Below are 57,671 nucleotides of genomic sequence, written 5' to 3'. Positions count from 1 at the left end.
CGCGTCGTGCTGCCGCTGTCCAAGGCGGTCGTGGCCACCATGGTGCTGTTCTACGCCGTCTCGTTCTGGAACGCGTGGTTCCCGGCGTTCCTCTACCTCAGCGACCCGGAGCTGCAGCCGGTCACGCTCTACCTGCGCAACCTGCTGGCCGGCGCGACGGGCAGCGGTGTCGAGGCGGGCATGGAGACCGTGCAGATCGGCGCCAACATCCAGGCCGTCGCCATGCTGCTGACGGTGCTGCCGATCGTCTGCTTCTACCCGTTCATCCAGAAGTACTTCGTGTCCGGCGTGATGCTCGGCTCGGTCAAGGGCTGAGCGGGACACCCGCCGGGCGAGGCCGGGCCTGCCCGCTCCAGAAATCGGTTCACCCCCACCCGCCGTGGCTGGACGACTCCCGCATCCTGGGCCGTGGCCCGTACGGTAGGTGACGTGACCGCCTCCGAAGCCCCCGTCCCCGGCGACCCGCAGGCCGGGCCGGCCGGGCGCGCGACCTCGACCGTGTACCGGCTCCTGGTCGTGGGGATCCTGCTGGCGATCAGCGTGGCACCCACCGTGGTGCTGTCGTTCCTCATCGCACCGCACCCGTCGAACGTCCCGCTGGTGGTCGCCTCCGCGCTGTTCGTGGGACCGGGGCTGTCTGCGGCGCTGTTCGCGCTGGGGGAGAGGGCGCGGGACGACGGCCTGGCGCCCGCGGGGGCCTTCCTCAAGGGCTACCGCATGAACGTCGGCGACGTGCTGAAGCTGTGGGTGCCGGGGGTCGCCGTCCTCGCGGCGCTCACCTGGACCACGGTCAACATCGCCGTCGCCGGTGTGCCCGCGTGGTGGGCGGGCATCCTCCTCGGTCTCGCCGCCGTCGTCGTGCTGTGGCTCGTCCAGGCCACCGTCATCACGTCGTTCTTCGCGTTCCGCGGCCGGGACACCGCCCGGCTCGCGCTGTACTTCCTCGGGCGGCTGCCGCGGGTGACGCTCGCGGTCCTGTCCGTCCTCGTGCTCGCCGGGGCGGTCGTGTTCCTCACGACGCCCGCGGTGCTCGCCGTCTTCGGCGCGCTTCTCGTCGCGTTGCTGCTGCGCTGGGAGAAGCCGCTGCTCTCCGAGGTGCGCCTGCGGTTCGTCGAGTCCTGACGCCGCGCCGGTTGCTAGCGTCACCGCATGACGAATTCCGAGGGTTCGCGGTTCTGGCAGCTGATGGGCGAGCAGGTCGGCCACGAGATGGCGGCGCACCAGCAGTACGTCGCGATCGCGGTGTGGTTCGACGGCCACGACCTGCCGCGGATGGCCGCGCACTTCTACCGGCAGGCGCTCGAGGAGCGCAACCACGCGATGATGATCGTCCAGTACCACCTGGACCGCTCGCTGCCGGCGAGCATCCCGGGCACGCCGGACGTCACCAACGAGTTCGCCGACGTGATCGAGCCGCTGCAGCTCGCCCTCGACCAGGAGGAGCAGGTCACCCGTCAGATCGAGGCGATCTTCCGCGCGGCGCGGGACGAGGGTGACGTCCTGGGCGAGCAGTTCATGCTGTGGTTCCTCGAGGAGCAGGTCGAGGAGGTGGCGTCGGCCAACACGTTGCTGACGGTGGCGCGCCGGGCCGGGGACAACCTGTTCGACCTCGAGAACTACGTCGCCCGCGAAGCGATCGGTGACGCCGGTGACGCCGCTGACGCCCCGAAGGCGGCCGGCGGCGCGCTGTAGCCACCTCCCACCCTCGCTGTGGGTGCACGACACGCCGCCGGGCCGAAGAGCCCGGCGGCGTGTCGTGCACCCACAGCGAGTCAGTAGAACGTGCGGCCGCGCTGGTCGGGGATGCCGGACTTGCGGAAGAAGTACGTGTTGACCTGGTCGCGCCACTCGACGGCCGAGCGGAGCTGCACCGCGAGCCGTTCGCGCCCGCGCCGCGCGACGTCGTCGGAGACCAGAGGTGCGACCTGCTCCCACCGATCGACCATCGCGCGGACCCGCTCCACGCCCTCGAAGTGGGTGTCGTAGATGTGCTGGACCACCGTGGTCCCGCTGTGCAGCACGTGGGTGTACGGCACGTGGTGGAAGAAAAGCAGCAGCTCGTCGGGGCAGGTGTCGAGCGACTCGTAGACGTCCCGCCAGGGTGCCGGGTACTGGCCGGTGCACCCGGTGCCGGTGGCGCGCGTGCGGTCCACGCCGATGCCGTCGCGGTCGGCGAAGTGGTACGTGCCCCACGGGGTGTACTCGTACCCGTCCACGTCCGGGCCGTAGTGGTGGCCGGGCCGCACCATGAACCCGATGCCGAGGGGCGCGGTGTACAGCTCGTAGGTGCGCCACGACTCGTCGAGGACGGCGTGGATCCCCTCGCGCAGCTCGCCGGCGGCGTCCGGGAACGTCAGCGTGATCCACTCGTCGAGGACGGTCGTGGCGTCGAGCGTGGGATCCCACGTCAGTCGGCCGTACGCGTAGAGGTTCGCCTGGGCGAGCGGGTGGCCGGTCCAGAACCGGTCGTCGCCCACGTTCGAGACCGCGGCGAACCCTCCGGCGGGTGCGACGACGTCGGCCACCGTCGCGCCGTCGTCGCCCCACGGGCGCCAGCGCAGCACCTCGCTCCACGCCGGGCCGAGGTAGACGGCGTGCTGTTGCTGGCCGGTGTACTCCTGGGTGACCTGGAGCTCGAGCGCGACCCGGGTGCGCGGCATCGCCGCGAGCACGGGGGAGACGGGTTCGCGCACCTGGAAGTCGAGCGGACCGTGCTTGACCTGGACGATCACGTCGTCGGCGAACCGGCCGTCGAGCGGCGCGAAGTGGTCGTGGGCCGCACGGGCGCGGTCCGTCGAGCGGTCGCGCCAGTCCTGCGTGTGGTTGTAGACGAACACGCGCCAGTGGATCAGCCCACCGTGCGGGGCGACCGCCTCAGCCAGCATGTTCGCGCCGTCGGCGTGGTCGCGGCCGTACGCGAACGGGCCCGGCTGACCCTCGGAGTCGGCCTTGACGACGAACCCGCCGAAGTCGGGGATCGTCTCCCAGACGCGGGCCGCGGTCTCGCGCCACCAGGCGCGGACGTCGTCGTCGAGGGGGTCCGACGTCGGCAGCCCGCCGAGCGTCCTCGGCGCGGCGAAGCTCACGGAGAGGTGGGCGCGGACGCCGTAGGGGCGCAGCGCGGCGGCGATGCGGGCGACCTCGGGCAGGTCGTCGGTGAGCAGCCGCGCCTCGCGGGCGTGCACGTTGACGTTGTTGACCGCGACCCGGTCGATCCCGACGGCGGCGAGCAGCCGGCCGTACGCCGTGACGCGGGACAGGTCGGTGCGGACCTGGCCCGCGTCGTAGAAGATCGAGGCGCCCGCGTACCCGCGCTCGACCTGGCCCATCGCCGGGTGGACGTCCATGTTGTCCCAGTGGTCGAGCACCCGCAGGGTGCTCGCGGGGGCGTGGTGCTCGGCGGTGCCGGGGTCGCCGGGCCGGGAGGCGAACGCCGCGTCGCCGAGGCGCACCACGTGGAACCAGCCGTGCAGCAGCGCGGTGGCGTCCGCGGCGGTGACCGTGACCTTCCCGGCGCTGCGTCGCACCTCGAACGAGTTGTCAGACTCTGGTGCGGGTAGACCGCGGCCAGAGTCTGACAGCTCGGTGGGGGAGAGGGCCAGAAGCAGGTCAGGTCGGGCGGAGTGCCCGACGACGGCACCTCCGTGGACGGCGGTTCGCGCGGTCCAGCTCGGTGCGCAGCGTAGCGAGCACCTCGGCCGCGGCCGGCGTGCCGCCGTCGGCCGGTGCGCTGAGCGCGACGCGACGGCTGCCGACGGCCCGGAACGCGCCCTCGGGCAACCAAGCGGGGTGGAAATCGATTTCAGCGACCTCGGCGGGCCGGTGGGGCGTGGCGGGCATTCAGCTCTCCTTCGAGCGACGAGCGATGTGCTGCGGGTATGAGATTTACGGCTCGACAGGCCGCAGAGTCGTCGATCTCATACCCGCAGCGTCAGCGGGGCTGAGGTAGGCGGCTTGGGGGAGCCGGTAGGCGAGGTCGATCGCGGTCTCGGTCGCCTCGTCGAGCTCGAGGCGGTGCTCGGCCACCAGGCGTGCCAGGTAGCCGGCGTCGACCCGGCGGGCCAGGTCGTGCCGCGCGGGGACGGAGCAGAACGCGCGGGTGTCGTCCACGAACCCGCTCATGTTGCTGAAGCCCGCGGTCTCGGTCGCCGCCTCGCGGAAGCGGCGCATCGCGTCCGGGGCGTCGAGGAACCACCACGGGGCACCCAGGCGCAGGGCAGGGTAGACGCCGGCCAAGGGCGCGAGCTCGCGCGAGTACACGTCCTCGTCCACCGTGAACGCGATCATGCGGAAGCTCGGGTGGTGGCCGAACGCGTCGAGCACCGGCCGCAGCGACCGGGCGAACTCCGTCACCACCGGGATGTCGTAGCCCTTGTCCGGGCCGAACGCGGCGAACGGCGCCGACGCGTGGTTGCGCAGGACGCCGGGGTGCAGCTGCATCACCAGGCCGTCCTCGGCGGACATCGCCGCCATCTGGAACAGCATGTGCCCGCTGAAGGCCTGCGCCTCGGCGGCCGTCACCGTGCCGGCCAGGGCGGCGTCGAAGATCCGCCGGGCCTCACCGTCGTCGAGCGGGGTGGTGTCCGCGGCGAGGTGACCGTGGTCGGTGGCCCGCGCGCCAGCCTCGATGAACTGGCGGCGCCGGTCGCGCAGCACCGTCAGGTAGTCCTCGTAGGAGTCGATCTCGTGGTCGGCGGAGCGGGCGAGCAGGGTGATCTCGTCGCGCCACGTGGGCCGGTCGGGGTGGAGCAGCGGGTCCGGGCGGAACGTGGGCAGCACGCGGTCGCCGTAGCCGTCCTTGGCCAGGCGTGCGTGGTCCTCCAGCGGGGCCCATGCGGCGTCGGTCGTCGCGATGACCTCGATGTTGAACTCGTCGAGGAGCGTCCGAGGCCGGAAGCCTGGCTCGGCGATGCGTGCCGCGACCTGGTCGTAGATCGCGTCGGCGGTCTCGGCCGACGGGCGCTGCGTGACCCCGAAGATCTCCACGAAGGCGTGCTCGAGCCAGTACCGCGTCGGCGTCCCGCGGAAGTGCTGCCACCCGGCGCAGAACCGGCGCCAGATCTCGCGCGGATCCTGCTCGACGGCCTCCGCCTCCGTGGACCCCACGCCCAGGCGCGGCAAGGTCTCGCCCTGCGAGACCAGCATGCGCGTCAGGTAGTGGTCGGGGATCACGAAGAGCTGGGCGGGGTCCCCGAACGACGTGTCCTGCGAGAACCACTCGACCGGCACGTGACCGTGCATCGAGACGATCGGCAGGTCCTTCGTGGCCTGGTAGACCTCGCGAGCGAGGGCCCGGACGGTCGGGTCGGCGGGCAGGGCCCGGTCGGGGTGCAGGGTCCACGGCTCGCTCACGTGCGCCTCCTTGTCGAGAATGTGACAACGTTTGCATCCTACGGGTTCGATGGTGGGGCTGTCATCGCGAGGGTCTAGTGTGGTCCGTGGCAGGACTACCGCAGGTCAGGTGCAAACGTTCGCAGCACTGGGGTCGGAAGGTGCGGCGGTCGGCCTGCGAGCAGGTTCGAGGACGGGAGGACCGCATGGTCACGGTGCACGACGTCGCCCGGGAGGCCGGCGTGTCGATCTCCACGGTCTCGCGAGCCCTGGCCACCCCGGACAAGGTCGCGGGCGCGACCCGCGACCGCGTCCGGGCCGCGGCCCAGGAGCTCGGCTACCGGCCGAACCGTGCCGCCGCGGTCCTGCGTGCCGGCCGCTCGGGCGCCTACGGCCTCGTGGTCCCCGACCTGGCGAACCCGTACTTCGCGGCCGTGGCCAAGGGGGCGCAGGAGCGTGCGCGGGAGCACGGGACCGGCCTGTTCATCGTGGACACCGACGAGGACCCGGACCTGGAGGCGGAGGCCATCGGCGCCCTCGCCCCGCAGACGGACGGCGTGGTGCTGTGCTCGCCCCGCGCCGCGGAGCGGGCGCTCGACGCGCTCGCCGGACGTCCCGTCGTCCTCGTCAACCACGACGTCGACGGCGTCCCCGCGGTCGAGGCCGACCACCGCGGTGGCATGCGGCGCGCCCTGGAGCACCTGCGAGCCCTCGGGCACCGCCGCGTCGCGTACGTGGGCGGGCCGGAGAGCTCGTGGAGCGACCGCCGTCGTCGGGCCGGACTGGCCGACGCGTCCGCCCGGTACGACGACGTCGAGGTGGTCGGCCTCGGCGCGTTCCGGCCCCGGGTGGAGGGTGGGCAGGCGGCCGCCGACCTGGTCGTGGCCTCGGGTGCCACGGCTGTCGTCACCTTCAACGACCTGGTGGCCGTCGGGCTCGTCGACCGGTTGCGGGCCCGCGGCCTCGACGTCCCCCGCGACCTCTCCGTCGTCGGCTGCGACGACTCCTACGTCGCGTCTCTCGTGACGCCGCCGCTCACCACCCTGCACGTCGACCTGCGCCGGCTCGGCCGCGCCGCGGTCGACCGCCTCGTCGCCACCGCGTCCCCGCTCCGAGGTCACGACGAGGCCCGCCCCACCGTCCCGGACGTCCCGCCGCTCGACGTCGAGCTCGTGGTGCGGTCGTCCACCGCCCCGCCCGTCACCGACCCCTCCCGAGGAGCTCCGTGAACGACCGTCTGCACCGTCGCACCGTCCCCGCCGACCTTGACGCGCCCGTGAACCCGGAGACCGTGGGGATCGTCCACCTCGGGATCGGGGCGTTCCACCGTGCCCACCAGGCGGTCTTCACCGAGCTCGCGGCGCGGGCGCACGGCGACCGGCGCTGGGGCATCCTCGGTGTCACGCAGCGCTCGGCCACGGTGCGTGACCAGGTGCGACCGCAGGGTGGCGTGTACTCGGTCCTCACGGCGGGACGCGACGCCTCGTCGCTGGACGTCGTCGGGTCGGTGCTCGACGTGGCCTGGCCCGCCGAGGAGACGCCGAGGGTGCTGGCGACGATCGCCGCGCCGACCACCCACCTGGTCACGTTGACCGTCACGGAGAAGGGGTACTGCCGCGACGCCGGCGGAGAGCTGGACCTCGATCTGGTACGACCTGACCTCGACGCGCTGGCCACCGAGCAGGTCCTCAAGGGCGACGGAAGGGTCGAGCCCGGTCGCGGCACCGATGGCCAGGGCGGTCCGCAGGTGGCCGCGTCCACCGCGATCGGCCTGCTCGTGCGCGGGCTGGCATCCCGCTACCGGGCCGCCTGCGAGGCGGGAGAGGCATTGCCGCTGACCGTGCTCACCTGCGACAACATGGTGGACAACGGTCGTGTGCTGGAGGGGCTGGTCCGCGCCGCTCTGGACACCGCGGTGCCGGGAGACACAGGGCTGCGTGCCTGGCTGGACGCCCACGTCGCGTTCCCGTGCTCGATGGTCGACCGGATCGTGCCGGCCACGACGGCGCAACAGCGGGACGCCGTCGAACAGCGGCTCGGCGTGCGCGACGAGGGCCTCGTCGTCGGGGAGCCGTACCGGCAGTGGGTCATCGAGGACCGGTTCGCGGGACCTCGACCGGCCTGGGAGGACGCCGGAGCCACGATCACCGACGACGTCGCGGTCTGGGAGCGTGCCAAGCTGCGGCTGCTCAACGGGACGCACTCCCTGCTCGCCTACGCGGGCCGGCTCGCGGGGCACGCGACCATCGCCGAGGCCGTCGCGGACCCGGAGATCGCGCAGCGGGCACGCCGGCTGCTCTTCGAGGACGCGCTGCCGACGCTCGAGGCCCCCGAGGGTGCGGACCTGCCGGCCTACGGCGAGTCGTTGCTGGAGCGGTTCGCGAACCCGGCGACCGGGCACACCACCGTGCAGGTGTCGATGGACGGCACCCAGAAGATCCCGTACCGCTGGGGCGGGACCGTCGCCGAGCGGCTGTCCGCGGGGGTCGTGCCGCACGGTGCGGTATACGCCCTGGCGGCATGGTCCGAGGTGGTGCGGCGCGAGGCGGTCTCCGGCCGGCTCGTCGACGACCCCCGGGCGACCGAGCTGCGCGACGTGGTCGCCGCCGTCGGTCACGGCGACGCCGGATCCGCGCGGCCGCAGGACGTGGCGCGGGCGCTGACGGCGCTGCCGGGCCTGCTGCCCGGCGGGGCGCGGACGGATCCCGAGCTGCTCGACGCGGTGGCTGCCGAGGCCGCGCTGCTCGCCACGGAGCATGTCCCCACGGGGCCCACCTCCCCCGCGCCTGTCGCGGTGCCGTAGGAGCGCGTCGCCGAGGTCCCGCTGCCCGACCGGCTGAGGTGCGGGGAGCCGCGGACCGGCCCACGGTGGTCGTGACCCAGGAGGCCTGCCTGCCCGCGGCGGCTCGGCCGGTAGGTGCGATGCCCGGAGGGAAGCGATGACGATGCGCTCGGACCAGGACCGGCGGACGCTCACGGCTGGCGCCCGTCCCATCAGGCTGCCGGGCATCCTGCTGGGCGTGGGCCTGGGCGGGTTCGTCGACGGGATCCTGCTGCACCAGATCCTGCAGTGGCACCACATGCTGACCAGCGCCTCGACCGCGAACATCGACGTCGGCGAGTACCCGGCCACGACGGTGCACGGCCTGGAGATGGCGCCCGGGTCGTTCCCCGCCCACATGTACCAGCACCTGCTGGTCGGGATGTACGGGCCCCTGGCGCTCGTGCTGGGGGCACCGGTCACGCTGCTGCTGCGCTCGCTGCCGCCGCGTCGCGGGAGGGTCGTCGGCAGGATCCTGCGGTCGGCGCCCGTGGGTGTCGTCGCCCATCCGGTGTCCGCCCTGGTGCTCACGCTCGGCGGCCTCGCCGCGCTGTACCTGACTCCGCTGTATGTCGCGGCGACCGAGAATCCCGGACTCCACCACCTGGTCCATCTGCACTTCCTGCTGGCCGGGTATCTGTTCGCCTACGCCTTCGCCGGGCCCGACCCGGCCCCGCACCGTCCCTCGGTGCCGGCGCGCCTGTGGCTCCTGGGCGTGGCCGTCGCGGGCCACGCCGTGCTGGCCCAGCTGCTGTACGCGAACCTGTTCGTGCAGGTGCCCGTCCCTGCCCCGGAATTGCAGGGCGGCGCGAGCCTGATGTACTTCGGCGGCGACGTCGCCGAGCTGCTGGTCGCGATCGCGATGGTCGCCACCTGGCGCCCGCACCGTGCGAACGCGGGGCCGCCTCGCCGGCCCGTCGTGCTTCCTGCGTGAGCCTCTTCCCGACGGCGGACCGGGCGCCACGCGCTCGTCCGGGGAGACGCGGATCACCTATCCTCGACAGGGTTGTGAGCGCTCACATCGGCCGCCGAGCCGAGCTGGCTGGCGCCGGCCGCGTCGTCGCTCCTGTTGCCGGATCGTGATGAAGCGCTTTCCAGCGGGGCTTTACACGAGCGCTGAGACCTGTATTGTATCGTTTCAAGTCGACGGGACAGAGGGCGCCACAGGGGGCATCCTCGGCGTCGACGTCCTGAGCAAGGAGGCTCCGATGAGGATCACGCGCAAGGCCGCCGGCGCGGTCGCCGCGACCGCCGTTCTCACTCTCGTCCTGACCGCGTGCAGCGGTGGCGACTCGACCGAGGCCGGTGACGGCGAGGGCGGCGACGTCACGCTCACCGTCGCCTGGTGGGGCAACGACGACCGTGCCGCCAAGTACGAGGAGTCGATCGACCTCTTCGAGGAGGCGAACCCGAACGTCACGGTCCAGACCCAGTTCCAGGCCTGGGACGACTACTGGACCGCGCGCAACACCGAGGCCGCGGGCCAGTCGCTGCCTGACGTGTTCCAGATGGACCTGTCCTACCTGCGCCAGTACGGCAGCACCGGGCAGCTCGCCGACCTCTCCGGCAGCTCGATCGACACCGCCGGCTTCGAGGAGGCCCTCCTCAGCTCGGGTCAGATCGACGGCGCCCAGTACGGCGTCCCGACGTCGCAGAACACGCTCGCGCTCTTCTACAACGGTGACCTCCTGGACGAGCTCGGCATCGAGCCGCCGGCCGAGGGTTACACGTGGGAGGACTACAACGCCTTCGCGGCCGAGGTGTCCGCGGCGGGCGCCGGCATGGACCCCCAGGTCTACGGCACCGGCGACTACACGGGGACCTTCTGGTTCTTCCTGCAGTGGCTGATCCAGCAGGGCACGGAGCCGTTCACCACCGACGGCCAGCTGGCCTTCGACGAGGCGCAGATGACCGAGTTCCTCAACCTGGCCTCCGAGCTGCGCGAGTCCGACCAGCTCTTCCCGGCCGAGCGCACCACCCAGATCCTCCCGCTCGGTGGTTTCACGGTCAACGAGGCGGCCTCCGAGATGAGCTGGGACAACTTCCTGGCCGGCTACATCTCCGACTCGGGCACCGAGAACATCCAGATGCTCCCCATGCCCTCGGGTGACAACGGCCCGCAGCAGTTCTGGAAGCCGTCGATGCTGCTGTCCTCGGGCGCCAACTCCGAGCACCCGGAGGAGGCTGCCGCGCTGATCGACTTCCTCGTCAACGACCCGGAGGTCGGGAAGATCTTCGGCACCTCGAAGGGTGTCCCGGCCGTGGCCGCCCAGCGTGACGCGATGGAGGTCGAGGAGGGTTCGGTCGACGCGACCGTGCTCGCCTACGAGGAGGCCGTGGCCCCCGACGTGACCGAGCCGGCACCGCTGCCCGTCGAGGGCTTCGGCTCGATCGAGGCGGAGTACAAGCGCCTGGCCGAGGAGCTCGGCTACGGCAACATCACGGTCGACGAGTTCGTCGAGCAGTGGTTCCTGTTCGCCGCCGACGCCGTCGGCCAGTCCTGACACTCTCGACGTAGCGTGCGGTCCCGCTCCTCGTGACGCGGGACCGCACGCACCGGAGGTTCCACCATCATGGCTTCAATCGATCCGGGTGTGGTCGCCACCCCGGGGCAGCCTGTCCCGGCGCAGCACCTGCAGCGCACCGATGCCGAGACACCCTTGCGCGACAACAAGCGCAAGTACTCGCGGTCCGACACGCGGGCGGGGTATGCGTTCCTGTCGCCGTGGATCATCGGGTTCGTGGGGTTGACGGCGTTCCCGATGTTGGCGTCGTTGTACCTGGCGTTCACGGACTACAACTTGTTCACGGCTCCGCAGTGGGTGGGGCTGGACAACTTCGTTGACCTGTTCAACGACCCGCGGTTCATCCAGTCGGCGCAGGTCACGGCGGGGTATGTGCTGCTGGGCACGCCGATCAAGCTCGCGGCGGCGTTGGCGGTGGCGATGCTGTTGAACATGAAGCACCGCGGGCAGGGTGCGTACCGGTCGATCTTCTACGCCCCGAGCCTGATCGGCGCGAGCGTGTCGATCGCGATCGTGTGGAAGGTGATGTTCACCGACGACGGGATCGTGGACCGTATCCAGCGGGTCTTCGGGATCGATCTGGGTGGCTGGGTGGGTAACCCGGCGATGAGCCTGCCGATGCTGATCCTGCTGGGGGTGTGGGGCTTCGGCGCGCCGATGGTGATCTTCCTGGCCGGGCTCAAGCAGATCCCGGCCGAGCTGTACGAGGCGGCCGAGTGCGACGGCGCGGGTCCGGTGCGCAAGTTCTTCGCGATCACGGTGCCGATGCTGTCCCCGGTGGTGTTCTTCAACCTGCTGCTCGAGACGATCGCGGCGTTCCAGGTCTTCAGCTCCGCCTACATCATCTCCGGGGGTACGGGCGGGCCGGCCGGCTCGACGATGTTCTACACCCTGTACCTGTACCTGCGTGGCTTCCAGGACTTCAAGATGGGCTACGCCTCGGCGATGGCCTGGGTGCTGGTGATCGTGGTCGCCCTGATCACGGCGCTGATGTTCCGCACCTCCAAGGGCTGGGTCCACTACACGGGAGACGAACGATGAGCACTCTCACCGCACCTGCGCAGACCCCCTCGGTCGACCAGGCGGCCGTCGCGCGACGCGCCGCCGCCAAGAACCGCCGCCGCGTGAAGTCGGTCATCTTCCACACCGTCGCCGTCGTGGCCACGATCGTGGTGCTCTACCCCGCGGCGTGGATGCTGTTCGCCTCGATGAAGCCGAACTCCGACATCATCGGCAACGTCCAGCTGCTGCCCGAGGTGTGGACCGCGGAGCACTACCTGACCGCGCTGTCCGGCATCGGCGGGGTGAGCTTCTGGACGTTCTTCGGCAACTCGCTGCTGCTGGCCTCGCTGAGCGTGGTCGGGACCGTGCTGTCCTCGACCGTGGCGGCCTACGCCTTCGCCCGCATCAGCTTCCCGGGCCGCAACGTCATGTTCGCGATCATGATCGGCACGCTGCTGCTGCCGTTCCACGTCACGATCATCCCGCAGTACATCCTCTTCAACAATCTCGGGATGGTGAACACCTACATCCCGCTGCTGGCACCGAAGTTCCTGGCCGCGGAGGCGTTCTTCATCTTCCTCATGGTCCAGTTCATCCGCGGCATCCCGCGTTCGCTGGACGAGGCCGCGCGCATCGACGGCTGCGGGCACGGACGCACCTTCTGGCGGATCATCCTGCCCCTGATGCGTCCTGCGATCGTGACCAGCTCGATCTTCACGTTCATCTGGTCCTGGAACGACTTCCTCGGACCCCTGCTCTACCTCAAGGACCCCAACCTCTACACCATGCCGATCGCGCTGCGGCAGTACGTCGACCAGACCTCGGTGTCCGACTACGGCGCCCAGATGGCCATGGCCGTCCTGGCCCTGCTGCCCGTGATGCTCTTCTTCGTGGTCTTCCAGCGCTTCCTCATCAACGGCGTGGCCACCCAGGGACTCAAGGGCTGACGGGACCGCACATGTCACGCCGCCAGGACACGTCGGCTCCCCGGCCTCGCCGCCGGGGAGCCGGTCGGGCACCCCGCGGGGGCGCGCTGGCCAGCCTGCACCTGTTCGCCGAGGTCGCCCTCACGGGCGTGCTCGTCGCCGTCGGCTCCGTGCTCCTGGTGACCCTGGTGCCCTCGCTGGCCACCGGCACCGCCCACCTGCGCCGCCACCTGAGCGGCCGCGGGACCGACCTGCGCCGCTTCGCCACCGAGTGGTGGTCAGCGACCCGCGCCCTGTGGCGCCTCGGGCTCGCCACCGTGGCGCTGGCCGTGCTGCTGGTCGGCGACTGGCAGCTCGCGACCTCGGGCGTCGTCCCCGGGGCGAGCGTCGTCGCCGTCGTGGTGGCGCTCTTCGCCACCGGTGCCGTCGCCGTCGTCCTGCGCGCCGCGGGCGCCTGGTCGGACGACGACGGCGAACCCGTGCCGGCGGCGACCACGCGCCGGGCGCTGTCGGTCGCGGCCGAACGGGCCACCGACGACCTGACCGGCTCGGCCCTGCTGGCCGCGGCCACCCTCATGGCGGCCGTGCTGGTCTGGATGCTCGTCCCGCTCGTGCTGGTCGTGGGTGGCCTCCTGGCCCTCGCCGTCGTGGCCGTCGAGATCCGACGGCGGACCGACCGCGCCCTCTGAACGGCTCGACCCCTGAACCCCCGCCGCACGCCGACAGCGCCGGCGGGTGATCGCAAGTGCACTGATTGCAACGATGCAAGGAGGAAACACGCGATGCGACTCCACCGCACGACGGCCTGCGCCGTCGCCGCCGCGACCGTCGGGGCCCTGGCCCTGGGGGCGACGGCCACGGCCGCTCCGGGAGGCCACCACGGCCCGCCCGGGCACGGCCAGGACGACGGGATCGTCCTGGAGGACCTCGACCGCGGCCTGGTCGCGGCCAGCACCAGCGAGGGGGTGTTCCTCAGCTGGCGCCTCCTCGGTGACGAGGTCACCGGGTCCACCGAGAGCGGGATGGCCGGCACCGGGTTCGCCGTCTACCGCGACGGACGTCAGATCGGCACCGTCACCGACTCGACCAACTACGTCGACGCCGACGGCGAGGCCACCTCGCGCTACGTCGTCGTGCCGCTGCGCGAGGGCCACCCGGGCAAGAGCAAGGGCAACGGGAAGAGCCACGTGCGCTGGGGCGAGCGCAGCGAGACCGTCGTGCCCTGGTCGGGCGACCACCTCGACATCCCGCTGAACAAGCCGGCCGACGGCGTCACCCCCGTAGGCGAGGAGTACTCCTACGCCGCCAACGACGCGTCCGTCGCGGACCTGACCGGCGACGGCACCTACGAGGTGGTCGTCCAGTGGTCCCCGTCGAACGCCAAGGACGTGTCGCAGAAGGGGTACACCGGCAACGAGTACCTGGACGCCTACACCCTCGACGGCGAGCAGCTCTGGCGCATCGACATGGGCGTCAACATCCGCGCCGGAGCCCACTACACGCAGTTCCCGGTGTACGACTTCGACGGTGACGGCCGGGCCGAGGTCATGGTCAAGACGGCGCCGGGCACGCAGGCCACGACGTACCGCGACGGCGAGGAGGCCGGCGACGAGTACGTGACGATCCCGGGCGACGACCGGGAGGCCGGCGTCACGCACGACGACGACTACCGGTACAGCGCGGACGACTACTACGAGCACGTGGTCGAGATGTTCCGCGACTGGGCCGACTACCCCGAGGTGACCAGCGGCGAGTGGCCGGCCACCCTCGAGGAGGCGTTCGGCATCGAGCAGCAGTACGAGTACCCGCTGTCCGACGCGGACGTGCGCGAGCTCGCCGACTACTTCATGGACGTCTACGCCCCCGAGCGCTCGGGCCGCAACGACCTGCGCGCGTTCGAGGGCTTCGTGATCTCGGGGCCGGAGTACCTGACGGTGTTCGACGGCCGCAGCGGCCGCCCGATGGACACGGTCGACTACGAGCCGGCCCGCTTCGACGACGGTCTGCGCTGGGGCGACTACGCGATGAGCCGCATCGAGCCGGGCAACCGGGTCGACCGCTTCCTCGCCGGGGTGGCCTACCTCGACGGGGAGACGCCGTCGGCGGTGTTCGCGCGGGGCTACTACACGCGCTCGACGATCGCGACCTACGACTGGGACGGCGAGCGCCTGACCCAGCGGTGGTTGGTCGACTCCGGCTGGACGCCGATGAGCAACCCGTTCGACGACGGCCCGCACGGCGTGCCGGGGACCGACCCCGAGTTCGGCTCGATCACGACGCAGGGCTTCCACTCGATGTCCGCGGCCGACGTGGACGTGGACGGCAAGCAGGAGATCGTCTACGGCTCGGCGACGATCGACGACGACGGCTCGCTGCTGTACTCGTCGTTCGACACGATGCCCGAGGGCTCGGCGGACCCGGGAGCCGAGGCCGGTCTGGGCCACGGCGACGCGATGCACGTGACGGACATCGACCCGGCCCGCCCCGGTCTGGAGATCTGGACCTGCCACGAGGGTGGGGTCTGGGCGCCGTACGGCACGGCGATGCGCGATGCCGCCACCGGTGAGGTGCTCTTCGGCGCCTACTCCGGGCGGGACACCGGCCGCTGCATGATCGGCGACGTCGACACCGGCGTGCCGGGCATCGAGGTCTGGGGCTCGATGCCGGGCGGTTCCGACGGCTCGGGCACGCTGAGCGCCACGGGCGAGCGGCTCTCCGGCTCCACGCCGGGCACCAACGCCTCGGTGCGCTGGGCGGCCGACGGCAGCACGCAGCTCGTCGAGGGGGCGATCGAGGAGACCCCGCGGATCGTGGCCGGCGACGGCACGGTGCTGCGCACCCTCGACGGCACCCTGACCAACAACCACACCAAGGGCAACCCGTCGCTCGTCGCGGACGTCCTCGGTGACTGGCGCGAGGAGGTGCTCGTGCGCACGGAGGACTCCTCGGCGCTGCGCGTCCATCTCTCCACCGAGGTCACGGACATCAAGATGTACACGCTGATGCACGACCCGCAGTACCGGGTCGAGGTGGCGCGGCAGCAGACGTCCTACAACCAGCCGTCCTACCCGGGTTTCTACCTGGCCTCGGACACGGACTGGTCACAGGTGCCCATCCCCGGCGCTGCCCGTCCCGGCGCCGCGCAGTGAGCTGAGTCGCTGCGACGCACGAGTTGTCAGAACGAGCGCGGGGTACACCTCGCGCTCGTTCTGACAACTCCTTCACGACGACGACTGAGAGAGTGGAACGATGAAGGTCAGCATCCTGGGAGCCGGCGCGATCGCCCACGCCCACGCCGAGGCGGTGAACGCACTGGCGCAGCACGACGGCCTGGAGGGTGTCGAGCTGGCCGCGGTGGTCGACGTCGACGCCGCGCGGGCCGAGGAGTTCGCCGCCCGGCACGGCATCGCCCGGCACGGCACCGACCTGCACGAGCTGCTCGCTTCCGGTGACGTCGACGTCCTGCACATCTGCACCCCGCCGTCGCTCCACCTCGAGCAGGCCCGCGCGGCCCTGACGGCCGGGGTGCACGTCGTCGTCGAGAAGCCCGCCGTGCTCTCCCTGGCCGAGATCGACGCGATGGCGGAGGCGGAACGCGACGGCGCCGACGGTGCACGGTTCACCCAGATCGTCCAGCACCGGTTCGGCGCCGGGGCGCTCCGGCTGCGTCGCCTGCTGGCGGACGGGGTGCTCGGCCGCCCGCTCGTCGCCACGTGCGACACCCTCTGGTTCCGGCCGCCGGAGTACTTCGACGTGCCGTGGCGGGGCCGGTTCGACACCGAGGGCGGCGGCCCCACGTTGGGCCACGGCATCCACCAGTTCGACCTGCTGCTGTCGGTCCTGGGGGAGTGGAGCGAGGTGCGGGCCATGGCGGGGCGCCTGGCCCGCGACGTCGACACCGAGGACGTGTCGATGGCGATGGTCCGCTTCTCCTCGGGGGCGATGGCCAGCATCACCAACTCGCTGCTCTCCCCGCGCCAGACCTCCGCGCTGCGCGTCGACACCGAGCACGCGACCGTCGAGCTCGAGCACCTCTACGGCTACGACGACGACGCCTGGCGTGTCACGGCGGCCCCCGGCCACGAGGACGTCCTGCCGGCCTGGGCCGACGACGGCGCGGCGGCGCAGGAGCGTGTCGACGAGGGCCGCTCGGGCCACCTCGCCCAGCTCGTGCCGACGTACCGGGCGCTCGTGGCGGGGCAGGTCCCGCCGATCACCGTGGCCGACGCCCGGGACACGCTCGAGCTCGCCGCCGCGATCTACCGGTCCGCGTTCACGGGCGAGACCGTGACCCGGGGCCAGATTTCCGCCGGTGACCCCTTCTACGACAGCATGGGCGGCACGGGGGCGCCGTGGCCCCCGGTCAAGGACGTCCCGGCTCAGGAGGCCACACCATGAGCGTCACCCTGGACAGCGACGGCAGCGCGATGACCGGTTCGCGTGCCGACGTCGACCTCTTCACGTACGTGTACCGCCCCACCGACGTCCCGTACGAGAGCCCGCGCCCCTACCTGCACCCGTTGCGGACCCGGGGCGGTGCGGTCGTCTCCGCGTACCGCCCGTGGGACCACGTGTGGCACAAGGGCCTGGCCTGGTCGCTCCCGCACGTCGGTCCGTGGAACTTCTGGGGCGGCCCGAACTACGTCCGCGCGGAGGGCGGCTACGTCGACCTGGACAACGACGGGTCGATGGAGCACGACCAGTTCACCGCCGTCGGCCCCTGCGGTTTCGTCGAGGAGCTGTCGTGGCGCACGCCGCCCACCGGTGAGCGTGGCGAGGTCCCGGGTGACGTCGTCGTCCGGGAGGAGCGCGCGGTCCAGGTGGTCCTGCCGGACGACGAGCGTGACGCGTGGGTGCTGACCTTCGCCTCCGAGATGACGAACGTCTCCGCCGGACCGCTCGACATCGGCAGCCCCACCACCAACGGTCGCGAGAACGCCGGCTACGGCGGTCTCTTCTGGCGCGGCCCCCGGTCCTTCACCGGCGGTCGTGTGCTGCTGCCGGGCGACGGCGGCACCGGTGTGGTGGCGGACGCCGAGGACGCGCGCGGCCTGCGCGCCGAGTGGCTCGGGTTCGTCGGGCGGCACGACGGCGCGGCGCCCGGGCCGCAGGGTGGCTGGCGGTCCTCCACGGTGCTCATGGTCGACCCCGGCACCAACCCCGGGGGGACGCCGCAGTGGTTCGTCCGGTCGGAGCCGTTCGCCTGCGTGTGCCCCGCCCCGTTCTTCAGCGAGGAGGTGCCGTTCGGCCCCGGTGAGACCCTGCGCTTCAGCTACGCCGTCGTGGTCGCCGACGGTGGGTCCGACGGCGCCCGGGGCGCCGAGCTCGCGGAGCTCGGCCGGCAGGTCCTCGCCGGCGAGGGCGATGTGCTCGAGCCCGGGCACGTGGACCCCGCCGCGCAGCCGGCGTCGGTGGGGCGGCCGTGACGGGCCTGCCCGTCTTCCCCGGCGGTACGTCCGTCAGTCATCTGCGGGTCTACGACTGGCCGGCGTCCGACGCCCCGGCGGGCAGCGGGACGCCGCACCTGCACACCACGTCGACCGAGGCCTACGTGCCCCTGTCCGGCAGCGGTCGGGTGGAGACGCTGGGGCCGGACGGGTTCGCCGTGCACGACCTCGTGCCGGGGCGGATCGTCTGGTTCGGGCCCGGCGTCGTGCACCGGGCGGTGAACCTCGGCGCCCTGGAGGTGCTCGTGGTGATGTCCAACGCGGGGCTGCCCGAGGCCGGCGACGCGGTCATCACGTTCCCGGCGCCCATGCTCGCGGACGCCGGCAGGTACGCGCGGGCCGCGGCACTGCCCCGCCTCGAGGACGGCGCGACCGACGCGGAGGTGGCCGCGGCCGCCCGCGCGCGGCGAGACCTGGCCCTCGAGGGCTACGCGGCGCTGCGGGACGCCGTCGAGCAGGACGGCCCCGACGCCCTGCGACCGCTGCACGACGCCGCTGCCCGCCTCGTCGCCCCTCGCACGGCGAGGTGGCGCGAGACGTGGGAGGCGTCCGTCCGTCACGCGGCGGGCCAGACGGACGCGGCGCTCGAGGCGCTGGCCGACGCGTCGGCGGTCACGCTGGACGAGGGCCGCGTCGCGGCCGCCGACGCTGTCGACGGCCCTCGGCGCTACGGGATGTGCGGCCGGCTGCAGGCCTGGCCGCTCGCCTGACGGGTCGCAGCACGCCTCCCCGCCCGCCGTCTTACCGATGTCGGTAGTTCGAGCCGAGGTCGGCAGTGCGCACTGCCGACCTCGACACGAACTACCGACATCGGCAGAACGGACTCGGCATCAGTGCGAGGCTGCCGCCCGCACCACCCGGACCGCGCCGGGAGGGAGCGCCAGCGAGCCCTCGACGGCGGTCCCGGTGATCAGCTCCGTTCCCGTCAGACCGTCGAGCGTGGTGCCGTCGTCCGTGTGGTTGAGCGCGAAGAGCCACGTCGTGGCGCCGTCGGCGGTACGCCGCCGGACGAGCTCCACCCCGGCCGGGGCGGCGACGTCGGGCGCGACACCGGACTCCTCCACCAGCCGGCCGACCAGCGAGGCCAGGCCCGCGGGGTCGAGCCGGGTGCCTACGTACCAGGCGGCGCCCGCGCCGACCTCGCGCCGGGTGACGGCCGGGTGCCCGGCGAGCGCGCCGTCGTCGTAGGCCGCCACGACCTCCGTACCGTCTCGCACGAGCGTCTTCTCGGTCCACAGGTCGGCCGTGGCGTCACCGCCGACGGCCTTGCCGGTCACCCCGACGCGCTCGTCGACCTGCAGCGGGAAGAACTCCTCGGTGCGCACTCCCAGCAGGTCGCGGAACGCGCCGGGGTAGCCCCCGAGGCGCACATGGTCGTGCTCGTCGACGATCCCGGAGAAGAACGTGACCGCCACGGTGGCCCCGCGCTCGGCGGCGCGGGCGACGTTGGCGGCGCCGTCGTCGTCCACGAGGTAGAGCGTCGGGACGACGACGAGGTCGTAGCCGTCCAGGTCGGCGTAGGGCGGCACGGTGTCCACGGTGACGCCCTGGTGCCACAGGGCCGAGTACCAGGCGCGGACCTCTTCCATGTAGCGCAGGTCCTGGGTGGGGTGCGAGTCGAGCTCGGCGGCCCACCAGGCGGGGTAGTCCACCACGACGGCGGCACGGGACACGACCCGGGACCCGCGCACTTCGCCCAGGCGCTGCAGCGTGGTGCCGAGCTCGACCGTGCCGCGCCACACGTCCGTGCCGGTCCCGGCGTGGGGCAGCATCGCCGAGTGGTACTTCTCGGCGCCCGCCCGGGACTGGCGCCACTGGAAGAACATCACCGAGTCGGCACCGCGCGCCACGTGCTGCAGGGAGTTGCGGAGCATCTCCCCGGGCAGCTTGGCGCGGTTGCGCGGCTGCCAGTTCACCGCGGACGTCGAGTGCTCCATGAGGATCCACGGGTCCCCGCCGGCCACCCCGCGGGCGAGGTCGGCCGAGAGGGCGAGCTCGACGTGGCGTTCGCCGTCGGACGCGATCGTGTAGTGGTCGTTGGCGACGACGTCGAGGTCGTCGGCCCACGAGAAGTAGTCCATGCCCTTGGTCGCCGACGTCGTCATGAGGTTCGTCGTCGTGGGGACGTGCGGGGTGATCTCGCGCAGGGTGTCGCGCAGGTCGCGGTAGTAGTCGAGCAGCGCGTCGGAGCTGAAACGGTCGAAGTCCAGCTGCTGCGTGGGGTTGGCGAACATCGGGGCGACGAGCGGCGGCAGCACGTCCTCGAACGTGGCGTACCGCTGTGACCAGAACGCCGTGCCCCACGCCTCGTTGAGGCGCTCGATCGTGCCGTACCGCGCCACGAGCCAGACGCGGAACGCTGCGGTGGCGCTCTCGGAGTAGTCGCGCGGCACGTGGCAGCCGATCTCGTTGTCGACGTGCCAGAGCGCGAGGGCCGGGTGGTCGCCGTAACGCTCGGCCATGCGGGTCGTCATGCGCAGCGCGTACTCGCGGTACAGGGGGTGGGTGACGGCGTACGCCTGCCGGGCACCCTGGTAGAGCACGGTGCCGTCGGCCAGGCGCGGCAGGATCTCCGGGTGCCGGCGCGTCAGCCACGGTGGCGGCGACGCGGTCGCCGTGGCGAGCGCGACCTGGATCCCGGCCTCGTGGAGGCGGTCCATCGTGTCGTCCAGCCAGCCCCACTCCAGCTCGCCCTCGCGCGGCTCGATCGTGGCCCAGGCGAAGATCGCGACGCTGAGGACGTTGACGCCGGCCTCGCGCATCAGGCGCACGTCCTCGTCCCGCACCTCGGCGGGCCACTGCTCGGGGTTGTAGTCGCCGCCGAATCCTAGGCCGTCGATCTGCACGTTCCACGGGCTCACGGCGGCGGGGTCGAAGGCGGTGAAGGGGGTGCGTCGTCGCATGGGGGCAGTGTGCCATAAATCGATTCAATAATGGGTGTCGCGCCCGGCCCGCCGCTGCCGGCGGACGGTGCGTTGTGTCCGTTGCGGGTGAAACGAGGTTACAAAACGGTCACAAAAGCTTCGGCGGACGGAGTGCTCTGAACCGGGAAAACCGCCTCGGACGTGCGAAGACGACTTGCCACGAGGTGGTCTTGCTCGCATGTGGGGGTCGTCGAAGGGTCTTCACCTGCGGTGATACCTCCCCTGCTCTGCGGTTTGCCTGTCTTTCATCTCAGCGAGAGTGAGTCCCTCCATGCCTGTCGCTCGCCGACGCGCGCCGGTCGCAGCGATCGTCGCCGCCGCGTTCGCGTTGCTCGCCACCTTCGTCGCCGTCCCCCCGGCCGCGGCCACCCAGAACCACGACGACGACTCGAAGATCTGCAGCAAGGTCGACGGCTGGGTCAAGTACGAGGAGAAGGGTGGGAAGTTCGTCAAGGAGGCGGGCCCGGCCGACCTCGGTGTCGAGATCACCCAGACCAAGGACGGCGGCGAGCCGACGCAGGTGATCGTCACCGCTCCCGACGGGTACCTGATCAGCGACTACTGCGTGAAGGCCGGTCAGAAGACCGTCGCCGACCAGGTGGCTCCCACGGTCACGACGCTCACCATCGACGGGCCGTCCGGCAAGGGCATCAGCCACTTCGCGGTGCTCCTGACGCCCGACGAGTGGGACTCGGACTGGGACTGGGATACCCCGCGCCGACGTGCGAGGGCGTCCTGACGGTCACGTACCCGAAGGACCTGCCCGCGGGGCAGGCCAACCACGTCAACATCAAGGTGCAGAACCTCGAGACCGACGAGATCGTGACGATCAACATCCACCTCGAGCAGGGCACCTGGTCGGGGGAGCAGACCTTCGACCCGACGACCGATCCCGACTGGCCGGGCTGGGAGTCCTGGGCCTTCCTGCGGACCCAGGTCGCCGGTACGAACTACCACTGGGAGGGCTACGTCGAGGTCGGCTGCGAACCCACGTCGACCCCGACGCCGGTCGTCTCCCCGACCCCGAGCCCGTCGCCCTCGGACGAGCCTGGTCCGGACCCGAGCCCTCTGCCGAGCGAGGCGCCCGAGGGTTCCCTCGACGGCTCGATCGCCGTGGGGGAGTGCCTCGAGGACGCCCCCTGGATCCGCTACGACGTCCAGGTGACGCCCGCGGACGCGCCGCTCGAGGACCGCTCCGTGGAGCTCGTGCTCACCGACGGGACGAACACCGAGACGATCGAGCTCGGTGAGCTCGACGAGGACGGCGCTCTCTCCGGCCGTGTCCTGTGGCCCGGGGCGTCCGTCGCGGACGACGGCGTGACTCCGACCGGTTGGCCGGGCTGGACGCAGCTCGACGACGGGACCTGGGTCGAGATCGACGGCAACGCCGCGTGGACCCGTGGGGACATCGACGCCACGCTGGTCGTGAACCCGGAGCTGGCCGTCGACCTGGCCTACCCGGTCGCCACGCCGGAGTGCGCCACGGGGCCGTCGCCGGTCGAGCCGGTGGACGACTCGGGCGAGCGCCCCACCGTCCGTGAGCAGCAGACGCTCGTCGACCCGGAGGTCGCGGCCCAGTCGGTCGAGGCGGGCGAGGCGGGCGAGGACGAGCTGCCGCAGACCGGGTCGAACGTCGCGCTCCTGGTGGCGGGGGCGCTGGCACTGGTCGCCGCCGGTGGAGCGTTCCTCTGGCTGCGTCGACGCGCCTGATCTGACGCGGTACCGCCGCAGGGCCTGTCCGGGAGCTTCCCGGGCAGGCCTTGCGGCGTTCTCTCGGCGAGCAGGTGAGACCCTCAGGCGGTCCCGGTGGTCGACTCGCGGACGACGAGCTCGGGCTGGAACGTGACGTGCTCCGGCACGTCCTCCTCGGTGAGCAGCAGGTCCGCCGCGCGCCATCCCAGCTGGTGCGTGGGCTGCCGGACCGACGTCAAGGGGGTGGCGAGCTCACCGGCGAACGTGACGTCGTCGTACCCCACCACGGCCATCCCGGAGGGGATCGGGACCTGCGCGGCCCGGAGCGCGCGCAGGGCGCCGAGCGCCGTGAGGTCGTTGACGCACATCGTGGCGGTGGGGCGGTCGGGCAGGGCCAGGACCTGCTCGGTGCCGGCCTGGCCCCCGTCGGCGTTGAGGGAGGTGATCGTGACCTCCGTGAGGGCCTCGTCGGGGTCCAGCCCGGACTCGGCCAGGGCGGAGCGGAGGCCGGCGGACCGGTCGGCGCACTGCCGGATCGTGTGCGGGCCGTTGATGAACGCGAGTCGTTCGTGGCCGAGCGTGACGAGGTGCCGGGTCGCCTCGGCGGCCCCGGCCCGGTCGTCCACCGCCACGGAGGACAGGGCCTCGACGGGGGAGGGCTGGTCGAGCAGCACGACGCGCAGCCCGCGGTCCCGGAGGGTCAGCAGGTGGGAGACGTCGGGTGTCGAGGGCACGACCATGAGGCCCTGGACGCCGTGCTCCTCGAAGAGCCGCAGGTAGCGCGCCTCGCGGTCCGGGTCCTCGTCGGAGCTGGCCAGCATGAGGGTGTAGCCGGCCTCGTCGAGCCGGTCCTCGATGCCGCGCGCGACGTCGGTGAAGAACGGGTTGGCGACGTCGAGGACGATGGCGCCGGCCGTCGTGATGGTGCCGGCGCGGAGCTGCCGCGCGGAGCCGTTCCGGACGAACGAGAGCTCGGCGATCGCGGTCTCGACGCGTTCGCGAGTGCCGGGGGAGACGCGGTCGGGGCGGTTCAGGACGTTGGAGACCGTGCCGACGGACACTCCGGCGTGGTGCGCCACGTCGGAGATCGACGTGCGCCGGTTCCTGCGGGGCGGCATGGGTTCCCTCTCCTCGTCGACAGGGCCGGGTCCCGGGCGGGTCCCGGGAAGAGCGGTCGTCGACCGCACCCCCGGATCGTAACCGGTGCTGCGGAACAGGGTCGACGGGCACGCGGGTAGGCTGGAAACCGATTACCCGGACGCTCCTTGCGTCTGTCGGGGCGGACCGGTACGTTGGGAACATTGAATCGATTCATAATCCGCGTCGAGGACGATGCGAGGGAGGACCGACGGTGGTTCGCACGGAGGGCGGCACGCGCCGCGTGATGTTCCGGTTCCGGGTGCGCCCGGACCGGCTCGAGGAGTACTCGCGGCGGCACGCCGCGGTGTGGCCGGAGATGCTGCGCGCCCTGCAGGCCACGGGATGGCGCAACTACTCGATCTTCACCAGCCCCGACGGTGACGTCGTCGGCTACTTCGAGAGCGACGACCCGGACGCCGCCCGCGCGGACATGGGCCTGCACGAGGTCAACGTTCGCTGGCAGGCCGAGATGGCCGAGTTCTTCGACGGCGCCGGCCCGGACGAGTCGATGCAGGAGCTCACCCCGATCTTCCACCTCGAGACCCAGCTCGCGACGCACAGCACCAGCCAGGACTGAAAGACCAGCCAGGACTGAAAGAGGACGACCATGCCCACCTTCGACGACATCACCCCGGTCCTGGACCGCCTCGCCATCGAGGTCCCCTCCTGGGCCTACGGCAACTCCGGGACCCGCTTCAAGGTCTACTCGACGCCCGGCACTCCGCGCACTCCCGAGGAGAAGATCGCCGACGCCGCGCAGGTGCACCGGCTCACCGGTCTCGCCCCGACCGTGGCGCTGCACATCCCGTGGGACAAGGTCGACGACTACGCGGCGCTGCAGCGCTACGCGAACGACCAGGGCGTCACCCTGGGCACGATCAACTCCAACACGTTCCAGGACGACGCGTACAAGCTCGGCTCCCTGACCCACACGGATCCGGCCGTCCGCCGCCAGGCGATCGACCACCACCTCGAGTGCCTCGAGATCATGAACGCGACCGAGTCGCAGGACCTCAAGATCTGGCTGGCCGACGGCTCGAACTACCCCGGCCAGGCGGACATCCGCACGCGCCAGGACCTGCTGCACGAGGCGCTCGCCGAGATCTACGCCCAGCTCGGCGACGACCAACGCATGGTGCTCGAGTACAAGTTCTTCGAGCCGGCGTTCTACCACACGGACGTCCCGGACTGGGGCACGTCGTACGCGCAGGTGGCTGCGCTGGGGGAGAAGGCGTTCGTCTGCCTCGACACCGGCCACCACGCCCCGGGTACCAACATCGAGTTCATCGTGGCGCAGCTCCTGCGTCTCGGAAAGCTCGGCTCGTTCGACTTCAACTCGCGGTTCTACGCGGACGACGACCTCATCGTGGGCGCCGCCGACCCGTTCCAGCTCTTCCGCATCATGGCCGAGGTCATCCGCGGCGGCGGCCTGGACGAGGGCTCGCAGGTGGCGCTCATGCTCGACCAGTGCCACAACATCGAGGACAAGGTGCCCGGACAGATCCGGTCCGTGCTCAACGTCCAGGAGATGACGGCACGGGCCCTGCTCATCGACCGTGACGCCCTGGTCAAGGCCCAGGAGTCGGGCGACGTGCTCGGCGCCAACGCGATCTACATGGACGCCTTCTACACGGACGTGCGCCCGGCGCTCGCCGAGTACCGGGAGTCCCGTGGCCTGCCCGCGGACCCGATGGCGGCGTTCGCGGAGTCCGGCTACCTGAGCCGGATCGCCGCCGAGCGCGTGGGCGGTCAGCCGGCCGGCTGGGGCGCCTGAGCATGACCACGACGACGGCGAGCGCGGCCTCGGCGGGCACCTCGACGGCGGGGGTGGTGGTCGCCGACCGCGTGCTCGACGGGCCGCACGGCGACCTGCGGGTCCGCGTCTACCTTCCCGCCGAGGGTGCGACGCCGACTGCCGGGCTCGTCTGGGCGCACGGTGGCGGGTTCATGCACGGCGACCTCGACATGCCCGAGGCCGACCTGGTGGCACGCACCATGGCCGCGCACGTCGTCGTCGTCGTGAGCGTCGACTATGCGCTGTGCCCCGAGCTCGACCGGGACGACTCCGAGGCGTCCGTCGAGGCCGGCGGCGTGCGGTTCCCCGTCGCGCACGACGAGCTGACCTTCGCGTTCCGGTGGGCCGTCGGCACCGGGCTCGGCGCACCGGACGGGTCCTGGGCGCTCGGCGGTGCCAGCGCGGGCGGCAACCTCGCGGCGGGGGCGTCGCTGCGCTTGCGGGACGACGCAGCGCGGCCCGGTACCGGGCTGCACCCGGCCGGGGACGACGGCGGAACGTCCGTGCCGTCGTCGGGCAGCGGAGCGACGACGCCGGGCAGCGCGGCGCAACGTACCCCGCGCAGCGTGGTCCTCGCGTACCCGGTGGTGCACGACGGACTGCCCACCCCACGGCCGGAGCTCGCCGGGAAGATTGCCGCACTGCCTGTCGGACGGGACTTCCCGCCGCCCGTGGTACGGGCGATGAACGACAACTACCTGGGCCACCGGCGCGGGTCCGAGTCGCCGTACGCGTTCCCCGGCGGGGCGGACCTGCGCGGGCTGCCGCCCACGCTGATCGTCAACTCCGACCACGACGCCCTGCGCTCCTCCGGCGAGGCGTTCGCGGCCGAGCTCGCCGCGTCCGGCACCGACGTGTACCTCGTCCGCGAGGACGGGACGTTCCACGGACACCTCAACCAGCCCGACGACCCGGGGTGCGCGCGGAGCCTGGCGCGCATCGCCGCGTGGCTCACCGCCGACGGCCTGGTCGGCGCCACCCACGAGCCGCCGCCGTGACCCCCGCCTGACCGATCTGCCGATGTCGGCAACTCGGTTCGAGATCGGCAGTGCGCACTACCGATCTCGAGACGAACTGCCGACATCGGCAGATCGGGCAAGCGGCCGACGGCCGGCCCCCTGACCTGACCACCCCTCGAAACTTTCACGGAGCACCTGATGACGAACGAGACCGTCACCTCCCTTGTCGAGCGTTCCAACCGCCTGGGCGCCGACCCGAAGAACACCAACTACGCCGGGGGCAACACCTCCGCGAAGGGCACCGAGACCGACCCGGTGACCGGCCAGGACGTCGAGCTGCTGTGGGTCAAGGGCTCGGGCGGGGACCTGGGCACCCTCACCGCGAAGGGTCTGGCGGTGCTGCGGCTGGACCGCATGCGCGCCCTCGTGGACGTCTACCCGGGCGTCGAGCGCGAGGACGAGATGGTCGCCGCGTTCGACTACTGCCTGCACGGCAAGGGCGGCGCTGCGCCGAGCATCGACACCGCCATGCACGGCCTCGTCGACGCGAAGCACGTCGACCACCTGCACCCGGACTCCGGCATCGCGATCGCCACCGCCGTCGACGGCCCGGAGCTCACGCAGAAGATCTTCGGCGGGAAGGTCGTGTGGGTGCCGTGGCGCCGGCCCGGCTTCCAGCTCGGACTCGACATCGCGAAGATCAAGGCGGAGCACCCGGACGCGATCGGCACCGTTCTCGGCGGGCACGGCATCACCGCCTGGGGCGACACGGCCGAGGAGGCCGAGGCGAGCTCGCTGTGGATCATCGACACCGCCGCGGCGTACATCGCCGAGCACGGCGCGCCCGGGCCCTTCGGCCCGGCCCTCGACGGTTACGGCGCCCTGCCCGCGGACGAGCGCCGGGCCAAGGCGGCCGCGCTCGCCCCGCACCTGCGTGCGATCGCCTCCCAGGACAAGCCGCAGGTCGGCCACTTCACCGACTCCGACGTCGTCCTCGACTTCCTCGCCAGCGCGCGGCACGCGGAGCTGGCCGCGCTGGGCACCTCCTGCCCGGACCACTTCCTGCGCACCAAGGTCAAGCCGTTGGTGATCGACCTGCCCGCCACCGCGAGCGTCGAGGAGATCGTCGAGCGCCTGCCTGAGCTGCACGAGGCCTACCGTGCCGACTACACCGCGTACTACGAGCGGGGCGCCGCCGAGGCGCGCGCCCGCGGCGAGGAGCCGCCGGCGATCCGTGGCGCCGACCCGCTCATCGTCCTGGTGCCGGGCGTGGGCATGTTCTCCTACGGCGGCGACAAGCAGACCGCCCGCGTGGCCGGCGAGTTCTACGTCAACGCCATCAACGTCATGCGCGGCGCCGAGGCCCTGTCCACCTACGCCCCGATCGACGAGTCGGAGAAGTTCCGCATCGAGTACTGGGCGCTGGAGGAGGCCAAGCTGCAGCGCAAGCCGAAGCCCAAGCCGCTCGCCACGCGGGTCGCGTTCGTGACCGGCGCGGCGTCCGGCATCGGCAAAGCCATCGCCGAGCGTCTGGCCGCCGAGGGAGCCTGCGTCGTCGTCGCGGACCTCGACCTGGAGAAGGCGCGCGCGGTGGCCGGCGAGATCGGCAGCACCGACATCGCGATCGGCGTCGCCGCGAACGTGGCCGACGAGGCCGCCGTCCAGGCCGCGCTGAACGAGGCCGTGCTCGCGTTCGGCGGCGTGGACATCGTCGTCAACAACGCCGGCCTCTCGCTGTCCAAGTCGCTGTTCGAGACCACCGAGGCGGACTGGGACCTGCAGCACGACGTCATGGCCAAGGGTTCCTTCCTCGTCGCGAAGAACGCCGCGCGCATCCTGGTGGACCAGCAGCTCGGCGGTGACGTCATCTACATCTCGTCCAAGAACTCGGTGTTCGCCGGGCCGAACAACATCGCCTACTCCGCCACCAAGGCCGACCAGGCCCACCAGGTGCGGCTGCTCGCCGCCGAGCTCGGCGAGCACGGCATCAAGGTCAACGGCATCAACCCCGACGGCGTCGTCCGCGGGTCCGGCATCTTCGCTTCCGGCTGGGGCGCCAACCGCGCGAAGACCTACGGGATCGAGGAGGAGGACCTGGGCAAGTTCTACGCCCAGCGCACCCTGCTCAAGCGCGAGGTGCTGCCCGAGAACATCGCCAACGCGGCGTTCGCCCTGTGCACGGCCGACTTCTCGCACACCACCGGCCTGCACGTACCCGTCGACGCGGGTGTGGCGCAGGCGTTCCTGCGATGAGCGTGGGCGCCACGGCTCCGGGGCCCGACGGCGGCACGCGCGGCAGCGGGTTCGTCGCCGTCGACCTCGGGGCCACCAGCGGACGGGTGATGCTCGGCGTCGTGTCGGGGACGGCGCGCGACGAGCACGTCGACCTCACCGAGGTCGCACGGTTCGCCAACGGGCCGGTCGAGGTCCCCGACGGCACGGGCACCGCGCTGCACTGGGACGTCCTGCACCTGTGGCGGGGGATCCTGGACGGCCTGCGGGCCGCCGGGGCCCTCGCCCGGGAGCGGGGCGTGGAGCTCGTCGGGATCGGCATCGACTCGTGGGCGGTGGACTACGGGGCCGTGGCCGCCGACGGGGCGCTGCTCGGCAACCCCCGCCACCACCGCGACCTGCGCCTGACCGGTGTCGCCGAGGAGGTCCTCGACCGGCTGGGCGACACCGAGCACTACGCCGTCAACGGCCTGCAGACGCTGCCGTTCAACACCGAGTTCCAGCTCGTGGCCGGTCGGCACGACGCCGTGTGGCCGCTGGTGGACTCGATCCGGCTGGTCCCGGACCTGCTCGGCTCCTGGCTGACCGGCGTGAACGTCGCGGAGATCACCAACGCCTCGACGACCGGCCTGCTGGACGCCACCACCCGTCGGTGGTCCACCCCGGTGGTCGAGGCGCTGCAGGCCGAGTACCCCGAGCTGGGCGACCTGCGCTCCCGGCTGGCCGACCTCGTCGAACCGGGTGCCGTCGTCGGGCACCTCACCGAAGCCGTGCAGGCCACGACCGGCCTCGGCGCGGTACCGGTGATCGCCGTGGGGTCGCACGACACGGCCTCGGCCGTGGTCGGGGTGCCGGCCGAGGACGAACGGTTCGCCTACATCTCCTCGGGGACGTGGTCCCTGGTCGGCGTCGAGCTCGACTCACCGGTCCTGACCGAGGAGAGCCGCCGGGCGAACGTCACCAACGAGCTCGGCGTCGACGGCACCGTCCGGTACCTCAAGAACGTCATGGGTCTGTGGGTGCTGTCCGAGACCCTGCGCACGTGGCGCGAGGCCGGCACGGAGGTGGCGCTCGCGGACGCGCTGCGGGCCGCGGCGGCGGAGCCTCGCCGGACCGTCGTCGACGTCGACGCCCCCGCGTTCCTCCCGCCGGGGGACATGCCCGCGCGGATCGCCGACGCCGCCCGGGCGTCCGGCCAGCCGGTGCCCGAGGGCGTGGGCCCGGTGGTGCGGTGCATCCTCGACTCCCTCGTGGACGCCTACCGCCGGGTGCTCGGCGAGGTGACGCGCCTGTCCGGGCGCGAGGTCGACGTCGTCCACGTCGTCGGCGGCGGGTCGCAGAACGAGCTGCTGTGCCGCCTCACGGCGGAGGCGACCGGGCTGTCCGTCGTCGCGGGACCGGTCGAGGGTGCGGCGCTCGGCAACGTCGTCGTGCAGGCACGAGCGGCCGGCGTGCTCGTCGGCGACCTCACCGCGCTGCGCGGCGTCGTGCGTCGCTCGGCGCGGCTGCGACGCTACGAGCCCTAGTTCTCCGGGTTTCGCGGCGGCATCGAGAGCCTGCGCCCGGTCGCGCTCACGGTCGCTGCGCGACCTGCGCTTCCCGTCCGACGACCGGGCGCGGGATCTCGATGCCACCGCTTCTCGAGGTGCCTACTCGCCCGACGGCGGCGTCAGCACCTGCCCCGACGGCGCCGGTGCGCCGAAGACCGGCCAGCCGTTCGCGTCGTAGGTGACCTTCTGGACGCGGGTCTGCCGCGTGTCACCGCAGCCTTGGGACGTGGAGGTGTTGCCGTGGTAGACGATCCAGTCCTCGGTGCCGTCAGGGCTCTTGAAGAACCCGTTGTGCCCGGGGCCGTAGACGCCGTTGCCCTGCTGCATCGCGGGCACCGGCGACGTGGTCCAGTGGCCCGGGTTCATCGGGTCCGAGCCGGTCAGCTCGAGCAGCCCGATCGTGTAGTCCGGTGTGTCGCACGACGACGCCGAGTACGACACGAACGTCCGGCCGCCGTGCTCCAGGTACGAGCTGTCGATGTTCCACCGGTTCGGCATCGGGTGCCCATGAACTCGTAGGGACCCATCGGGGTGTCGCTCTGCGAACGCAGCACGTGGATCTTCTGACCGTCGAAGTTCGTCTGCGAGTTGCCGGACGTGTACGTGAGGTACCAGGTGCCGTCGATGCGGTGGAACTCCGGCGCCCAGTGGCTGCAGCAGCGTGACGAGACGCCGGCGTCGTCCCAGACGACCTGGTCGGGCGCCGTCGCCAGGCCGGCGAGCGTGGCGGCCCGTCGCATGATCACCGTGGAGTCCCACGTGGTGGTGGACAGGTAGTAGTAGCCGTCCCAGTACTGCAGCCAGGGGTCCGCCCCGTCGGTGCGGATCGGGTTGGACAGCGTGCTGCTGTCGCTCTCGACAGGACGCAGGTGCCACCTCTGCACGGCTGCCCCGTCGTCGGTGTGCTGCGAGACCCGGGCGCCGGGCTCCGTGGCGAAGTCGTAGAGGTCGAGCGCCTTGCCGGAGAACCGGTTGAGGAAGGTCACGGTGCCGTCGGGGTTCTCGCGGACCTGCCACTGCTGGTTCTCGGCGTCGAGGTCGTCCCACTGGACGATGTCGGCGTCGTCGTCGGCGTTCCACTCGAAGACGTCGAGCACCATGCCCGAGTGCCGGGCCTGGAGGCGGTACCAGCCGTCGCCGGAGCCGAGGAACCGGAACTGCTGGCCCTCGCCGTCCCAGCGGTCCCACTGCTGGAGCGGTGCACCGGCCTCGGTGGAGATGTCGGTGATGTCGAGCACGAGCCCGGAGTGCGCGGACTCGATCACGTACCACTGGTCGGTGTCGACGGCGGCGTGGGCCGCCGTCTGCGCAGGGCGACGAGCCCGAGGGCGACGAGCACGGCTGCGCGAGTCCGGCGACCCAGGCTCGCGCACGGCGGTCCGGCTTCTCGTGCCGGTGGGGTGCGGTCATCTTCGTCCGTCTTTCACATCGTTGTACTGCAGCAGGAGCCGCGACGACGTCGTCGGTGGGGTCGGCATCATGTCAGCGCTCACACCGGCGGTGGAGGGTCGACGACCTGCGGTTCCGTGGCGTCGTCGACGGCGGGCCGCGGCACCATCGCGAACCGTGCCCACACGTGCTTTGCGCCGTCGGGCGTGCGGTACCAGCCGACGTCGTCGGCGACCTTCATGGTGAGCTGGAGACCGAAGCCGCCGGCGCCGATCTCACGGTCGAGCGACAGGACGGGAGGCTGGTCGGGGGAGCGGTCCATCACCGACACGGTGACCGCACCGCCGTCGCGGACCACGTCGAGGCGGGCCGGTCCTCCGGCGTGCTCCAGGGCGTTGGCGGTCAGCTCGCTGGCGACCAGCACGATGTTCTGCCACGGCGACCGGTGCGGGTCGTCGGGCGACGCCACGGACGTGCTCAGGGCGTCCCCGAGGAGCGACCGGACGGAGGCCAGCTGGTCCACCCGCGTCACGGTCCAGCTGTCGATGAGGGTGGTCGGCATCGACCGCACGGCGTCCTCGGTCATGGGATCACCTGGGCGGTGCCGCCGTCTGGGATGAGCATCTCTACTCCTCGTCGTGGGCCGCCTCGGCGCCGGTCCGCGACGACACTACCTCCGACCTGTGACAGGTGCCCGTCGTGGCGACGCGCCGTCCTCCGCGGCCCTCGTGAGGACGGTCAGCGGAAGCGCTGCACCGCCTGGGGCGCGGCCTCGGCGAGCTCCCGGACCGCCGGGTGCGTCGCCTCGGCGAGCACCGTCGACAGCGGTCCCGAGGCGACGAACGTCCCTTCGGCCAGCACGTGCACCGTCGGGCAGAGCCGCTCGACGAGCTCGAGGTCGTGCGTGACCAGCAGCACCGCCGTGCCGAGCGCGGCGGTGGCCTCGCCGAGGCGACGGACGACCTCCCCGCGCATGGCCGGGTCGACGGCGGTCAGCGGCTCGTCCAGGAGCAGCGCGTCCGGCCGGGTGGCCAGCGCCACGGCGAGCGCGACGCGCTGCTTCTCGCCTCCCGAGAGGGTTCCGACCTGCCGGGGGGCGAAGCGTGCCTCGAGCGCGACGTCGTCGAGCAGCTCGGCGACGGTGCGGCCGCTCGGGCGTCCGGCCCGACGGGCGTCGGTGAGGGCCTTGGCGACCACGCGGTCGACGGTCGAGCGGGGGTCGACGTCGGGGATCCCCTCCTGCGCGACCCGGCGCACCTGCGTGCGGAACGCCTTCTTGTCCCGCAGCCCGACCCGGGCGACGGCGCGGCCGTTCCAGGTGGCGCGGCCGCACGTGGGCTTCACCAGGCCGGTGAGGGCCCGCACGATCGTCGACTTGCCGGCCCCGGAGGGTCCGACGATCCCGACCGGGGTGTCGCCGGTGGCGAGCGCGAGGTCGATGCCGTGGACGACGTCGGCGCCCCCGTAGCCGGCGGCGAGCCCGTCGGCGCGCAGGATCGGGGTGGTGTCGGCGTGCGAGCTCATGGGTGACCTTCGAGGCTGCGGACGGATGGTGGCCCGCCGACGGAAAGGGTGTCGACGGGCCACAGGGTACGACGAACAACGCGTGCGCATGGTTCCCGGACGGTCATGGCCCGGGAAGCGCAGGTCATGGTCGACGGCCGAGACCTCGCGCGGGACTGTCGCATGTCACAGATCGGCTCGACGGTCCCGACCTCACCATCAGACCAGCAGCTGGTGCGAGGCGAACTCGCGGTAGAGCTCGCACCGCGCGACGAGCTCCGCGTGGGTGCCGACGTCCAGGATCCTGCCCTGCTCGAGGACCACGATCTGGTCCGCCGTCGTCACCGTGGACAGGCGGTGCGCCACGATGATGGTTGTCCTGCCGCGGGACACCTCGTCGAGCGCTCGCCCCAGGAGGTTCTCCGTCGTGGAGTCGACGCTCGACGTCGGCTCGTCGAAGAGGAGCAGCTGAGGGTCCTGGAGCAGCACGCGCGCCCACGCGAGTCGTTGCCGTTCACCGCCCGACAGCACGGAGCCGCTGTCGCCCAGTTCCAGGTCGAGCCCGGCGCTCTGCCGCGTGATCAGCCTGTCGAGGCCGACGGAGCCGAGGACGCGTCGTAGGTCCTCGTCGGTGGCGTCAGGGCGGACGACGCGAAGGTTCGCCGCGACTGTCCCGCCGAGGGCCGGGGCCCCCTGCTCGACATATGCGACGTGGCGTCGGTAGCTCTCGAGATCCACCCGCTGCAGGTCGTGTCCCATGCTTCGGACTGTCCCGCTGTCCGGGTCCACGAAGCCCTCGAGCAACGACAGCAGAGTCGACTTGCCGGCTCCGGATGAACCGACGATCGCCGTCCGCGACCCAGCGGGCACCGCAAGCGAGACGCCTTGCAGGACCGGTTCGTCGTCGTACCGGAAGTGCACGTCTTCCAGGACGACGGCCAGGTCTGAACCGGAGCTGCCGACGGCGTCCGTGCTCCCCCCTGTCCGCTCCGTCGGGGTCTCGAGAACCTGGCAGATGCGGCCGTACGACGCGAGACCGAGCTGGATCTGCGTGTAGGCGGTCATGGCCTGCGTCACAGGCATCACCAGCAGGAAGAGATACATGATGAAGGCCATCAGCTCGCCGACCGTCATGGCACCAGCGGAGACGCGAAGACCACCGACAGCCAGCACCACGAGGAAGGCGCCCTGGATGCACAACGACATGATGGGCTGCACCCACGCCTGGATCCGGGCCATCTTGACGCCGGACTCCTCGGCCCGGCGGATGAAGCCGGATACGTGCTCGATCTGCTCCTCCGTCGCCACGCTCGAGCGGATGAGCACGACCGACGACAGAGCACGGTCCGCGGCAGACGTCATGCGAGCCACCTCCGCCTGTGTCACCTCGCTGGTGCGGCGCATGCGGGCGCCCATGAAGGTGATGCACACCCCGCCGAGCACGACCCCGGCAAGCGTCAGCGCGAACAGCAACGGGTCCAGAGCCACCATCAGCACCACGGCGGCGCAGAACATCAGGACCGATGACACCAGCTCGAACAGCCCAGAGGTCACGATGGTGCGTACCTGCCCGGTATCCGAACCGAGTCGACTGATCCATTCACCCTTCGGCGTGGCTGAGTAGGCCTCCATCGGCAGACGCAGGACGCGGCCGATGAGCGAACGGCGCAGGCCTCCGATGAAGGACTCGCCGGTCCGTTGGAGCACGAACGACTGCGCGCCGCGCAGCAGGCCTTCGCCCACGGTGACGCCCACCAACCACCACACCCACGGGTTCTCAGCACCCCGGCTTGCGGTGTCGATCATTCGCTGCATCATCAGGGGCTGCGCGACGCCGAGGACCGTGGCAGCCACGGAGAGGATGCCGACGACGACCAGGCCTGTCCGGTGCGCACGCATCTCGTGCATGAAGTTCCGGAACGACCCCTTCGGGACCGTGCCATGCGATCGTCCCGGTGATCGGCCGGCGGTCGTGCCGCCCGCGTCGTGCTCACCGATGTGTTCCTCCCGTGTCGTCCTCATGTGTCCCCGTCCGCGTGCACAGGTTCGCGTCGTTCGGTGACGGGCGCGGCAGCCAGTACGGCATCGAGGCCCTCGCCGCCCAGGACGGTCTTCTCGAGGACGTGCCATCGAACCCGGTCTGGACGCACGCCGATGGGTCCCGTGCGGTCGCCGACGGTTCGGGGCAACCGGTCGGCATCGAGTGCGTTCGGATCGGTGAGCAGGTAGACGGCGCCCCACACATTCTCGTGAGGGTTCGAGTACCAGGACTTGAAGACCACCCCGGGCAGGCCTTCGTAGGCTGCTCCGCCCGGGCCTTCTGCCATTCGCGCAATGCTTCGATGGGCACGCCGTGCTGAAGCAGGTCCCATTCGGCCATGACGATGAATTGCATCTCTGTCGGACCTCCGGTTACGGGAACGGGTGTGGCAGGACGGGTTCCTCAGGTGCGGAGAATGAACGCAGCCCCAGGCGTGCCGGAACCGTCTCCAGGCGCGTGATGCCGTCCACCCTGCGAAGGTGGTGGCCGAATGTCATGGTCAGGCTGTCCGTGACCAGCACCTTCACGCACGACAGGCCCGCGACGCGGTGCTCGTCGGTGGTCTGGTCGACGACGATCACGTCCTGTCCCTCCGCCAAGAACCGATCCACCATCTCCCGGACGTCGTCCTTCATGGACGCGTGCGTGAACTGGCCCTGATGGCGTTCCGCCTCCGCGAACGAGACGGTCGGGCCCTCGTCCAGGAAGTCGAGGTGGCGCCGCATCCGTGGCGAGCCGAAGTACGTCGAATGGTCCGCCATGGTCCGCACGAGCTCTGGACGGTCCACCATTCGCTCGGCATCCTGCGCCACCAGCGGGAAACGAGCGATGAAGTCGTTGAGAAACGGCCCGATCTCGCTGAGGGCGTTGAGGGCCGCCTTCTCCAGTGAGGGGTGGGCGCCCGCAGCACAGACCTGGGTGGGCTGGTCCGTGGCCGACGGGTCCGCATGCCGTGCCAGCGCCCAGACGGACGGGATGCCGTTCTCCATCGTCTGGTCGTAGAGTCGGATCTGGTAGCCGGTCTCCCGCTCGACCATGCTGAGTTGCGCAGCGACCGAGTGACTGTGGGCCGTGTCGGCGCGAAGTCGCGGCAGCGCGAGGCGCCGGTACCACGTCATGAGGAACGCGTCCCGCTCCGCCACCTCGAGCAGGCCGTGGAAGATCGCCTCCTCCATCGCGGAACCCAGCGCGCAACCGTTCGACACTTCGTACAGGAAGGGGCCCGGACCGTCATCGTGTGCGACGTAGTAGTACGCCTGCTCCTCGAGCACGAGCACGGGGCGTCGTTGGGCGAAGGAGTACGCCCACACCCAGCGATACGGGGACTGCGGGTCGAAGTCTCGGTAGTGGTTGCCCTGGTCGGCGTAGGTGATCTGCGGGTGAACGCCGAAGAGGCGCGGATCGACGGCGTCCCGCCCCAACGTGGCGAAGGATGACTCGACGACCGTGCGCTTGCCGCCCGGCTGAACCCCTCCGTAGCGCTCGAGCGCTTCGAGGATCGCCGTCGCCTCGCTCTCCTCGTAGTTCCGGCTGCGGCCGAACCCTGGCTCGATCCACTCGTGCCGCCGCAGCTTCATGAGAGCGCCGGCGACCGCGAGCCCGCCCTGCGTGTCCCGCTGGAGCGAGTGCAGTACACCGCAGAACGGATCCACGTAGAGGGACTTCAGTGTCTCGAGGTGCTGGACCGGATCCTCGTAGCGGTACGTGTGGGGATCCGGCTTGGTCCGGTGTTCCAGCGTCAGTGTGGCCGCTTCGGCGGAGTCGTCCGGGCGGTCGCCGCACGTCGGGCACAGCGGGTCCGGCAAGTACTGGTGGGACGCGAGCTCGAGAGTTCGCGCGTCCACGCGCACCACGGTCCGGCTCGGCGTCGACCCGTTCTGGACGGCGTGCGCGGCCAGCTGCCGCGCGACCGCCACGACGGTGGTTGCCAGAAGCTCGGGGCGCGCGAGCTCGGACACACCGGGGTCGAGCTCCAGCCAGCGTCCCTCGGCCTGCTCGATGTCGACCGATCTCGGGGTTGCCAGCCGGTGACGGCTGACCAAGCATGCGGGGCAGCCGGTGTCGCGTGCGGTGTGGGCGACGACGAGCGCGGCGCCCGGCCGCAGCAGCACGACCACCTCGTGGCCCGTGGACGGTGACGGGCTGTCGGGCGGTGTACCCGCGAGCTGCACACGCAGGTCCCATGACCGGTCGACTGGTGACGGTGCGTGCCAGGTGGCCCGGACGAGTCGCTCGACCGCCTGGCAGTGCTCGGACCACGTGCGGACGGCGGAAAGCAGAGCAGTCACGGTCGGGAGCCTCCGGAGATGAGCAGGACGAGGGCCTGGTGAGGAAGTGCCGCGTCGATGGTGGGGCCGCCGGACAGCGGGACGACGAGCGGCATGCCGTGCCGTGCGAGGACGTCGACGAGGTGGGCCGGGGCCGGCCCGGCGGCGGCCGTGGTCGACGGCAGAGGGTAGGTTCGCGGGGGCGCCGCCTCGTTGCCCGGGCTGCCGGACTGGTGGAAGAGCAACGCCTGGACGACCGCTCTTTCGGCGGCCTCCTGCGGGCTGCGGTCGGAGACACCCCAGACAGCGGCGTCTGGGGCCACACGGAGGGCGACGAGGGAGAACGGGAGGCCGCGCGCGACCAGCACCTCGCCGCACTCCTGATGGATCGCAAGGAGCTCGGCGCCCCGGGTCGCTGACGACAGCGGTGCCCTCTGCCACGCCACCTGCCCGTCCGTCATCGCGCAGTGCGCCGCGAGCCTCGTGGCCGCCTGGTGCGTCGCTCGTTCGGCGGTCGCGCCGAGTGATGCGACACCTCGGTACTGCGCCAGCCACTTCAGGACGTCGTCACGGCGGAGCACGACCGACTCGTCGGGTCGGCCCTCCCGCGCCGCGAGGGGATTGGCGCGGACGTGCGGCTCCAGACGCGCGATCCCGTGGTTCAGGACCGCCTGCCCGACGGCGTGCCCGCGCGCGTGCTCGAGCGTCCATCCATGGCCGACCGCAGTCTCCCGGGAGCCATCGGCGAGGCGGGACGCTGACCGGGAAAGCTGGAGCGGGAGCTGTTGGAGCCGTGACTCCGAGGGGACGGCCAACGGACTCGTCACATCGTCGACCAGGTGGGCGCAGCGCCGCGAGAGCACCAGCGGGTCCGCAAGGTCGTCGGGCTCGTCGTCGAGGCTGCCGTGCGCCCGGTCACCGACGACGCGCACCAGCCGGTGTTCGTGCAGGGCGAAGGGGTCGACGGTCAGTCGGACACAGCGGTCGCCGTCGTGGACGCCAGCGCGGCGCGCATCCACCATGGTCCGAGCGATCCACGGTAGCCACGCGTCGATGCCGTCCGTCGGACTCGAGCAGGCCTTGACGTCCTCTTGTCCGAGGTAGCGCGAGAGCTCCTCGGCCCCCGCGACACGGTCCGCTTCCTCACCGCCAAACTGCCCGAACCACAGGTCTTGGCCGACGATGACGAGCCGGAAGCTAGGTGCACGCTCGGACGCGTCCATCGAACGCACGTGGCCGTCGATGGTTGGCCGATCGCCGGGGACGGGTGCGGTGGAGAAGGGCGGCTCGAGGAAGTGCGGGGACAGCAGGTCGGCCAACTTCCGGGCGATGGCCTCGGAGACCGGGTGCGCGCTGACCCTCAGCTCCACACGGAGGTCGCTCGTGAGGGGCTCCTCCGCCGGCATGACGGTGATCGCGCCCCGGGCGACGAGCGAGTCGACGAGACGCCGGACGCGCGGACGCTTCGGTTCCGGGAGGGGGACCAGAAGACTCGTCAGATCGGTCGGTTCCGTGAGGCGTGCCTGGAGCCAGGACACGGGCTGTTCGAGTCCGGAGCCACGGAGCTGATGAGCGCCGCGCTCGTCGTGCACGATCACTCCCCAGTCGTGCATGGTCACGACTGCGCCGGTCGACCACCGCAGAACCATCGCGCTCATGCGGGACGCTCCTGGAAGGGCTCGTCGGGATGCGGACTACCAAGGAGGAACTCACCGACCGTCGTGCATTCCAACGGGTCCAGGCCGGTGGCGCGCGAGAACAGGTCGCTGTCCCCGCTCCCGATCGCGCAGGCCGCAAGGCCCATGTCGGTGGCGACCAGGTACATCGTCTGCATGAGGACGCCGACGTGCTTCAGCATCACGGCGTAGCCCATCTGCTCGTACTTCCACAGGATGCGCCCGAACCGGGGCGCCATCAGCAGCGTCACCTGGGGTGCAGTGGCGACGGTCGAGGAGTGGGTGGCCTCACGCAAGAGCGCCGCGACGCTGGGGTCTTCCAGGCCTTCCCGTACGGGAGCCAGCCCGTGGACGACCGGGTCGTACATCCATAGACCCGGGGCCACGTCCACGACGTTGCGAATCAGGAGGAAGAGCTCGATCTCGTAGACAGAGCCGCCCGAAGGGTACGGCTTGCTACCGTACTCGACGCCGTCGACCTCCCGCTCCAGGCGGAGGCGCGCGGTCCGGTACAGGAACTCTCCCAGCCGGGCCCGGGTCATCGGAGTGGAGTCGTCGTGACGCCTGGTCGAACGACGGTCCTCGAGCACGGTGTGCAGACTCGTCGACGTAGCGTGCCACCGCCCTGGGTCCGTCGGCCCGAACGGGACAGTGTTTCCGGCGCCGGCCGGTCGCAAGGGCGGAGGTGCGAACTTGTCCTTGGCCCAGAAGGTGCCGCCGAAGGCGTGCTCACGGCCGTAGCGCCGGGAGCGCTCGTGGAACCACAGCTCGTGGGTGGACCACTGGCGATGCCGGAGCTCGTCCTCCTCGGAGTCCGGGTCGACCAGGACACCGCACCAGGCGAGGATGTGCTGTTCGAGCGTGCTGCCACCCAACGACCCGTCCGGGTCGAGGCACCGGCTCATCTCCGTGAGGTCCGTGAACCTGACGTCGCACCAGGAATGAGGAGCCTCCACGACCCATCCTTCGTCCGTCGGCACCACGACGACGTGCCGGGACAGCCGGTGCCGGGCTCCGGGGACAGCATGCTGTCCTGCCGGACTGCGGCGCGGAATCACGGTCAGGACCGGGCCTGAGGCTCCGACGACAGACAGGGCCAACCATCCGTCGTCGAGCAACCGCTCGAGGCAAGCCTCGGCGCCGTCGGATGTTCGGCTCCTGGTGAGCACGTCGGTCTCGGCCACGACACCCTCGGGCTCGGAGAGTCGGTCGATCAGCGCGGCGGTCTGCTCGTTCCACTCCTCGAGCACTCGGCTGTGGGGCCAGCGGACCAGTGCAGCTCGCTGCTCGGACCGGACCAGGTAGACGCCCTGCGCCAACGCCAGACGCAGGGTTGGCTCGTGCAGGCGTGGAGGGGTGTGCGTTGCGGAAGTCAGGGTGAACTCAGGCACGGTCGAGGCCCTTCACGACGTCGGTTGCGGTGGTGCGGGTCACGTCCTGCGCAGCCCGGGTGAGGAGGTAGCAGGTGTAGAAGCGGTGATGGGGGGTCAGCCCCAGCTTGGTCAGGTGCAGGTAGGCGAGGTTGAGCACGAGCCGGTAGCGCGCGAACCAGACGCTGTCGCGCACCTCGTCCTGCCACTGATGGTTCTCGGCGAGCTCGGTGTGGAAGTCCGACTTCCGGAACATGGCTTCCGGCTCGGGCAATGCGCTGCCCCCGAACACGGCCAGCGGATCCGTGTCGTCCACAACGGAGCCGAGGACGTCGATGGCGGCCCGGGTCGCCGCGGGGAGGGCGCCCGAGGTCGACTGCTGGATTCGGGATTCCAGGAGGCCCGTCAACGTCGGCCGGTGGAGCTCGTAGGCGCGATCCCACCGGTCGCGAGTGCCGTGTGCGGAGTCGGTGGCGAGGTAGGCCTCCGCGTGCGAGGCGAAAGAGGGGTACGTCGCGCGAAGGTCGGAGTCGGTGAACCAGGTGGCCACGCCCGCCAGAAGGTCCATCGCGTAGGTCTCGACCCGCAGCCGTCCTGCCGCGATGTCGCGGAACAGCGCGCACTCAAGGTCCTTCATCGCCAGGTGGCACGCCTTGATGGTCCGATCGAGGCCGTCGTCGACGCCGTCTCGTTCGCGGGGCGCGAGAGGGCGCAGACCTGCCGACCCGTCGGGCAACCACGGGGTCAGCGGCATCGGGCGCCGCTCATAGCGCCCGAGACGCTCGTGCAGCGCGTAGTGAAGCTCGGGGACCACTTCCGGTCCCGGGTCGAGCGCCGCCAGGAGATTCTCCGCCCGCTCCACCAAGCCGCCGGTGCGCAGCTCGGCGACTGTCTCGCGCGATGCGCTGAAGCACATCGAGACGTGCGGTCCACGCCACCAGTCGGTGTCGAGATAGAAGGTGGTGGATCCGAGGGCGCCGCCGGCCGTGAGCGGCCGCACCACCTCGTCGACGACCCGCGCATGGTCAGCGCTCCAGCGGACGAGGTAGAGCTGCCACCACGACGCCGTGGTGGTGCTCATGAGACTCTATCGGCGTCTGCAAGAGGGTCAGCGGTCACCAGGTTCCACGCGACCCGGCGCACCGTGACCTCCTGCTCGAGGGTCAGACCCAGTCGGTTGAACAGCAGATGGTGGCAGATATCCGCTCCCGACGGCCATCGAGCCGACGGAAGGTCCGTGGCCATCAGCTCACCGTGGAGCCGTTCGAGGGATGACGTCCACAGCTCGCACCAGGGATCGGTCCCCGAGCGCGCGCGGCTGAGGAGCCCTCGTAGTCGCTCGGAGTCGGCACGCGGGGGGGTCCGACGATCCAGGGACACCGACGATGCCCAGCGGTCGACGAGTTCCGCACGAGGTCGAACCGAGGGGCCGGTGTCCTCGCAGGTCCACCCGGCGAACACGAGCAGCGTCGCCAGTGACAGGAGCTGGGTCGTCGAGGGCCGCTGACGGAGTACCCGTGCCGCGAGGGTGGACGACTCCTCGAAGTGATTCTCGAAAGCCCGGAGCGAGCCTCCGTCACCGTACTTGGCAGTCTCTGGGAAATACTCCTGCTCCCAGACGTGCCCGTGCGGCTGCCAGCCGAGTACCTTCCGGTCCTCGCCCTCGCGAGAAGCGAGGTGTCGGGCGATCTCGTCGTATGCCTTCTCCGGTGCGGTGTAGCGAGGATCGTGCTCGACGAGCCACGCACCTGCCCGCTCCCGGACGAGGGCAACCGCTTCCTCACGGTCGGCACGACGCAGGGCGAGGCGCAGACGGACGTGCGGGCCTCCCTCCCAGTAGCGCAGGTAGAACCACGACGTCCCGGCATCACGTTCACGCAGCTCGCCGACGACCTCGAGGAGGACCGCTCGGAGCAGCTCATCGGTGTCACCGTCGCATCGCACGTGCAGGGAGGTCCACGCGCGGCCGGTGGAGGGGCTGATCGGGGGCATCAGACGGCGCTCCGCGTCTCGTCGTCCGCGAGATACGACGGCACCTCGACCAGGAGCTCGACGGCGGGGGCACGAGGGCTTCGGAGGTAGGGGTCCGGCAAGGCTTCGTCGAGCACGACGAAATCGGCGTCCGTGCTGTGCCGCAACAACTCCCACACGGTCCACCACGAGTCGAGGTCGAGCAGCATCGGCTTCCTCGACTTGGCCTTGCTGCCGCGCAGGTCACGACCCCAGGCGCGCGCGAAGCTCGTGAGGGGAAGGTCGTTCTCGGCGAACCACATGTGCAGGGAGCCGAGGTAGGAGGCGCTGGACCGGTCGCCTTGCGGACGTGGGAAGAGGGAGGCGGGAACGATCCAGCGACGGCGCTGGACGACGACGCCGTCCACCTGCACACGCGGGATCCTCGTGATGTCGGTGAGCCGGTCGAGGGCCAGGTCCGAGGCGAACGGCGGGTTGCTCGGGTGGAGCAGGTAGGCGTCGCCGAAGACGCGTTCCATGAACCGCGCAAGAGGTGGCAGCTGGTAGTCCGCAAGCATCCCGACGTGCGTCGGTTCGACCCGCGTGCCGCTCCGCGAGTCGACGAGCTCGACGAGACCGGTCGTGGTGCTCCGGCGCACGTGCAGGCGGCCGACCGGTATCCGCTCCTGGCCTGCTTCCGGACCGGTGGTGAACGGGTAGTCGATCCCCGCCGGGAGCGTTGCGCGGTGAGCGTTGAGCGATGACCCGTGGGTCCCCGTGTACTCGGCGGGGATCGCGTCGTCGCCCTGAGGCACACGGATGGGCTCCGGGTTCAGCCCCGCACACCGCATGAGGTGGTCGGTCCGCGTCCGGCCGCGGCCGCGGCCGCCGTGTATGACGTTGATCACCCATGGGCTTTCAACGGCCCGAGTCGCCTGGAGGTAGACCGCTGCCGGAGCGGTGGCACGGAGCCTCTCCGGACGCGTCCGCAGCTGCTCCACGACCTGCGCGAGGCTGATCCTCACCGCAACCTCGCCCTCCTCCTTCGATCCCAGAACGAGGTCGGCGCATCGTCGACGTTCGCGGTGGAGCTCCAGCATCGGGGCGTTGAGCGGTGTGGCCGGTGTCGCTGGGCCGGGCTGGAGCGGTACCGCCGAGAACCATGTGCGCAGGTGCTCGGCCAGGGCACCCTGGCCATGCTTGAGCTCGAGGTGGGTCGCCCGGTAGAACTCCAGCAGCGGGACTGATCGGCCTGACGGGATGACGTCGTCGGCGTAGGCGGAGACGGCCAGTCGGCCCGGCCACTTGACGTCGTGGACCGACAGCCATGATCGCGCGGCAGCGACCGTGGCAAGGTCCTCCGCCGAGGGGCGGTCACCCGCGGAGACGTGGCCGCTCAGGACAGCCGACTCGTGCACCGGCTCCAGGTCGGTTCCCAGGTGGTCAGACTCTCTGCCGAGGGCTGCGAGCAGCTCGGCGGCGGCAGCGTTCAGCTCCCGGTGCTGGGTGCGCAGTTCCTGCGGATCCGTGGGGGATGGGCACGGGGCCAGCAGCAGTGCCAGTCGAGACAGCGTCCCGTAGTAAGGGACCTCGGACCTGGCTCCGCTCTGCTCGAGCCATCTGACGAGGTCACCGACCGGTTGGTCGACGCTCTCTGAGACCGGGCAGTCGGCCTCGAGGACGCCCGCGCGCAGCAGCATCTGCACGGTGTCCGCGGCCTGGGCCTCGTCACCGGTGCCGAGAACCCCAGCGACGCTCCTTGACCAGCTGTCGGCCGGTGCCGGATCAGCCGGCGCTTCGTCGACCAGGCGGATCGAGGGGTGGGTCGAGAAGGATCGGAGATGCTCGGCAGGCGGAGGCCCGAGGAGGACGAACTTCTCGAGAGACTCGACCCAGGTGAGCGAGGGGTTGGGACGCAGGTCCCACCGAGCCACAACGCTGGGGCGCTCTGCCAGGTCGCGGACGAGCAGTGCCCAGATCTTCCCGTCGAGCTGGCGGACGAGATGCGTCGAGCCTTCGTGGGGCGTCGACGACTCACCGGGATGGTCCTCCACCCCCGCGCGACCGGTGCAGGTGAAGGTCGAGAACGGACTGGTCTTCGCGGCGGCGCGGTAGACGAACTGGGCGACACGGGCAGCACGCTTGTCCGAGGTCAGGCGCTCAGGCCAGCTCTCGGAATCCATGAAGTCCTCGAGTGAGGGCGCTGAGTGCAGGATGCCGTTGCGCACGAGGAGCGTCGTGGCGCGCTCGGCGAGCAAGGCGCGTGTGCGCGCCCGGTCCGCAGCGAAGGCGATCTCGACCTGGTCCGATGCTTCCTGGTGTGTGATGAGGTCCTCACCCAGCTGGCGGAGTGAGTCCGCCACGTGCTCCGGAAGGCTCTCCAGAACATCTCGGTCGGGCAGTCGGCCTCGCCCTAGGGCACGCTTGATCCGGAGGAGGTTCTTCTTCTGCTCCGGGGTTGTCGCAGACCCGCCGATCGCGGTGAAGAGTTCCGAATCCGCAGTCAATGTGGAGCGGGTCACGACCGAATTGGACCGAGATTGCGCCTCCAGCGTCCTCCGGGTCTCGGTGAACCGCAGTTCTTCCAATGCCTCGCCCGGCAGTGCGGATAGGCGAACATCATATATGTCGCCGGGCTCGAACCCGTCAACGCACCTCTGCGGGCGAGGGAGAAGGTCGGGCATTCTCGAATCTTTCCTTCCAGCGGTGGGGAAGCCTGACTGGTGGGGTGGCCGGGCGCGTCCGCCAGGCCACCCCACCGCCTATCTCAGGCGCTGCTGGAGGGCGCCGAGCAGGAGCAGCAGGGGTAGCAGAAGCAGTTCGTCGAGGCCCCGACCTCGGTCATTCCGTGGCCGGCCGTCAGCGACGACACGTCCATGCCCTGGTCCTCGAGCTCGAAGGTGTCCATGGGGAGGTCGTTGAGGTTGTCCTGGGTGTTCACGGTCTCTCCTTTGAAATAGGTTGCGCAGCTCCCTCTCGGGTCTTTCCGGAATTCGCTGAGAATAGAAGCCGCTCGCCGGGCGGTGTGCTCGACTCTCATAACCGTAAGGGTCGAAGCGGATATCGCAACCGCTATCGGCCGGTTTTGTGTGGGCAATTTTGATATTGAGTGCTTCTTGAGGTGAGCTCGGCTCACACCTTCTTGTTCGGGAGAACGACTTGTCGTCGAGGTGCGTGCTCACGGGTCGGGTAAGTCGCTCGGTCGGATCGGCATCACCATCGCGATGTCGTTGCGCGGCACGACCTACCAGGTCTCCTCTCGACACAGCGGCAGCGAGGGTGTCCGGGGAGCCGTTCTGCGTCCGGAGACGACGATCGAGTAGACAGGCGCTCTGACCTCACTGCTCGACTTCCTCCCGTGCGGCACGGTCAGCGATGGCGCGCACTCGCCGATCCGCCGTCTCGGTGCGGTCGGTGAGGGCCGCGAGCGCGCGCGGAGTGCGCAGGTCGAAGAGAGCCATCGCCGCGGAGACCCGCACTGCGCCATCGGGGTCGTCGAGAGCTCCGGAGATCACGTCGATGGCGCCCTCTGCGCTCGGACCCATGAAGCAGAGGGCTTCGGCGGCATGCCGGCGCACGTGGGTGTCGTCGCTGGCGAGAGCCGCGACGACTGTCGGCACGGCGCGTGCACCGAAGGATGCGAGATCACGGGTCACGCCGTTGCGTGTGGTGTCGTCCCCCGTCCCCAGGTGTGCCACGAGGGCAGGGATCGCGCGCGGGTCGCCGACCCGGGTGAGCGCCCAACGGGCTTTCGCGGCGACGACGGGATCGGTGTGGGCTGCCAACGGGAGCATGGCGTCCACGGTTGCCGGGTCCGCGATCTTGCTCAGGGCGTGCAGGGCTCGGTTGAGCGTGGCCGCGTCGGTGTCCGCCAGGGCCTTCAGCAGGAGCGGTGTGGCGGCGTCGGCCACGCGGGTGATCGCCCACGTGAGGGTCTCGCGTACGAAGGGGTCCTGTTCCGAGAACAGTCGGGCGACCAGGCCCGGTGCGGCGGTGGGCTCGGCGATCTCGCCGATGAGCAGGGCGGCGGCCTGCCGCGCGTCGCGGTCGACGTCCGTGAGGCGGTCGAGAGCGTCGTCCACCTGTGCGGCACCAGTGCGCGCGAACGGTGCCGCAGCCAACGGCTGCGTTGAGTTCATACGGGCCACCGTAAAAGTTGACGTTGCGAGAAGGTCAAGCGGTAGCATCCGTCTGTGTGGTGCTCGATCAGCAAGGTTGCCACGATGTCCGGCGTCTCGGCCCGGACTCTGCGGCACTACGACGAGATCGGGTTGCTCTCACCGGGCCAGGTCTCTGTGAACGGGTACCGCTGGTACGGCCGGACCGAGCTCCGTCGGCTCCAGCGGATCCTGCTGCTACGAGACCTCGACGTCCCGCTCCCGCAGATCAAGGCGATACTGAGCGGGGAGGACGACGAGATCGTCGCGCTGCGGCGCCACAGTCGGTTCGTGTCGGCCGAACGCGACCGTCTCGATGCGATCGCCGTCACCATCAGTCGGACCCTGGACGACCTCGAGGGTGGTCGCAGCCTGCCTGACGACGAGTTCTTCCGTGGCCTGCAGGAAGGACGGGCGCAGCTCGCTGCCACGCTGCAGGAGAAGTTCGGAGAGTCGGCGACCGGGGTCCTGCCCACGGTCGACGTCTGGCCGGTGCACTGGAGCAGGGAAGACTTCGACGAGGCCGTGTCCCAGGGCCGGAACCTCTACAACCGGCTGTCGCGCGCACGTCGGGCGGACGTGGACCCGACATCGTCGATAGCGCTCGACATCGTGGAGGAGCACTACGAGGCCGTCTGCGCCACGTGGCCCGCGAGTCCGGCGGCCTATCATGGTCTCGCCGATCTGATCGAGTCTGACCCGTCGCAACGAGCCGTCGTCGGCGTCGACGACCCCGATCTCCCCTCGTGGCTGGCCGCGGCGATCCGGGCCTATGCCGTGCGCCGTCTGGAGCACCGCCCCTGACGGGGTGTGAAGATCGCTCACCACGGAGCAGCTCCCGACGTATCGGCCGACGCCATCTGACCGGTCCGTCCTGAACCTGACGCCCCGACACGCCGCTGTGGGTATGGAATCGACGACTTTTCGCGGAGCGAAGTCGTCGATTCCATACCCACAGCGATCAGAGGTGGGGGGCGACGTGCTCCGCGAAGCGCCCGGCCACGGTCCGGGCGGTCTCGGCGGGTGCCGCCGCCCAGATCTCCTCGTTGAAGATCTCCGTCTCCACGTCGCCGGTGTACCCGGCGTCGCGGACCCACCCCGAGATGGTCGCGAAGTCGATGTAGCCGTCGCCGACGTGGCCGCGCGAGTTCAGCGCCGTCGGCGCGAACGGCAGGTTCCAGTCGCACACCTGGTACCCGGCGATCCGGCCCTCGTGGCCGGCCCGCCGGACCGACTCCCGCAGCGCCGGGTCCCACCACACGTGGTACGTGTCCACGACGACGCCCACGGTGCGAGCGTCGAACGGTGCGGCGAGGTCCAGCGCCTGCCCGAGCGTCGAGACGACGGCCCGGTCCGCGGCGAACATCGGGTGCAGCGGCTCCAGCACGATGCGGACACCGTGCTTCTCGGCGATCGGCGCCAGGTCCGCCAGCCGGTCCGCGACCCGGCGGCGGGTGGCGACCAGGTCCCGGTCCGTCCCGGGCGCCGGAGCCGTCTCGGGCGCCGAGCCCGGCAGCCCCCCGACGACGAACACGAGCTCGGACGTCCCGACCTCGGCCGCCTCGACCAGCGCCCGCTCGTTGTCCGCCACCGCCTCGCGGATGCCCTCCGGCGACGTCGCGGTGAGGAACCCGCCGCGGCACAGCGAGGAGACGCGCAGCCCGGCGTCCTCGACGATCTTGCGCGCGGTCTGCGCCCCGGCCTCCTGCACCTGGTGGCGCCACAGCCCGACGGCGCCCATCCCGGCCGCGGCCGCCGCGTCGACGGCCTCGGTCAGCGAGGCGTGCTTGACCGTCGCCGTGTTGAGCGAGCAGCGGCTCAGGTCGTTCGTGCTCCCCGTGCTCATGCGTCGGCCCCGTTCACGGTCAGCAGCGCCTGCAGGCGGGCGGCGGCGGTCTCGGGCGCCAGCAGCATCCCGCAGTCGTCGGCGAGCCGAGCGAGCTCGACGAGGTGCGCCAGCGAGCGCCCGGAGTGCAGGCCGCCCACGAGCTGGAAGCCGGGCTGGAACCCGTTCAGCCAGCTGAGGAACGCCACGCCGGTCTTGTAGTAGTACGTGGGCGCGGCGAAGATGTGCCGCCCCAGCTTCTCGGTCGAGGCGAGGATGGCGTGCCCCCTCGCCGCGCCGTCGTCGTCGCCGTCGAGCCCGGCGTCGAACGCCTGCAGCGCCGTCGACGCCGCGGGGTAGACGGCCGCGAAGATGCCGAGCAGGGCGTCGGAGTGCCCTTGCTCGTCGCCCGTGATGAGCTCGGGGTAGTTGAAGTCGTCGCCGGTGTAGAGCCGTACGGGCGAACCCTCCAGCGCGGCCAGCGACCGGCGCAGCCCGATCTCGTGCCGGGCGTCCAGCAGGGAGACCTTGACGCCGTCGACCTTGTCCTGGTGGGCCGTGATGAGGTCCAGGAAGGTGGCGGTCGCGGTGTCCACCGAGTCCGAGCCCCAGTACCCGGCCAGGGCCGGGTCGAACATGGTGCCCAGCCAGTGCAGGACCACCGGCTGGTCCGCCTCGGCGAGCACGGCGTCGTAGACGCGGGCGTAGTCGTCGGCCGAGCGGGCGACCCTGGCCAGCGCCCGGGAGGCCATGACGATGACCTGGGCCCCGGACTCCTGGACCACGCGCACCTGCTCGCGGTAGGCGTCGGTGATGGCGTCGAGCGCTGCGGGGTCGCCGGGCTCCATCGCGGCCACGAGGGCCGGGTCGAGCTGGTCGGTCCCGGCGCCGCAGGCGATGGCTCCGCCCACGGAGGCGGCCTCGGCGGCGGAGCGGCGGACCAGCTCCTGCGTCGCGGCCCAGTCGAGCCCCATGCCGCGCTGGGCGGTGTCCATGGCGTCGGCGACACCGAGACCGCAGGCCCAGATGTTGTGCCGGTAGGCCAGCGTCGAGTCCCAGTCGACGACGGCGGGAGCGCCGGGCACGTTCTCGGCCCCGACCTGCGGCACCACGTGCGCCGCCGCGAACGCGACGCGGGAACGGATCGCGCCGGCGGGCCGCTGCCACGGTCCGGGCGCGTTGAGCTCCCGCACCTCGGTGCCGACGAGGCGACCGCCGTCGTCGAACCGCGGCAGCCGCAGCGTGACGCCGGAGCCGGTGAGGACGGGGGCGCCGGGGAAGGTGGTCACGGCGCTCACAGCGAGATCTCCGGCACGTCGAGGCGGCGGCCCTCGGCCGAGGACCGCAGGCCCAGCTCGGCGAGCTGGACGCCGCGCGCGGCCGAGAGCAGGTCGAAGCGGTGCTCGCGCCCGGCGACGACGTCGCGCAGGAACTCCTCCCACTGCAGCTTGAACCCGTTGTCGAGGTCCGCGTTCGCGGGGACGTCCTGCCACTGCTCGCGGAACGGCTCGGTGGCGGGCAGGTCGGGGTTCCACACCGGCTTGGGGGTGTGGGCGCGCTGCTGGGCGACGCACCGGCGCAGGCCGGCGACGGCGGAGCCGTGCGTGCCGTCGATCTGGAACTCGACGAGCTCGTCGCGGTACACGCGCACCGCCCAGGAGGAGTTGATCTGCGCCACGACCGGGTCGCCGCCGGGCGTCTCGATCTCGAAGATGCCGTACGCGGCGTCGTCGGCGGTGGCGTCGTACTGCTTGCCCTGCTCGTCCCAGCGGGTGGGGATGTGCGTGACGGTCTGGGCGTTGACGGTCTTCACCGAGCCGAGGATGCCCTCGAGGACGTAGTTCCAGTGGCAGAACATGTCCGTGGTCATGCCGCCGCCGTCCTCCTTGCGGTAGTTCCACGAGGGGCGCTGGGCGGGCTGGACGTCGCCCTCGAACACCCAGTAGCCGAACTCGCCGCGCAACGACAGGATGCGGCCGAAGAAGCCCTCGTCGACGAGGCGGCGGAGCTTGACCAGGCCGGGCAGGTAGAGCTTGTCGTGCACGACGCCGGCGGTCACGCCGGTCTCCTCGCGCAGCTTCGCGAGGTCGATCGCCTCGGCGAGGGTCTCCGCCGTGGGCTTCTCGGTGTAGACGTGCTTGCCGGCCCGCATGGCCTTGGCCAGGGTGGCGGCGCGCAGGTTGGTCATCGCGGCGTCGAAGACGATGTCGGTGTCGTCGGCGTGGATCATGCCGTCGAGGTCGGTCGTGTACTCGGCGATGTCGTGCTGTGCGGCGAGCTCGCGGAGCTTCCCGGAGTTGCGGCCGACGAGGATCGGCTCGACCTGCACGCGGGAGCCGTCGGGGAGCTCGACGCCGCCCTGCTCACGGATCGGCAGGATGGAGCGCAGCAGGTGCTGGCGGTAGCCCATGCGTCCGGTCACGCCGTTCATGGCGATGCGCAGGGTGCGGGTGGTGCTCACTCGGGACTCCTTCGTCGGGGGAGGTGCTCGTCGGGGTGCTCGCGCTCCGTGGCGGAATGCGCTTTCCGATCTCACGGTAAGGTGTCGGGGGCGGCGCGTCAAGCAGCCGTCACCCGGCAGCAGGGATCGGTCCCCGCGCCGGGGCCGTAGCGGACGAGGAGGTGCCCGTGGCCCGAGCACGGCTGCAGGACGTCGCGAACCATGCCGGGGTCTCCCTGGCGACCGCCTCGCGGGTCCTCAACGGGTCCTCGCGGCAGCCGGGGCCAGGGCTCGTCGAGCGGGTCCGCTCGGCCGCCGCGGACCTCGGCTACGTGGTCAACGCCCAGGCCCAAGCACTGGCGCGGTCCCGCACCGGGCTCCTCGGGCTCGTCGTCCAGGACATCTCCGACCCGTACTTCTCCTCCATCGCCGCCGGTGCCCAGGCCGCGGCCCGCGAGCACGGCCGCATGGTCCTCCTCGCCTCCACCGAACGGGACCCCGACGCCGAGCGAGACGCCGTAGCAGCCTTCGCCGCGCACCGCGTCGACGCCATCGTCGTCGCCGGGACCCGCTGGTCGCCCGAGGAGGACGCCCCCGTCGCCGCCGAGCTCGACACGTTCGAGGCCGGCGGGGGGCGCGCCGTCGTCGTCGGGCAGCCGCTCGGGCCGGCGCGCGTCGTGCGCCCGCCCAACGCCGCCGGAGCTGCCGACCTGGCCGCGGCCCTGCACGGGCAGGGGCACCGCCGGTTCGTGCTGCTCAGTGCGCCCGACCGTGTCGTCACCGCCCAGGAGCGAGCCGGGGCGTTCGCCGACGCCGTCGCCGCCGGCGGGGGCGAGGTGCTCGAGGTCATCGAGCAGCAGTTCTCCCGCGACGGCGGGTACGCGGCCGGGGACCGCGTCGCCGAGATCGCCCGCGAGTCGGCCCCGGCCGGGCTCGACGCACCGTGCGTCTTCGCCGTCACCGACGTCATGGCCATCGGCCTCATCGCGCGCCTGCGGGACCTGGACGTCGCCGTGCCCGACGACGTCCGGGTCGCCGGCTTCGACGACATCCCCACGCTGCGCGACCACGTGCCCTCGGTCACCACCGTCTCCATCCCGCTGGAGGAGATGGGGCGGCTGGCCGTCACCGCCGCCGTGGCGGAGGAGGGTGCGGACGTGGGTGCCGCCGTCGGGCACCAGGTGGTGCTGCGGGAGTCGACGGCGCGCTGACGCGTCGACGGCGGCCGCGACCGGTCGCTCAGGCCGCGACGCGCAGCCCCGTGCCACGGACGGCCTGGTCGAGCACCCGCGCGTAGCCGGACAGCATGCGCACGTGGCTGAACCGCTGCCGGGCCGCCGTCAGCGCACCGCGCAGCTCGCCGCGGCGGGCAGCCGCCTCGATCCACGTCCCGGCGATCTCGGCCGCGTCGAACCCGGTGACGAACCCGATGCCGGCCACGAGCCGGGCGCTGTCGCCCACCGGCGTCGTCACGGGGACCGCGCCGCACATGGCGCCCTCGATGAGGCACAGGGGAGCGGCCTCCCCGTACGCCGAGGTGAGCGACACGACGTCGGCCATCGCGTAGACGTGCTCCATGTCGCGTCGCACGCCGAGCGGGTGCACGCGCGCCGCCAGGTCCGGCCGGTCGGCGAAGGCCTCGTCGAGGTCTCTCACGAGCCCCGGGTTGTCGAACGTCATCCCGGCGCCGCACATCATGACGTGACCGTGGTCGTCGCGCTCGAGGAACTCCCGGGCCGCGGCGACGAACAGACGGGGGTTCTTCATGGCGTCGTAGCGGGCGGCATAGGCGACGAGCGTGGCGTCGGCCGGGATGCCCGCCGCCCCGCGCAGGGCCAGCCGCCGCACGCGACGCAGCGGGTGGAAGCGGGTCAGGTCGATGCCGTTCGGGACCACGCGCAGCAGGTGCTCCGGGACCCCGGCGGCGGCGTAGGCGTCGCGGGTGGACTCCGCGCAGCACACGGCGGCGGCGAGCACGCCGCTCGCGGCGGTGGCGAGCAGGTCGTCCAGGGCCGCGCCGGAGTTCTCCGGGTCGGACCGGTGCAGGCAGGCGACGACGGGCCGCTGCGGGAAGCCCGCCTGGTGGGCGAGCCGCAGCGGCTGCTCCTTGAGCGACATCACGACGTCGACCCCGGTGACCTCGCGGGCCACGACCTCCATCTCCGCCGCGGTGAAGCGGCGCGGGTCGTGGTCGTCGTCGGTGGAGCGACCCAGCGTGGCGACCCGGACCCCGGCGGCGCGCAGGTTCCGGAAGCGGGGGTCGTCCTCGATGCGTTGCAGCATGGTCTCGCGGCGGACCGCGCTGTACAGGCTGAGCGCCGAGTGCTGCTGGTGGCCGTGGGCGTGCAGCCCGGCGACCACCGTGGAGTGCAGGACCCGGGCGCCGCCGGAGAAGAAGCCCTCGTAGAGGGACAGGACACGCAGCGAACTGTGCTGGAGCACGGCGACCACCTCCTGGATCCAGGGTGGGGCCGGGTGATGTGATGCGAGTGACCTGCGTGTTACGTCTTCATGACGCTTTCGGGGTGCGCGTCAGGCGGTCGCGCGGATCTCGCGCTCGGCCTGTGCCGGCGAGAGGGGACGGCAGCCGAGCTCCGTCCAGCGGCGCACCGTCACGGGCTCCGCGCGCAGCAGACCCCAACCGCGGCGCAGGAGGGTCGGCAGCGGCTTGCGCGCCTCGGCCACGTCACGCAGGAGCCGGAACCAGAAGGTGATCAGCCGCGGTCGGGACAGGCAGATCGCGTCGGCGAGGAGCCCTTCGGCCCGGCACGCCGTGACCAGCTCGGCCGCGAACACCCCCTCGGCGACGACCAGCGGTTCGCCGCCGGTCTCCACGACGGCGGTCCCGGTGCGCCGCGAGGTGGGGATGTCGTAGACCGGCACCTCCGCGCGGCCCGTCGTGGCGAGCGTGCGCAGCGCTTCGAGCGCCCCGTCGCGGTCCCAGCTGGCCGGGTCGTCCCAGTCGACGATCCCGTAGGCGCGAGGCATCCCGGGGTGGTCGGCGTCGCGGTAGAAGTCGTCGAGCATGACGACGGGCAGGCCCAGACGGCGCGTGAGGGCAGACTTGCCGCTGCCCGACGCCCCGGTGAGCAGCACGATGCGCGCGGCAGGTCGGCGGGTCTCGGGCGGGACGTCGAAGAGTGCGTCGGACGCCGGTGCGGGCGGTTCGTGGTCGGTCACGGGAACCCATTGTGGGCCGTCCTGCCCTGTTGGTGCACGACACGCTGTCGGGCCCATCGGCCCGACGGCGCGTCGTGCACCCGCAGCGGGGGAGGGTCAGGTGGTGAGGAGGACGTGCAGGGTCCGCGGGCCGTGGACGCCCTCGACGCGGTCGAGCTCGATGTCGCTGGTGGCGCTCGGTCCGGAGATCCAGGTCTGCGGGCGTTCAGGGTGCGCGGCGAGGATCCGCACCGCCTCGGGGATCGTCTCCACCACCTGGTCGGCCCGCACCACGCACACGTGCACGTCCGGCACCAGGGAGATCGCGCGCCGCCCCTGGTCGGGCTCGCCGTCGAGCACGATCGTGCCGGTCTCCGAGCACGCGACACGCGCGGCGGTGAGCACGGCGTCGACCGCGTCCAGGTCGAGAGCGCTCAGCGGCGCGTCGTGAGCGTCCCGGTGGACGACGACGTCGTCCGGCAGCGCTGCGAGCCACGCCTCGTCGAGCCCGTCCGGGACGACGACGGACGCACCCGCCGAGCTGTCAGGCTCTCGTGGCGGTGTATCGGCACCAGGTTCTGACAGCTCGGTGAGGAGCCGCGCGATCGTGGCGGGCAGCTCGTCGGCCGTCACCTCGTGCACGCGGGCCTCGTAGTCGACCAGCCGGTCGACGAGCTGTTCGACGACGGCGGCGGACCCCGGGGAGTGCTCCCCGGCCGATCGGTACTCGCGGGGCACGTCGACGGCCGCGGGCGCGGTGCCCACGGCGCCGGCCGCCGTCGTCCCGACGCCCGGCTGCCCGAGCGCGGCCCGGACCCGGTTCAGCACGTCCTCGCGCGCGTTCATCGCTCGCCCCCGTCCTTCTCGTGCTCGGCCATCCACTGCCGGAAGGTCTCCTTCGGCGGCGCCGGCAGGTCACGGGACCGGGTCCAGGCGGACACCGGCGGCGGCGCCGTCGAGATGACGCCGTCGGACCCGCCCAGGCCGTGCCCGAGCGTGGCCGCGCGGCCCGCGAGCCCGAACCGGCCGCCGTCGGACATCACCCACGACGCCGCCTTCATGGCGGCCTTCCAGGGGTCGACCTTGTGCTTGCCGCGGTCGGCGTCCACCTCGCGGGCCCGCAGGTCCACGAGGATCGAGGGGATGTCGATCTTCACCGGGCACACGTCGTAGCAGGCACCGCACAGCGTGGAGGCGTAGGGGAGCGAGGCGTTGACGTCGTCGGCGCCGGAGACGCCGCCCGTCGACGCCGTGAGCTGGGGCGTGAGGATCGCGCCGATCGGACCGGGGTAGACCGACCCGTAGGCGTGCCCGCCCACCCGCTCGTACACCGGGCAGACGTTGAGGCAGGCCGAGCAGCGGATGCAGTGCAGCGCGCTACGGCCCACCTCGTCGGCGAGGACGTCGGTGCGGCCGTTGTCGAGCAGCACCAGGTGGAACTCCTGCGGGCCGTCGCCCGGCGTGGCCCCGGTCCACAGCGAGGTGTACGGGTTCATCCGCTCGCCGGTCGAGGACCGGGGCAGGAGCTGCAGGAACACCTCGAGGTCGGTGTACGTGGGGATCAGCTTCTCGATGCCCATCACGGTCACGAGGGTCTCGGGCAGCGTGAGGCACATGCGCCCGTTGCCCTCGGACTCCACGACGGCCAGCGTCCCGGTGTCGGCGACGCCGAAGTTGGCGCCGCTCACGGCGACCTTGGCCGAGAGGAACTTGCGGCGCAGGTGCGCCCGGGCAGCCATGGCGAGCTCGCGGGGGATGTCGGACAGGTCCGGCGGGGCGTCGCCCATCCGCGCCAGGAAGATGTCGCGGATCTCCGCACGGTTGCGGTGGATCGCGGGCACGAGGATGTGCGACGGCATGTCGTCGGCGAGCTGCACGATGAGCTCCGCGAGGTCGGTCTCGATCGCCGCGATGCCCTCGTCCGCGAGGTGCTCGTTGAGCCCGATCTCCTGGGTGGCCATCGACTTGACCTTGACGACCTCGTCGGCGCCCTTGTCCTTCGCGATCTCGGTGACGATGCGGTTGGCCTCGGCCGCGTCCCGCGCCCAGTGCACGACGCCGCCGCGCGCGACCACGTTCTCCTCCAGCTCGGTCAGCAGGTCCGGCAGGTTCGCCATGACCTGCTCCTTGACCGCGGAGCCGGTGTCGCGCAGGGCCTCCCAGTCGGGGACCTCGCCGACGACGGCGGCCCGCTTGGCGCGGATGGTGCGGGTCGCGTGGCCGAGGTTCTGGCGGAGCTGGTCGTTCTGCAGCGTCTGCTTCGCCGCGGCGGGGAACGCGTCACCCCAGCGCAGCGGCTCGTCGGGGTGGGGGACGGCGCCCCACGGCTCGGTCACCGTGCCGCCGTCCGATCCGCCGTCGGGCGTGCCTCGTCGCCGCAGGCCGGGCAGGCCGAGGAACGTGCTCATCGGGCCACCTCCACCGATCGGGTCGACGGCACCGTCGTGGGTTCGTCCCGCGTCGAGGCGAGGATCTCCGCGAGGTGCAGCGTGCCGACGCCCGCCCGCTGGCGGGACAGCCCGCCGCCGATGTGCAGGAGGCAGGAGTAGTCCCCGGCGGTGACCACCTGCGCCTCGGTGGCGCGGACGTTCGCCGTCTTGTCGGCGAGCATCGCGGCCGACGTGTCCGCGTTCTTCAGGGCGAAGGTCCCCCCGAACCCGCAGCAGGAGTCCGCCTCGGGGAGCTCGACGAGGTCGATGTCCGCCACCGCGCGCAGCAGCCGCACGGGGCGGTCGCCGACGCGCAGCATGCGCAGCGAGTGGCACGTGGGGTGGTACGTGACGCGGTGGGGGAACCAGGCGCCGACGTCCGTGAGCCCGAGGACGTCGACGAGCAGCTCGGAGAGCTCGTAGGTCTTCGCGCTCACGGCCTCGGCGGTGGTGGCGAGGTCGTCGAGGCCGGCGCGGCGGCAGACCATCGCCTGCTGGTGGCGGATCGACCCGGTGCACGAGCCGGAGGGGACGACGACGGCGTCCCACTCGCCGTCGGCCACCGGTGCGAAGGTCTCGACGTGGTTGCGCACCACCGGCACGGCCTCGTCCAGGTAGCCGGTGTTGACGTGCATCTGCCCGCAGCACGCCTGCGCGCGGGGGAAGACGACGTCGTGCCCGAGGCGTTCGAGCAGGCGGACGGTGGCGCGCGGCGCGCCGGGGAACATGGTGTCCGCGATGCAGGTCGCGGCGAGGGCGATGCGCACGTCCGACTCCTTCGGCGGGGCTGCAGGGGCTGATCGGTGGTGTGGTCCGACCACTGTAGCCCACGGGTGAGGGTGTGGTCAGACCATGTTCGCTAGGATCAGGGCGTGCGTACCCACGAGATGGTCCTCGCCCGGATCGAGTCCGACCTGGCTGCCGGTCGTTGGGCCCTCGGCGAGCGGCTGCCCGCCGAGCGTGCGCTCGCCGAGGAGCTCGGCGTCTCGCGCCCGTCCGTCCGCGAGGCCATCCGCATCCTCGAGGCGATGGGCATCATCCGCACCGCCGTCGGGTCCGGACCCGACGCCGGCGCCACCGTCATCGACCGTCCGGCTGCCGGGCTGGGCGCGGCCGTCCGC

At 71.5% G+C, this 57,671-nt stretch carries 51 protein-coding genes (2 of these 51 running past the window's edge); 24 read left to right on the top strand and 27 right to left on the bottom strand.

Going from position 1 to position 57,671, the window contains the following annotated elements:
* From UQW22_RS02085 to UQW22_RS02075, 3 genes are all read left to right on the top strand, one after another.
* A protein-coding gene (locus tag UQW22_RS02085) for a carbohydrate ABC transporter permease (protein ID WP_407319181.1) crosses the window boundary here: on the top strand, positions 1–315 show its 3' portion. It extends 606 nt beyond the left edge of the window; 315 of the gene's 921 nt are visible here — the last part of the coding sequence; its start codon lies off the left edge, out of view; it ends in the stop codon at positions 313–315.
* A gap of 114 nt (positions 316–429) precedes the next feature.
* Complete coding sequence (locus tag UQW22_RS02080; RefSeq protein ID WP_407319180.1) at positions 430–1,122, top strand: glycosyltransferase; 693 nt, start codon at positions 430–432, stop codon at positions 1,120–1,122.
* Between the two features lie 27 nt (positions 1,123–1,149).
* Positions 1,150–1,692 carry a ferritin gene (locus UQW22_RS02075; RefSeq protein WP_407319179.1) on the top strand — a complete coding sequence of 181 codons (543 nt, stop codon included), beginning with the start codon at positions 1,150–1,152 and terminating at the stop codon, positions 1,690–1,692.
* A gap of 80 nt (positions 1,693–1,772) precedes the next feature.
* Here the strand turns inward: UQW22_RS02075 and UQW22_RS02070 are convergent, their stop codons facing one another.
* From UQW22_RS02070 to uxaC, 3 genes are all read right to left on the bottom strand, one after another.
* A complete protein-coding gene (locus UQW22_RS02070) occupies positions 1,773–3,527 on the bottom strand; it encodes an alpha-glucuronidase (RefSeq protein ID WP_407319178.1) in 1,755 nt (584 codons plus the stop codon).
* An 82-nt stretch (positions 3,528–3,609) separates the two neighbouring features.
* Positions 3,610–3,840 carry a hypothetical protein gene (locus tag UQW22_RS02065; RefSeq protein ID WP_407319177.1) on the bottom strand — a complete coding sequence of 77 codons (231 nt, stop codon included), beginning with the start codon at positions 3,838–3,840 and terminating at the stop codon, positions 3,610–3,612.
* Between the two features lie 45 nt (positions 3,841–3,885).
* Positions 3,886–5,352, bottom strand: coding sequence for a glucuronate isomerase (gene uxaC / locus UQW22_RS02060; protein WP_407319176.1), 1,467 nt, complete (start codon positions 5,350–5,352; stop codon positions 3,886–3,888).
* A gap of 185 nt (positions 5,353–5,537) precedes the next feature.
* On the opposite strand from uxaC, the gene UQW22_RS02055 reads away from it, so the two are divergent.
* The 11 genes from UQW22_RS02055 (at position 5,538) to UQW22_RS02005 (ending at position 18,762) form a co-directional block, all read left to right on the top strand.
* A complete protein-coding gene (locus UQW22_RS02055; RefSeq protein ID WP_407319175.1) occupies positions 5,538–6,560 on the top strand; it encodes a LacI family DNA-binding transcriptional regulator in 1,023 nt (340 codons plus the stop codon).
* Complete coding sequence (locus tag UQW22_RS02050; RefSeq protein WP_407319174.1) at positions 6,557–8,134, top strand: mannitol dehydrogenase family protein; 1,578 nt, start codon at positions 6,557–6,559, stop codon at positions 8,132–8,134. Before UQW22_RS02055 ends, UQW22_RS02050 begins: the two co-directional genes overlap by 4 nt.
* Positions 8,135–8,270: 136 nt before the next feature.
* Positions 8,271–9,086, top strand: a complete 816-nt coding sequence (locus tag UQW22_RS02045) for a DUF2243 domain-containing protein (RefSeq protein ID WP_407319173.1) — start codon at positions 8,271–8,273, stop codon at positions 9,084–9,086.
* Between the two features lie 274 nt (positions 9,087–9,360).
* The gene (locus tag UQW22_RS02040; protein ID WP_407319172.1) at positions 9,361–10,656 is read left to right on the top strand and encodes an ABC transporter substrate-binding protein; all 1,296 of its coding nucleotides are present in this window, start codon (positions 9,361–9,363) and stop codon (positions 10,654–10,656) included.
* A gap of 69 nt (positions 10,657–10,725) precedes the next feature.
* Positions 10,726–11,718 carry a carbohydrate ABC transporter permease gene (locus tag UQW22_RS02035; protein ID WP_407319171.1) on the top strand — a complete coding sequence of 331 codons (993 nt, stop codon included), beginning with the start codon at positions 10,726–10,728 and terminating at the stop codon, positions 11,716–11,718.
* A complete protein-coding gene (locus UQW22_RS02030; RefSeq protein ID WP_407319170.1) occupies positions 11,715–12,626 on the top strand; it encodes a carbohydrate ABC transporter permease in 912 nt (303 codons plus the stop codon). Before UQW22_RS02035 ends, UQW22_RS02030 begins: the two co-directional genes overlap by 4 nt.
* A gap of 11 nt (positions 12,627–12,637) precedes the next feature.
* Positions 12,638–13,294, top strand: coding sequence for a hypothetical protein (locus UQW22_RS02025; protein ID WP_407319169.1), 657 nt, complete (start codon positions 12,638–12,640; stop codon positions 13,292–13,294).
* 93 nt (positions 13,295–13,387) lie between these two features.
* Positions 13,388–15,754, top strand: a complete 2,367-nt coding sequence (locus UQW22_RS02020; RefSeq protein ID WP_407319167.1) for a rhamnogalacturonan lyase — start codon at positions 13,388–13,390, stop codon at positions 15,752–15,754.
* Positions 15,755–15,854: 100 nt separating this feature from the next.
* Positions 15,855–17,003 carry a Gfo/Idh/MocA family protein gene (locus UQW22_RS02015; protein WP_407319166.1) on the top strand — a complete coding sequence of 383 codons (1,149 nt, stop codon included), beginning with the start codon at positions 15,855–15,857 and terminating at the stop codon, positions 17,001–17,003.
* Positions 17,000–18,031 carry a PmoA family protein gene (locus UQW22_RS02010; RefSeq protein ID WP_407319165.1) on the top strand — a complete coding sequence of 344 codons (1,032 nt, stop codon included), beginning with the start codon at positions 17,000–17,002 and terminating at the stop codon, positions 18,029–18,031. The genes UQW22_RS02015 and UQW22_RS02010 overlap by 4 nt, the downstream gene beginning before the upstream one ends.
* Positions 18,028–18,762 carry a cupin domain-containing protein gene (locus UQW22_RS02005; RefSeq protein WP_407319164.1) on the top strand — a complete coding sequence of 245 codons (735 nt, stop codon included), beginning with the start codon at positions 18,028–18,030 and terminating at the stop codon, positions 18,760–18,762. Before UQW22_RS02010 ends, UQW22_RS02005 begins: the two co-directional genes overlap by 4 nt.
* 120 nt (positions 18,763–18,882) lie before the next feature.
* Here UQW22_RS02005 and UQW22_RS02000 read toward each other — a convergent pair whose 3' ends face one another.
* A complete protein-coding gene (locus UQW22_RS02000) occupies positions 18,883–20,955 on the bottom strand; it encodes a beta-galactosidase (RefSeq protein WP_407319163.1) in 2,073 nt (690 codons plus the stop codon).
* Between the two features lie 292 nt (positions 20,956–21,247).
* On the opposite strand from UQW22_RS02000, the gene UQW22_RS01995 reads away from it, so the two are divergent.
* Positions 21,248–21,715 (top strand): hypothetical protein, encoded by a 468-nt coding sequence (locus tag UQW22_RS01995; RefSeq protein WP_407319162.1) that lies wholly within the window; start codon positions 21,248–21,250, stop codon positions 21,713–21,715.
* Positions 21,661–22,686 (top strand): LPXTG cell wall anchor domain-containing protein, encoded by a 1,026-nt coding sequence (locus UQW22_RS01990; RefSeq protein ID WP_407319161.1) that lies wholly within the window; start codon positions 21,661–21,663, stop codon positions 22,684–22,686. The genes UQW22_RS01995 and UQW22_RS01990 overlap by 55 nt, the downstream gene beginning before the upstream one ends.
* Before the next feature lie 83 nt (positions 22,687–22,769).
* On the opposite strand, the gene UQW22_RS01985 is transcribed toward UQW22_RS01990, so the two are convergent.
* A complete protein-coding gene (locus UQW22_RS01985; RefSeq protein ID WP_407319160.1) occupies positions 22,770–23,786 on the bottom strand; it encodes a LacI family DNA-binding transcriptional regulator in 1,017 nt (338 codons plus the stop codon).
* Positions 23,787–24,052: 266 nt separating this feature from the next.
* Between UQW22_RS01985 and UQW22_RS01980 the strand changes: the two genes are divergently transcribed.
* The 5 genes from UQW22_RS01980 (at position 24,053) to UQW22_RS01960 (ending at position 30,320) form a co-directional block, all read left to right on the top strand.
* A complete protein-coding gene (locus UQW22_RS01980; RefSeq protein WP_407320701.1) occupies positions 24,053–24,385 on the top strand; it encodes an L-rhamnose mutarotase in 333 nt (110 codons plus the stop codon).
* A gap of 30 nt (positions 24,386–24,415) precedes the next feature.
* Positions 24,416–25,582: an L-rhamnose isomerase gene (gene rhaI / locus UQW22_RS01975; RefSeq protein WP_407319159.1), complete on the top strand. Its 1,167-nt coding sequence runs from the start codon at positions 24,416–24,418 to the stop codon at positions 25,580–25,582.
* A 2-nt stretch (positions 25,583–25,584) separates the two neighbouring features.
* Complete coding sequence (locus UQW22_RS01970) at positions 25,585–26,601, top strand: alpha/beta hydrolase (protein WP_407319158.1); 1,017 nt, start codon at positions 25,585–25,587, stop codon at positions 26,599–26,601.
* 159 nt (positions 26,602–26,760) lie between these two features.
* Positions 26,761–28,815: a bifunctional aldolase/short-chain dehydrogenase gene (locus UQW22_RS01965; protein ID WP_407319157.1), complete on the top strand. Its 2,055-nt coding sequence runs from the start codon at positions 26,761–26,763 to the stop codon at positions 28,813–28,815.
* Positions 28,812–30,320, top strand: coding sequence for a rhamnulokinase family protein (locus tag UQW22_RS01960; protein ID WP_407319156.1), 1,509 nt, complete (start codon positions 28,812–28,814; stop codon positions 30,318–30,320). Before UQW22_RS01965 ends, UQW22_RS01960 begins: the two co-directional genes overlap by 4 nt.
* A gap of 123 nt (positions 30,321–30,443) precedes the next feature.
* Here UQW22_RS01960 and UQW22_RS01955 read toward each other — a convergent pair whose 3' ends face one another.
* From UQW22_RS01955 to UQW22_RS01890, 14 genes are all read right to left on the bottom strand, one after another.
* A complete protein-coding gene (locus UQW22_RS01955; protein WP_407319155.1) occupies positions 30,444–30,785 on the bottom strand; it encodes a family 43 glycosylhydrolase in 342 nt (113 codons plus the stop codon).
* Positions 30,725–31,717 (bottom strand): RICIN domain-containing protein, encoded by a 993-nt coding sequence (locus tag UQW22_RS01950; protein WP_407319154.1) that lies wholly within the window; start codon positions 31,715–31,717, stop codon positions 30,725–30,727. Before UQW22_RS01950 ends, UQW22_RS01955 begins: the two co-directional genes overlap by 61 nt.
* A gap of 116 nt (positions 31,718–31,833) precedes the next feature.
* Positions 31,834–32,319 (bottom strand): ATP-binding protein, encoded by a 486-nt coding sequence (locus tag UQW22_RS01945; RefSeq protein WP_407319153.1) that lies wholly within the window; start codon positions 32,317–32,319, stop codon positions 31,834–31,836.
* Between the two features lie 152 nt (positions 32,320–32,471).
* On the bottom strand, positions 32,472–33,257 hold the full coding sequence (locus tag UQW22_RS01940; RefSeq protein WP_407319152.1) for an ABC transporter ATP-binding protein: 786 nt from the start codon (positions 33,255–33,257) through the stop codon (positions 32,472–32,474).
* A 198-nt stretch (positions 33,258–33,455) separates the two neighbouring features.
* Positions 33,456–35,135, bottom strand: a complete 1,680-nt coding sequence (locus UQW22_RS01935; protein ID WP_407320700.1) for an ABC transporter ATP-binding protein — start codon at positions 35,133–35,135, stop codon at positions 33,456–33,458.
* A gap of 119 nt (positions 35,136–35,254) precedes the next feature.
* Complete coding sequence (locus UQW22_RS01930; protein ID WP_407319151.1) at positions 35,255–35,563, bottom strand: hypothetical protein; 309 nt, start codon at positions 35,561–35,563, stop codon at positions 35,255–35,257.
* An 85-nt stretch (positions 35,564–35,648) separates the two neighbouring features.
* Positions 35,649–37,565: a TOMM precursor leader peptide-binding protein gene (locus tag UQW22_RS01925; protein WP_407319150.1), complete on the bottom strand. Its 1,917-nt coding sequence runs from the start codon at positions 37,563–37,565 to the stop codon at positions 35,649–35,651.
* The gene (locus UQW22_RS01920; RefSeq protein ID WP_407319149.1) at positions 37,562–39,202 is read right to left on the bottom strand and encodes a hypothetical protein; all 1,641 of its coding nucleotides are present in this window, start codon (positions 39,200–39,202) and stop codon (positions 37,562–37,564) included. The genes UQW22_RS01925 and UQW22_RS01920 overlap by 4 nt, the downstream gene beginning before the upstream one ends.
* On the bottom strand, positions 39,199–40,176 hold the full coding sequence (locus UQW22_RS01915) for a SagB family peptide dehydrogenase (protein WP_407319148.1): 978 nt from the start codon (positions 40,174–40,176) through the stop codon (positions 39,199–39,201). The genes UQW22_RS01920 and UQW22_RS01915 overlap by 4 nt, the downstream gene beginning before the upstream one ends.
* Positions 40,177–40,603: 427 nt before the next feature.
* The gene (locus UQW22_RS01910) at positions 40,604–41,593 is read right to left on the bottom strand and encodes a lantibiotic dehydratase C-terminal domain-containing protein (protein WP_407319147.1); all 990 of its coding nucleotides are present in this window, start codon (positions 41,591–41,593) and stop codon (positions 40,604–40,606) included.
* A gap of 74 nt (positions 41,594–41,667) precedes the next feature.
* The gene (locus tag UQW22_RS01905; protein ID WP_407319146.1) at positions 41,668–42,582 is read right to left on the bottom strand and encodes a lantibiotic dehydratase C-terminal domain-containing protein; all 915 of its coding nucleotides are present in this window, start codon (positions 42,580–42,582) and stop codon (positions 41,668–41,670) included.
* On the bottom strand, positions 42,582–45,062 hold the full coding sequence (locus tag UQW22_RS01900) for a hypothetical protein (protein WP_407319145.1): 2,481 nt from the start codon (positions 45,060–45,062) through the stop codon (positions 42,582–42,584). Before UQW22_RS01900 ends, UQW22_RS01905 begins: the two co-directional genes overlap by 1 nt.
* Before the next feature lie 245 nt (positions 45,063–45,307).
* Positions 45,308–45,481 carry a thiomuracin/GE37468 family thiazolyl RiPP peptide gene (locus UQW22_RS01895; protein WP_407319144.1) on the bottom strand — a complete coding sequence of 58 codons (174 nt, stop codon included), beginning with the start codon at positions 45,479–45,481 and terminating at the stop codon, positions 45,308–45,310.
* 397 nt (positions 45,482–45,878) lie between these two features.
* Positions 45,879–46,727: a HEAT repeat domain-containing protein gene (locus UQW22_RS01890; protein ID WP_407319143.1), complete on the bottom strand. Its 849-nt coding sequence runs from the start codon at positions 46,725–46,727 to the stop codon at positions 45,879–45,881.
* 6 nt (positions 46,728–46,733) lie between these two features.
* Here UQW22_RS01890 and UQW22_RS01885 point away from each other — a divergent pair, with 6 nt between their 5' ends.
* Positions 46,734–47,501 (top strand): MerR family transcriptional regulator, encoded by a 768-nt coding sequence (locus UQW22_RS01885; RefSeq protein ID WP_407319142.1) that lies wholly within the window; start codon positions 46,734–46,736, stop codon positions 47,499–47,501.
* 157 nt (positions 47,502–47,658) lie between these two features.
* On the opposite strand, the gene UQW22_RS01880 is transcribed toward UQW22_RS01885, so the two are convergent.
* From UQW22_RS01880 to UQW22_RS01870, 3 genes are read right to left on the bottom strand one after another with little or no spacing between them, the layout of a single operon-like run.
* Positions 47,659–48,543, bottom strand: a complete 885-nt coding sequence (locus UQW22_RS01880; RefSeq protein WP_407319141.1) for a sugar phosphate isomerase/epimerase family protein — start codon at positions 48,541–48,543, stop codon at positions 47,659–47,661.
* Positions 48,540–49,763: a dihydrodipicolinate synthase family protein gene (locus UQW22_RS01875; protein WP_407320699.1), complete on the bottom strand. Its 1,224-nt coding sequence runs from the start codon at positions 49,761–49,763 to the stop codon at positions 48,540–48,542. The genes UQW22_RS01880 and UQW22_RS01875 overlap by 4 nt, the downstream gene beginning before the upstream one ends.
* A gap of 53 nt (positions 49,764–49,816) precedes the next feature.
* Positions 49,817–50,953 carry a Gfo/Idh/MocA family protein gene (locus UQW22_RS01870; RefSeq protein ID WP_407320698.1) on the bottom strand — a complete coding sequence of 379 codons (1,137 nt, stop codon included), beginning with the start codon at positions 50,951–50,953 and terminating at the stop codon, positions 49,817–49,819.
* Between the two features lie 197 nt (positions 50,954–51,150).
* On the opposite strand from UQW22_RS01870, the gene UQW22_RS01865 reads away from it, so the two are divergent.
* Positions 51,151–52,173: a LacI family DNA-binding transcriptional regulator gene (locus UQW22_RS01865; protein ID WP_407319140.1), complete on the top strand. Its 1,023-nt coding sequence runs from the start codon at positions 51,151–51,153 to the stop codon at positions 52,171–52,173.
* 28 nt (positions 52,174–52,201) lie between these two features.
* On the opposite strand, the gene UQW22_RS01860 is transcribed toward UQW22_RS01865, so the two are convergent.
* From UQW22_RS01860 to UQW22_RS01840, 5 genes are all read right to left on the bottom strand, one after another.
* Entirely contained in the window at positions 52,202–53,404 is a 1,203-nt protein-coding gene (locus UQW22_RS01860; RefSeq protein WP_407319139.1) for a glycosyltransferase, read from the bottom strand.
* A 90-nt stretch (positions 53,405–53,494) separates the two neighbouring features.
* Positions 53,495–54,142: a uridine kinase gene (locus tag UQW22_RS01855; protein WP_407319138.1), complete on the bottom strand. Its 648-nt coding sequence runs from the start codon at positions 54,140–54,142 to the stop codon at positions 53,495–53,497.
* A 96-nt stretch (positions 54,143–54,238) separates the two neighbouring features.
* Positions 54,239–54,967 (bottom strand): lactate utilization protein C, encoded by a 729-nt coding sequence (locus UQW22_RS01850; protein WP_407319137.1) that lies wholly within the window; start codon positions 54,965–54,967, stop codon positions 54,239–54,241.
* Positions 54,964–56,529, bottom strand: a complete 1,566-nt coding sequence (locus tag UQW22_RS01845; protein WP_407319136.1) for a LutB/LldF family L-lactate oxidation iron-sulfur protein — start codon at positions 56,527–56,529, stop codon at positions 54,964–54,966. Before UQW22_RS01845 ends, UQW22_RS01850 begins: the two co-directional genes overlap by 4 nt.
* Positions 56,526–57,317, bottom strand: a complete 792-nt coding sequence (locus UQW22_RS01840) for a (Fe-S)-binding protein (RefSeq protein ID WP_407319135.1) — start codon at positions 57,315–57,317, stop codon at positions 56,526–56,528. The genes UQW22_RS01845 and UQW22_RS01840 overlap by 4 nt, the downstream gene beginning before the upstream one ends.
* Positions 57,318–57,422: 105 nt before the next feature.
* Here UQW22_RS01840 and UQW22_RS01835 point away from each other — a divergent pair, with 105 nt between their 5' ends.
* A protein-coding gene (locus UQW22_RS01835; protein WP_407319134.1) for a FadR/GntR family transcriptional regulator crosses the window boundary here: on the top strand, positions 57,423–57,671 show its start. 459 nt of this gene lie beyond the right edge of the window; the window shows 249 of its 708 coding nt (coding positions 1–249); its start codon is at positions 57,423–57,425; the stop codon falls past the right edge of the window.

Source organism: Isoptericola halotolerans (assembly GCF_045689585.1).
In the GTDB taxonomy this organism is placed as follows: domain Bacteria; phylum Actinomycetota; class Actinomycetes; order Actinomycetales; family Cellulomonadaceae; genus Isoptericola; species Isoptericola halotolerans_B.
This window is presented reverse-complemented; position numbering and strand designations above follow the sequence as displayed.

Excerpts from the sequence above, each read along its gene's own strand:
- UQW22_RS02075 (WP_407319179.1), top strand. The coding sequence starts at position 1,150 with ATGACGAATTCCGAGGGTTCGCGGTTCTGGCAGCTGATGGGCGAGCAG.
- UQW22_RS02065 (WP_407319177.1), bottom strand. The coding sequence starts at position 3,840 with ATGCCCGCCACGCCCCACCGGCCCGCCGAGGTCGCTGAAATCGATTTC.
- UQW22_RS02055 (WP_407319175.1), top strand. The coding sequence starts at position 5,538 with ATGGTCACGGTGCACGACGTCGCCCGGGAGGCCGGCGTGTCGATCTCC.
- UQW22_RS02045 (WP_407319173.1), top strand. The coding sequence starts at position 8,271 with ATGACGATGCGCTCGGACCAGGACCGGCGGACGCTCACGGCTGGCGCC.
- UQW22_RS02040 (WP_407319172.1), top strand. The coding sequence starts at position 9,361 with ATGAGGATCACGCGCAAGGCCGCCGGCGCGGTCGCCGCGACCGCCGTT.
- UQW22_RS02035 (WP_407319171.1), top strand. The coding sequence starts at position 10,726 with ATGGCTTCAATCGATCCGGGTGTGGTCGCCACCCCGGGGCAGCCTGTC.
- UQW22_RS02030 (WP_407319170.1), top strand. The coding sequence starts at position 11,715 with ATGAGCACTCTCACCGCACCTGCGCAGACCCCCTCGGTCGACCAGGCG.
- UQW22_RS02025 (WP_407319169.1), top strand. The coding sequence starts at position 12,638 with ATGTCACGCCGCCAGGACACGTCGGCTCCCCGGCCTCGCCGCCGGGGA.
- UQW22_RS02020 (WP_407319167.1), top strand. The coding sequence starts at position 13,388 with ATGCGACTCCACCGCACGACGGCCTGCGCCGTCGCCGCCGCGACCGTC.
- UQW22_RS02015 (WP_407319166.1), top strand. The coding sequence starts at position 15,855 with ATGAAGGTCAGCATCCTGGGAGCCGGCGCGATCGCCCACGCCCACGCC.
- UQW22_RS02010 (WP_407319165.1), top strand. The coding sequence starts at position 17,000 with ATGAGCGTCACCCTGGACAGCGACGGCAGCGCGATGACCGGTTCGCGT.
- UQW22_RS02000 (WP_407319163.1), bottom strand. The coding sequence starts at position 20,955 with ATGCGACGACGCACCCCCTTCACCGCCTTCGACCCCGCCGCCGTGAGC.
- UQW22_RS01995 (WP_407319162.1), top strand. The coding sequence starts at position 21,248 with ATGCCTGTCGCTCGCCGACGCGCGCCGGTCGCAGCGATCGTCGCCGCC.
- UQW22_RS01985 (WP_407319160.1), bottom strand. The coding sequence starts at position 23,786 with ATGCCGCCCCGCAGGAACCGGCGCACGTCGATCTCCGACGTGGCGCAC.
- UQW22_RS01980 (WP_407320701.1), top strand. The coding sequence starts at position 24,053 with ATGTTCCGGTTCCGGGTGCGCCCGGACCGGCTCGAGGAGTACTCGCGG.
- rhaI (WP_407319159.1), top strand. The coding sequence starts at position 24,416 with ATGCCCACCTTCGACGACATCACCCCGGTCCTGGACCGCCTCGCCATC.
- UQW22_RS01970 (WP_407319158.1), top strand. The coding sequence starts at position 25,585 with ATGACCACGACGACGGCGAGCGCGGCCTCGGCGGGCACCTCGACGGCG.
- UQW22_RS01965 (WP_407319157.1), top strand. The coding sequence starts at position 26,761 with ATGACGAACGAGACCGTCACCTCCCTTGTCGAGCGTTCCAACCGCCTG.
- UQW22_RS01960 (WP_407319156.1), top strand. The coding sequence starts at position 28,812 with ATGAGCGTGGGCGCCACGGCTCCGGGGCCCGACGGCGGCACGCGCGGC.
- UQW22_RS01945 (WP_407319153.1), bottom strand. The coding sequence starts at position 32,319 with ATGACCGAGGACGCCGTGCGGTCGATGCCGACCACCCTCATCGACAGC.
- UQW22_RS01940 (WP_407319152.1), bottom strand. The coding sequence starts at position 33,257 with ATGAGCTCGCACGCCGACACCACCCCGATCCTGCGCGCCGACGGGCTC.
- UQW22_RS01935 (WP_407320700.1), bottom strand. The coding sequence starts at position 35,135 with ATGCGTGCGCACCGGACAGGCCTGGTCGTCGTCGGCATCCTCTCCGTG.
- UQW22_RS01930 (WP_407319151.1), bottom strand. The coding sequence starts at position 35,563 with ATGGCAGAAGGCCCGGGCGGAGCAGCCTACGAAGGCCTGCCCGGGGTG.
- UQW22_RS01920 (WP_407319149.1), bottom strand. The coding sequence starts at position 39,202 with ATGAGCGCGATGGTTCTGCGGTGGTCGACCGGCGCAGTCGTGACCATG.
- UQW22_RS01905 (WP_407319146.1), bottom strand. The coding sequence starts at position 42,582 with ATGCCCCCGATCAGCCCCTCCACCGGCCGCGCGTGGACCTCCCTGCAC.
- UQW22_RS01890 (WP_407319143.1), bottom strand. The coding sequence starts at position 46,727 with ATGCTACCGCTTGACCTTCTCGCAACGTCAACTTTTACGGTGGCCCGT.
- UQW22_RS01880 (WP_407319141.1), bottom strand. The coding sequence starts at position 48,543 with ATGAGCACGGGGAGCACGAACGACCTGAGCCGCTGCTCGCTCAACACG.
- UQW22_RS01870 (WP_407320698.1), bottom strand. The coding sequence starts at position 50,953 with ATGAACGGCGTGACCGGACGCATGGGCTACCGCCAGCACCTGCTGCGC.
- UQW22_RS01850 (WP_407319137.1), bottom strand. The coding sequence starts at position 54,967 with ATGAACGCGCGCGAGGACGTGCTGAACCGGGTCCGGGCCGCGCTCGGG.
- UQW22_RS01845 (WP_407319136.1), bottom strand. The coding sequence starts at position 56,529 with ATGAGCACGTTCCTCGGCCTGCCCGGCCTGCGGCGACGAGGCACGCCC.